Annotated in this window: 46 protein-coding genes (1 of these 46 only partly in view); 21 read left to right on the top strand and 25 right to left on the bottom strand. The window is 75.5% G+C overall.

Going from position 1 to position 57671, the window contains the following annotated elements:
• Positions 1-75: 75 nt before the first annotated feature.
• On the top strand, positions 76-2187 hold the full coding sequence (locus tag ACZ3J7_RS01730; protein WP_465615744.1) for a transglycosylase domain-containing protein: 2112 nt from the start codon (positions 76-78) through the stop codon (positions 2185-2187).
• A gap of 28 nt (positions 2188-2215) precedes the next feature.
• On the opposite strand, the gene ACZ3J7_RS01725 is transcribed toward ACZ3J7_RS01730, so the two are convergent.
• From ACZ3J7_RS01725 to ACZ3J7_RS01705, 5 genes are all read right to left on the bottom strand, one after another.
• Entirely contained in the window at positions 2216-3439 is a 1224-nt protein-coding gene (locus ACZ3J7_RS01725) for a polysaccharide deacetylase family protein (RefSeq protein WP_465615834.1), read from the bottom strand.
• 322 nt (positions 3440-3761) lie between these two features.
• Complete coding sequence (locus ACZ3J7_RS01720; RefSeq protein WP_465615832.1) at positions 3762-4439, bottom strand: class F sortase; 678 nt, start codon at positions 4437-4439, stop codon at positions 3762-3764.
• A 125-nt stretch (positions 4440-4564) separates the two neighbouring features.
• The gene (locus tag ACZ3J7_RS01715) at positions 4565-5290 is read right to left on the bottom strand and encodes a hypothetical protein (protein ID WP_465615742.1); all 726 of its coding nucleotides are present in this window, start codon (positions 5288-5290) and stop codon (positions 4565-4567) included.
• 205 nt (positions 5291-5495) lie between these two features.
• A complete protein-coding gene (locus ACZ3J7_RS01710) occupies positions 5496-6773 on the bottom strand; it encodes an FUSC family protein (protein WP_465615740.1) in 1278 nt (425 codons plus the stop codon).
• Between the two features lie 253 nt (positions 6774-7026).
• Positions 7027-7827 carry a helix-turn-helix domain-containing protein gene (locus tag ACZ3J7_RS01705; protein ID WP_465615738.1) on the bottom strand — a complete coding sequence of 267 codons (801 nt, stop codon included), beginning with the start codon at positions 7825-7827 and terminating at the stop codon, positions 7027-7029.
• Positions 7828-8102: 275 nt separating this feature from the next.
• On the opposite strand from ACZ3J7_RS01705, the gene ACZ3J7_RS01700 reads away from it, so the two are divergent.
• Entirely contained in the window at positions 8103-9155 is a 1053-nt protein-coding gene (locus ACZ3J7_RS01700) for an LLM class F420-dependent oxidoreductase (RefSeq protein WP_465615736.1), read from the top strand.
• Positions 9156-9190: 35 nt separating this feature from the next.
• Here the strand turns inward: ACZ3J7_RS01700 and ACZ3J7_RS01695 are convergent, their stop codons facing one another.
• A complete protein-coding gene (locus tag ACZ3J7_RS01695; protein WP_465615734.1) occupies positions 9191-10201 on the bottom strand; it encodes a quinone oxidoreductase family protein in 1011 nt (336 codons plus the stop codon).
• Between the two features lie 77 nt (positions 10202-10278).
• Positions 10279-11187, bottom strand: a complete 909-nt coding sequence (locus tag ACZ3J7_RS01690) for a sigma factor-like helix-turn-helix DNA-binding protein (RefSeq protein ID WP_465615732.1) — start codon at positions 11185-11187, stop codon at positions 10279-10281.
• A gap of 275 nt (positions 11188-11462) precedes the next feature.
• On the opposite strand from ACZ3J7_RS01690, the gene ACZ3J7_RS01685 reads away from it, so the two are divergent.
• The 4 genes from ACZ3J7_RS01685 (at position 11463) to ACZ3J7_RS01670 (ending at position 15703) form a co-directional block, all read left to right on the top strand.
• Positions 11463-13760, top strand: coding sequence for a hypothetical protein (locus tag ACZ3J7_RS01685; protein WP_465615731.1), 2298 nt, complete (start codon positions 11463-11465; stop codon positions 13758-13760).
• Positions 13761-13973: 213 nt separating this feature from the next.
• On the top strand, positions 13974-14231 hold the full coding sequence (locus tag ACZ3J7_RS01680; RefSeq protein WP_465615729.1) for a hypothetical protein: 258 nt from the start codon (positions 13974-13976) through the stop codon (positions 14229-14231).
• Positions 14232-14234: 3 nt separating this feature from the next.
• A complete protein-coding gene (locus ACZ3J7_RS01675) occupies positions 14235-14717 on the top strand; it encodes an acyl-CoA thioesterase (protein WP_014139063.1) in 483 nt (160 codons plus the stop codon).
• 476 nt (positions 14718-15193) lie between these two features.
• Complete coding sequence (locus ACZ3J7_RS01670) at positions 15194-15703, top strand: PaaI family thioesterase (RefSeq protein WP_465615726.1); 510 nt, start codon at positions 15194-15196, stop codon at positions 15701-15703.
• On the opposite strand, the gene ACZ3J7_RS01665 is transcribed toward ACZ3J7_RS01670, so the two are convergent.
• The 6 genes from ACZ3J7_RS01665 to ACZ3J7_RS01640 all read right to left on the bottom strand — a co-directional run bounded on the left by ACZ3J7_RS01665 (position 15696) and on the right by ACZ3J7_RS01640 (position 20354).
• On the bottom strand, positions 15696-15911 hold the full coding sequence (locus ACZ3J7_RS01665) for a hypothetical protein (protein ID WP_465615724.1): 216 nt from the start codon (positions 15909-15911) through the stop codon (positions 15696-15698). The two genes, ACZ3J7_RS01670 and ACZ3J7_RS01665, sit on opposite strands and share 8 nt — an antisense overlap.
• A 138-nt stretch (positions 15912-16049) precedes the next feature.
• The gene (locus ACZ3J7_RS01660; RefSeq protein WP_465615722.1) at positions 16050-17378 is read right to left on the bottom strand and encodes a hypothetical protein; all 1329 of its coding nucleotides are present in this window, start codon (positions 17376-17378) and stop codon (positions 16050-16052) included.
• Between the two features lie 223 nt (positions 17379-17601).
• On the bottom strand, positions 17602-18102 hold the full coding sequence (locus ACZ3J7_RS01655) for an SsgA family sporulation/cell division regulator (RefSeq protein ID WP_465615720.1): 501 nt from the start codon (positions 18100-18102) through the stop codon (positions 17602-17604).
• Positions 18099-18383: a hypothetical protein gene (locus tag ACZ3J7_RS01650; RefSeq protein ID WP_465615718.1), complete on the bottom strand. Its 285-nt coding sequence runs from the start codon at positions 18381-18383 to the stop codon at positions 18099-18101. The genes ACZ3J7_RS01655 and ACZ3J7_RS01650 overlap by 4 nt, the downstream gene beginning before the upstream one ends.
• Before the next feature lie 173 nt (positions 18384-18556).
• Positions 18557-19753, bottom strand: a complete 1197-nt coding sequence (locus tag ACZ3J7_RS01645; protein ID WP_465615716.1) for a hypothetical protein — start codon at positions 19751-19753, stop codon at positions 18557-18559.
• A gap of 109 nt (positions 19754-19862) precedes the next feature.
• Positions 19863-20354 carry a MarR family winged helix-turn-helix transcriptional regulator gene (locus ACZ3J7_RS01640; protein WP_465615714.1) on the bottom strand — a complete coding sequence of 164 codons (492 nt, stop codon included), beginning with the start codon at positions 20352-20354 and terminating at the stop codon, positions 19863-19865.
• Between the two features lie 160 nt (positions 20355-20514).
• On the opposite strand from ACZ3J7_RS01640, the gene ACZ3J7_RS01635 reads away from it, so the two are divergent.
• Positions 20515-20889 carry a DoxX family protein gene (locus ACZ3J7_RS01635; RefSeq protein WP_465615712.1) on the top strand — a complete coding sequence of 125 codons (375 nt, stop codon included), beginning with the start codon at positions 20515-20517 and terminating at the stop codon, positions 20887-20889.
• A 113-nt stretch (positions 20890-21002) separates the two neighbouring features.
• Here the strand turns inward: ACZ3J7_RS01635 and ACZ3J7_RS01630 are convergent, their stop codons facing one another.
• From ACZ3J7_RS01630 to ACZ3J7_RS01615, 4 genes are all read right to left on the bottom strand, one after another.
• Entirely contained in the window at positions 21003-23687 is a 2685-nt protein-coding gene (locus tag ACZ3J7_RS01630; RefSeq protein WP_465615710.1) for a collagenase, read from the bottom strand.
• A 180-nt stretch (positions 23688-23867) separates the two neighbouring features.
• Complete coding sequence (locus ACZ3J7_RS01625) at positions 23868-24908, bottom strand: LysR family transcriptional regulator (protein ID WP_465615708.1); 1041 nt, start codon at positions 24906-24908, stop codon at positions 23868-23870.
• A 195-nt stretch (positions 24909-25103) separates the two neighbouring features.
• Positions 25104-25844: a PIG-L deacetylase family protein gene (locus ACZ3J7_RS01620; RefSeq protein ID WP_465615706.1), complete on the bottom strand. Its 741-nt coding sequence runs from the start codon at positions 25842-25844 to the stop codon at positions 25104-25106.
• Between the two features lie 420 nt (positions 25845-26264).
• Positions 26265-26858 (bottom strand): TetR/AcrR family transcriptional regulator, encoded by a 594-nt coding sequence (locus tag ACZ3J7_RS01615; RefSeq protein WP_465615704.1) that lies wholly within the window; start codon positions 26856-26858, stop codon positions 26265-26267.
• Between the two features lie 85 nt (positions 26859-26943).
• On the opposite strand from ACZ3J7_RS01615, the gene ACZ3J7_RS01610 reads away from it, so the two are divergent.
• Positions 26944-27954 carry a hypothetical protein gene (locus tag ACZ3J7_RS01610; RefSeq protein WP_465615703.1) on the top strand — a complete coding sequence of 337 codons (1011 nt, stop codon included), beginning with the start codon at positions 26944-26946 and terminating at the stop codon, positions 27952-27954.
• 66 nt (positions 27955-28020) lie between these two features.
• Here ACZ3J7_RS01610 and ACZ3J7_RS01605 read toward each other — a convergent pair whose 3' ends face one another.
• From ACZ3J7_RS01605 to ACZ3J7_RS01590, 4 genes are all read right to left on the bottom strand, one after another.
• Positions 28021-28911 (bottom strand): SAM-dependent methyltransferase, encoded by an 891-nt coding sequence (locus ACZ3J7_RS01605; protein ID WP_465615701.1) that lies wholly within the window; start codon positions 28909-28911, stop codon positions 28021-28023.
• Entirely contained in the window at positions 28908-29717 is an 810-nt protein-coding gene (locus tag ACZ3J7_RS01600) for a cysteine hydrolase family protein (RefSeq protein WP_465615699.1), read from the bottom strand. Before ACZ3J7_RS01600 ends, ACZ3J7_RS01605 begins: the two co-directional genes overlap by 4 nt.
• Positions 29714-30802 carry an isocitrate/isopropylmalate family dehydrogenase gene (locus tag ACZ3J7_RS01595; protein WP_465615697.1) on the bottom strand — a complete coding sequence of 363 codons (1089 nt, stop codon included), beginning with the start codon at positions 30800-30802 and terminating at the stop codon, positions 29714-29716. The genes ACZ3J7_RS01600 and ACZ3J7_RS01595 overlap by 4 nt, the downstream gene beginning before the upstream one ends.
• 270 nt (positions 30803-31072) lie before the next feature.
• Positions 31073-31603 (bottom strand): EF-hand domain-containing protein, encoded by a 531-nt coding sequence (locus tag ACZ3J7_RS01590; RefSeq protein ID WP_465615696.1) that lies wholly within the window; start codon positions 31601-31603, stop codon positions 31073-31075.
• Between the two features lie 430 nt (positions 31604-32033).
• Here ACZ3J7_RS01590 and ACZ3J7_RS01585 point away from each other — a divergent pair, with 430 nt between their 5' ends.
• Positions 32034-33470, top strand: coding sequence for a glyceraldehyde-3-phosphate dehydrogenase (locus tag ACZ3J7_RS01585; protein ID WP_465615694.1), 1437 nt, complete (start codon positions 32034-32036; stop codon positions 33468-33470).
• A gap of 64 nt (positions 33471-33534) precedes the next feature.
• Here the strand turns inward: ACZ3J7_RS01585 and ACZ3J7_RS01580 are convergent, their stop codons facing one another.
• Positions 33535-34149, bottom strand: coding sequence for an ABATE domain-containing protein (locus ACZ3J7_RS01580; RefSeq protein ID WP_465615692.1), 615 nt, complete (start codon positions 34147-34149; stop codon positions 33535-33537).
• A gap of 243 nt (positions 34150-34392) precedes the next feature.
• Here ACZ3J7_RS01580 and ACZ3J7_RS01575 point away from each other — a divergent pair, with 243 nt between their 5' ends.
• Complete coding sequence (locus ACZ3J7_RS01575; RefSeq protein WP_465615690.1) at positions 34393-35130, top strand: MBL fold metallo-hydrolase; 738 nt, start codon at positions 34393-34395, stop codon at positions 35128-35130.
• A 292-nt stretch (positions 35131-35422) separates the two neighbouring features.
• Positions 35423-37597, top strand: a complete 2175-nt coding sequence (locus ACZ3J7_RS01570; RefSeq protein WP_465615688.1) for a DEAD/DEAH box helicase — start codon at positions 35423-35425, stop codon at positions 37595-37597.
• 7 nt (positions 37598-37604) lie between these two features.
• Here the strand turns inward: ACZ3J7_RS01570 and ACZ3J7_RS01565 are convergent, their stop codons facing one another.
• From ACZ3J7_RS01565 to ACZ3J7_RS01555, 3 genes are all read right to left on the bottom strand, one after another.
• Positions 37605-38606, bottom strand: coding sequence for an NADP-dependent oxidoreductase (locus tag ACZ3J7_RS01565; protein WP_465615686.1), 1002 nt, complete (start codon positions 38604-38606; stop codon positions 37605-37607).
• 184 nt (positions 38607-38790) lie between these two features.
• Entirely contained in the window at positions 38791-40005 is a 1215-nt protein-coding gene (locus tag ACZ3J7_RS01560) for an MFS transporter (RefSeq protein ID WP_465615684.1), read from the bottom strand.
• Between the two features lie 184 nt (positions 40006-40189).
• On the bottom strand, positions 40190-40549 hold the full coding sequence (locus tag ACZ3J7_RS01555) for a winged helix-turn-helix transcriptional regulator (RefSeq protein WP_465615682.1): 360 nt from the start codon (positions 40547-40549) through the stop codon (positions 40190-40192).
• 104 nt (positions 40550-40653) lie between these two features.
• On the opposite strand from ACZ3J7_RS01555, the gene ACZ3J7_RS01550 reads away from it, so the two are divergent.
• The 10 genes from ACZ3J7_RS01550 to ACZ3J7_RS01505 form a co-directional block, all read left to right on the top strand.
• Complete coding sequence (locus ACZ3J7_RS01550; RefSeq protein ID WP_465615680.1) at positions 40654-41592, top strand: NAD(P)-dependent oxidoreductase; 939 nt, start codon at positions 40654-40656, stop codon at positions 41590-41592.
• 190 nt (positions 41593-41782) lie between these two features.
• Complete coding sequence (locus ACZ3J7_RS01545) at positions 41783-43039, top strand: NAD(P)/FAD-dependent oxidoreductase (protein ID WP_465615678.1); 1257 nt, start codon at positions 41783-41785, stop codon at positions 43037-43039.
• 101 nt (positions 43040-43140) lie between these two features.
• Positions 43141-44103, top strand: coding sequence for an RNA polymerase sigma-70 factor (locus ACZ3J7_RS01540; RefSeq protein ID WP_465615677.1), 963 nt, complete (start codon positions 43141-43143; stop codon positions 44101-44103).
• A gap of 9 nt (positions 44104-44112) precedes the next feature.
• Positions 44113-45042: a LysR family transcriptional regulator gene (locus ACZ3J7_RS01535; protein WP_465615675.1), complete on the top strand. Its 930-nt coding sequence runs from the start codon at positions 44113-44115 to the stop codon at positions 45040-45042.
• Between the two features lie 293 nt (positions 45043-45335).
• On the top strand, positions 45336-45956 hold the full coding sequence (locus ACZ3J7_RS01530; protein WP_465615673.1) for a GNAT family N-acetyltransferase: 621 nt from the start codon (positions 45336-45338) through the stop codon (positions 45954-45956).
• A gap of 58 nt (positions 45957-46014) precedes the next feature.
• Positions 46015-48291 (top strand): hypothetical protein, encoded by a 2277-nt coding sequence (locus tag ACZ3J7_RS01525; protein WP_465615671.1) that lies wholly within the window; start codon positions 46015-46017, stop codon positions 48289-48291.
• Positions 48292-48645: 354 nt separating this feature from the next.
• Positions 48646-49296 carry a WXG100 family type VII secretion target gene (locus ACZ3J7_RS01520; RefSeq protein WP_465615669.1) on the top strand — a complete coding sequence of 217 codons (651 nt, stop codon included), beginning with the start codon at positions 48646-48648 and terminating at the stop codon, positions 49294-49296.
• A 327-nt stretch (positions 49297-49623) separates the two neighbouring features.
• Positions 49624-51930: a WXG100-like domain-containing protein gene (locus tag ACZ3J7_RS01515; protein WP_465615667.1), complete on the top strand. Its 2307-nt coding sequence runs from the start codon at positions 49624-49626 to the stop codon at positions 51928-51930.
• A gap of 48 nt (positions 51931-51978) precedes the next feature.
• Positions 51979-52938: a hypothetical protein gene (locus ACZ3J7_RS01510; protein WP_465615665.1), complete on the top strand. Its 960-nt coding sequence runs from the start codon at positions 51979-51981 to the stop codon at positions 52936-52938.
• Positions 52939-52942: 4 nt separating this feature from the next.
• Positions 52943-57671, top strand: partial view of a WXG100-like domain-containing protein gene (locus ACZ3J7_RS01505; RefSeq protein WP_465615663.1) — the 5' portion only. 10568 nt of this gene lie beyond the right edge of the window; 4729 of the gene's 15297 nt are visible here — the first part of the coding sequence; it begins with the start codon at positions 52943-52945; its stop codon lies beyond the right edge, outside the window.

Here is a 57671-nt window from a genome sequence, read left to right as displayed (position 1 = left end):
GCCCCCTGAAACGTGTGGTGGGCTAGGGGCGTCTGAGCTGTGACGAAGGTCGCCCGGCGAAGGAGCGGAGTGCTGATGGTGCCTGGCCAGCCAGGGAGCGGGGACGACGCGGCGGGACCGTCCGAGCGGCCCCCGGGCCGCGGCGCCAGGCGCCGACCGCGCTCGCGCGGACGGTCCGCCCGCCCGCGCGCCGAGCGCACGCGCCGCCGGACACCGGCCCGGCTCCGCCGCCCGGACTATCCCCGGGCCGGCCGCAGCGGCGTCCGGCGCTGGCTGCCGTCCTGGCGCCAGCTCCTGCTGCTGGCCGCCACCTGCTGCGCGCTGCTGTTCGGCACCGCCGGCGTGCTGTACGCCACCACCGAGATCCCCACCGACCTGAACGCCTTCGCCACCCAGCAGAACAACGTCTTCTACTGGGCGGACGGCACCGAGATGGCCCGCACCGGCCTGGTCAACCGGCAGGACGTGCCGCTCGACCAGGTGCCGACCCCGGTGCAGTGGGCGGTGCTGGCCGCCGAGAACGAGACCTTCTACTCCGACCCCGGCATCTCCTTCCAGGGCATCGGCCGGGCGCTCTACCGGATGGGCTCGGGCGGCGACACCCAGGGCGGCTCCACCATCACCCAGCAGTACGTCAAGAACGCCTACCTGAACCAGCGCCAGGACTTCTCCCGCAAGCTCGACGAGATGTTCATCGCGCTCAAGCTCGACCAGCAGGTCAGCAAGGAGCAGATCCTCAGCGGCTACCTGAACATCAGCTGGTTCGGCCGCGGCAGCTACGGCATCGAGCGCGCCGCCCAGGCCTACTACGGCAAGGACGTCTCCGAACTCGACGTCAGCGAGGGCGCGTTCCTCGCCGCGACGCTCAAGGGCGCCTCGCTGTACGACCCGGCCCTCGGCGCCGACAACCACGCCCGGGCGGTCGAACGCTGGTCCTGGATCCTGGACCGGATGGTCAGGATCGGCAAGCTCTCGGCCGCCGACCGCGCCAAGTACACCGACTTCCCCGAACCGGACCCGGCCCCGCCGCTGGTCGGCCTGAACGGCCAGACCGGCTACCTGGTCGACCTCGCCAAGAGCTACGCGCAGAGCCACGCCGACATCACCCCGGCCCAGTTCGACCTCGGCGGCTACCAGATCTACACCACCTTCGAGAAGCCGAAGGAGGAGGCGCTCACCGAGGCCGTCCAGAACGCCGCGAAGAAGCTCGACCCCGAGCACCGCCCCGCCGACCAGAACGTCCACATCGGCGCCGCCTCGGTCGCCACCGACGGCCGGATCCTCGCCGTCTACGGCGGCCCGGACTACCTGAAGCAGGGCTTCGACAACGCCAACACCGTGAACGTGCCCGCCGGTTCGGCCTTCACCCCGCTGGTGTACGCGGCCGGCCTGGCCCAGGGCGTCCAGCGCGAGCGCAACGGCCCCCGCACCCCCGTCCAGCCCACCACCACCTACAACGGCGACAACGGCGTCGACCTGCAGACCCCCGAGGGCCCCTACTGGGGGCGGGACGGCAAGAAGGCCAAGACCACCAACGACGGCGGCCGGAGCTGGGGCCCGCTCACGCTGCGCGCCGCCGTCGAGCAGTCCGTCAACGGGCCGCTCCAGCAGCTCGGCATGGACGTCGGCCTGGACAACGTCCGCAGGACCGCGCTCGCCCTCGGCCTGCTCCCCGAGAGCATGGGCGACCTGACGCCCGCCTACACCCTGGGCAACTCCACCCCCAGCGCGATCCGGCTCGCCGACGCCTACACCGCCTTCGACGCCCGCGGCCGGCGCACCGACCCGTACTCCGTCACCGAGGTCACCCGCAACGGCGGCCGGGTCGCCGTCGACAAGCCCGCGACCGTCCAGGCCCTCAGCCCGCAGGTGGCCGCCGAGGTCGACACCGCGCTGCGCGGCGCCGCCAAGGACGGCCTCGGCAAGGACGTCCCCGGCCTCGGCAAGGACGCCAAGGCGGCCGCCGCCGACAGCGGCGCGAAGGCCGGCACCACCCAGGACCACGACGCCGGCTGGTTCGTCGGCTACCACGGCGACGTCTCCACCGCCGTCACCGTCTTCCGGCTCGACCTGAAGACCCTGGAACTGCTCCCGCTGACCGGCATCGGCGGCACCGCCCAGAACGCCCCCGACGCCGCGATCCCGGCCGGGATCTGGGCCGCCTACACCAGGGGCACCGCGCGCTGACCCGGCGCCGCGGTGCCCCCGGGCGCGGTCACCCCAGGTAGCTCGGCCAGTCCGGCGACTGCGCCGGGTCCAGGTGCCGCAGCTTCTCCAGCACCTTCGGGTCCTGGGCGTCCATCCAGTCCGCGAGTTCCTTGAACGAGACGCAGCGCACCCCGTCCTTCCGGCAGACCGCCTCCATCACGTCCTGGATCGCCTGCATGTAGATGCCGCCGTTCCAGGTCTCGAAGTGGTTCCCGATGAACAGCGGCGCCCGGCTGCCGTTGTAGACCCGCTCGAAGCCGTCCAGGTAGCCTTCCCGGACCTGCTTCTCCCAGGCCGGGTACTTCTTCGGGTCGCCCTCGGTGCTGGCCCCCGACTGGTTGGCCAGGAAGTTGAAGTCCATCGACAGCACCTGGGTGTTGCCGAACGGCAGCAGCTGCAACGGGAAGTTCCACATCCCGTCCACCTTCGACGGCCAGACCTGGAACTCGCCCGGCGAACTCGCGTCGTACCGCCAGCCGTACGACTTCGCCGCCTGCAGCAGGTTCTTCTGCCCCTCCAGGCACGGCGCCCGGCCGCCCACCAGCTCCTTGGCGTAGTCGAACGGCAGCGGCGCCTCGGCGGTGAGACCGGTGTTGGTCCGCCAGTTCGCAACGAACGCGTACGCCTGGTCGATCTCCTGCTTCCAGTCCTCCACCGTCCAGGTGGAGCCGCCACCCGCGTCCCCGGCGTCGGTGCAGAAGTGCCCGTTGAAGTGGGTGCCGATCTCGTCGCCGTCCTGCCAGGCCAGCCGCAGCTGCGCCAGGGTCTCCTTGACGTGCTCGTCGGTGGGGAAGGAGATCGCCGAACTGCCCGCCGCGTGCTTCGGCGCCCGGTAGAGGCCGCGCTTCCCGTTCGGGACGAGGTAGATGCCGCTCAGGAAGAACGTCATCGTCGCGTCGTTCGCCTTCGCCAGCTCGCGGAACCGGGAGAACAGGTGGTCGTCGTTCTCCAGCGCGCCGTCCCAGGAGAACACCACGAACTGCGGCGGCTTCTCGCCCGGCTTCAGCTTCTCCGGCTTCAACTGGTGCGGCTGCGGCCCGGTGTCGGACATCGAGCCGTCCCCCAGCACCTTCACCTTCCCGTCCCACCCCGGCGACGCCGCGACCCCGTCGCCCGCCGCCGCGGCCCCGGACGACGACCCCGACCCCGGCCCCGCCCCGTCGTCCAGCACCAGCGTCAACGCCAGCGCGGTCACCGCGCCCGCGGCCAGCACCGCCAGCGCCACCTTCACGGCCCGGCCCCGCGCTCCCGGCCGCTCCCTGCGCCTGTGGTTCTTCACTGTTCCGCTGTTCCCCGTCCCGTTCCACCGACCGCCGCGTCCCTGCGGTGGCCCGACCGGACATCGCACCATCCGTTCATTGGACGACTCTAGGCGGGGGGTCGGTTGTCACCGGCAGCGGACCGGAACGCCGGAAGGGCGGGGGCGGGCGTCCCCGCCGGGGGAGTGGATCCCGGCGGCGGTGTCGGTGAGTGGACGGCGCCGGTCCCCTTGCCGCGGGGCGGTTTCTAGGGCCCGTCCGGAGGCGGGTCGGGCGGCATCCGGGAGGGCGCGGTCAGGAGACCGAGGTCAGGTGGGCGTAGACGACGGTGTTCGAGTCGTAGCCGGTGTGCCGGTCGTAGTGGCCGCCGCAGGTGATCACGCGCAGTTCGGCGCGGCCGGCCGGGGCGTACACCTCGGCGGCGGGGAAGGCGGCCTTCGGGTAGGAGCGCACGGCGTCGACGGTGAAGACGGCGCTCCGGCGGTCCTTCCGGGTGACGGTCAGGGTCAGGCCGGGGCGCAGCAGGCCGAGCCGGTACAGGACGCCCGGGCCGCGCTTGTCGTCGACGTGGCCGACCACCACGGCGGTGCCGTCCGCGCCGGGCGCGGGGGCGTCGCGGTACCAGCCGACCAGGTTCGGGCGGCCGAGCGGCGGGGTGGTCAGCGCCCCGGCCGCGTCCAGGCCGAGCGGGGTGAACGCGGCGTCGACCGCGATCGACGGGATCCGCAGCCGGACCGGGTCGGACGGTCCGAGCGCCGCGACGCCCGGCCCGGGCCGGGACGCCGCGGCGGGGGAGGACGCGGCCGCCCCGGCGGGGGACGGCGGCGCCTGGGCGCCCGGCGCGGACGGCGGGCCCGGCGCACCCGTCGCGGCCGGCGCCGGGGGAGGCGGTGGGGGCTGGCTGGTGGTCAGCCCGTCGTCGACCAGCCAGACGCCGCACAGCAGCGCGACGGCCGCGGCGCCGACCCGCACGGTCCGCCGCAGGCGGGCGGCCCGGGCGGCCCGGGCGCGCCGCCGGGCCGCCCGCTGCCGGGCGCCAGGCCCGGGCAGGCCGGGCCCGGGCGGTCGGTCGGCGCTGCCGGGCCGGTCGGGTCGGGTCAACGGCGGGTGCGGCGGCGCCGGCGCACGACCAGGTAGCCCGCCCCCGCGATCAGGGCGGCGCCGACGGCGACCTCCGCCGGGTTCAGGTCGCGCGAGGAGCCGCCCGCACCGGCCGCGACCCCGCCCTGCGGCGTCCGCCCCGGCCCGCCCGGGCCCGAGGTGCCCGGGCCGCCGCTGCCGCCCTTGCCGGAGGGGGAGGTGCCGGGCGACGGGGACGCGGAGGAGGACGCGGACGGCGACGGCGAGACGCCGCTGCCCACCGGGGACGGCGAACCGCTGGGCGGCGGGCTGCTGCCGACACCCGAGCAGTCGACCGTGAACACCTTGTGCTTGGCGTCGCCGTCCTCACCGGTGAAGTTCCAGAACAGCTTGTAGTGCCCGTCGGGCAGCCGCGGCGACACCGTCCCGGTGAAACCCTGCCCGGCGGTCAGGGCGATCTGCCCGGTGCGCACGTTCGGGGTGGTACCGGTCGGGGGCTGCTGGTCGATGTGCCACGTCACCTGCTGCAGGGTGTCGAAGTCGAACGCGTCGAGGTAGAAGTCGCAGACCTTCGGCTCGTCGTTCTGACTGCCCGTCGGCGTATCGAGGTTGTGGATCTTCACGTCGCCGTTGTCGCCGACTGCGGCGGACGCGGGGGCGGACGCGGCCAGCGGAAGCGCGACGGCGGCGACGAGGGCGGCCGCGCGCGGCAGCGGGCGCCGACCGGTCGGGGAGTGGGCCATGAGGACTCCGGGGGGCTGGACGGGAGCTGCCGGCACGCCGCCGACACCTCCCCGAGGGTGCTCGTCGGCAGCTGACGGTCCGTCACAACACACCCGAACCGGTACGACGTTTCCCCCCGACGGCCCAGGGCGGGGGTGCCCGCGGGTTTAGAACGCGCGGCCGCCGCCCCCGCCCCCGGCACTTCCGGGCCGGGGGCCGGCCGTCCTACTCCGCGGCCGGGCCGGCCGCCGCCGGGGCCTCCTCCGGCCGCCGGCGGCGCCGCCGGCGCGGGCGGAGGCGCTCGCCGCGGGCCAGGCGGCGCAGGCCCGCGAAGCGGGAGAAGCGGTCGCGGTTGGCGACGGCGGCCCGGTCGAGCTCCTCCATCAGGCGGCGGCCGCGGTGTTCGAGGTCGAGCTCGTCCAGGATCCGGTCGACCTCGGCCAGCAGCGAACCGTGCAACTGCCAGGCCTCCGGATGCTCCTGGACGCGGCGCAGCAGCAGCTGGGCGACGTTCTCCCGGCAGGACCAGGCGGCGGCGAGTTCGGCGGCCAGCCGCTGCTCGGCCTCCTCGGCGTTGCGGCTGACCTGCGTGGTGACCAGCACCGCGAAGCTCACCAGCGCGCCGCCCACGTGCTCGAACAGCTCCTCCAGGGCCACCGCCACGTCGTCGGGGAAGAGCCGCTCGCCGGAGCCGCGCCGCTTGGCCAGGTCGGTCAGCGAACGGGCGATCACCCGGATCACCACCACGCAGATCTCAAGCGTGTCCAGCCCGGTGCGCAGCACCAGCCGGGACAGCAGGCCCTCGCTGATCCGCGGGTTGAGCCGCAGGCTGTCCTCGGCCTGCCGCAGCGCCCCGTCCACCTGGGCGATCGCGTGGTCCAGCTGCCGGGCCTCGTACAGCCGCTCGGCGGCCCGCTCCACCGGGACGGGCCGCCCCAGCTCCTCGGCCAGCCCGAGCAGCAGGTGCCGGGCCCGGCGGGCCAGGTCCTCGATCGACTCGCCGGCCTTGTCCACCCACACCGGGGGCGCTATCACCAGGTTGAACAGCAGGCCGACGCTCGCCCCGATCACCGTCTCCAGCACCCGGTCCCACGCCTGCGTGGTCACCTGCGAGACGCCCAGGATCAGCATCGCGCTGATCGCCACCTCCTGGACGAACTCGTCCACCCGGACGAACCGCCCCACCACCAGCGACGCCAGGATGATCAGCCCCAGGCTCCACCAGGACAGCCCCACCACCGCCGAGAACCCGATCGCGATCAGCACCCCGACCACCACCGAGTTGACCCGACGGATGCTGGTGGTCAGCGTCGAGTACACCGTCACCTGCACCACCAGCAGCGCCGTCAGCGGCGCCGTCAGCGGGGCCGGTTCCCTGCTCAGCCAGGTCGCCACCACGTACGAGAGGGTCGCCGCCACGGTCGCCCGCACCGTCTGCACGACGAACGGGTCCCTGGCCCCACGGCGCACCAGGGACGCCACCGACTCCGGAACAAATCGCATGCAGACCCTTCTATCCCTCCGGAGGTCCCGCACACCGCGACGGCGCGCGGACCCCTGCCCCGGACCCGCCGGAGCCGAGGCCGCTGCGGTGGGCGACCTGGTCGACCGTCAGGTCGGTGGTCTCCAGGAGTGCGCGGAGACGTCGTCCGTGGTGGAACGGCCCTCCGCCGTCGACGACGGCGCGATCCGCGAGACCTCCGGCCCCGGGGCGGGCACGCGGCGCGAGGCCCCGGCGGGCCGGGGGCGGCCGGTCTCAGGGGACCGGGGTCAGCAGCAGGACCAGGGCCGTGGGGTCGTCGACCGGGTGGAAGGAGCTGAGGGTCAGCCGGACGGGGACGCCGCCGGGCGGGTGGGCGAGGAGGGTGCGCGCGGTGAGCGGGGCGACCGAGTGGCAGCCCCACCAGTGCCGCAGCTCGGGGGCGTCGGCGTCCAGGCGCCGGTAGAGCTCCTCGGTGCGGGGACCGGCGAGCGCCGGGCCGGCCTGGGCGCGGAAGTGCTGGAAGACGTTCATCGCCAGCGGCTGCCAGTCGGGCAGGACCGCGTGCAGCCGGGGGCCGACGGCGAGCAGCCAGAGCAGGTTGCGGCGGTCGACGGGCACGTCCTCCGGGTCGCCGCACAGTGCCGTCCAGGCGGCGTTCCAGGCCAGCAGGTCGAAGTGCCGGTCGAGCAGGACGGCCGGGCTGGCCGGCCAGGACTCCAGCACCGGGCGGACGGCGGCGGCCAGCCGCCCGGCCGCGCCGTCGTCCCCGTCGTCCCCGGCGGGCGCGGACTCGTGGTACCCGGCCAGCCGCAGCGCGTGCCGCAGGCCCGCCGCGTCCAGCCGCAGCGCCCGGCCGACCGCCTCCAGGACCTGCCGGGAGGCGGCGACCCGGCCCTGTTCCAGCCAGGTGTACCAGGCCAGGCCGACCCCGGACAGCGAGGCGACCTCCTCCCGGCGCAGCCCCGGCGTGCGGCGCCGGGCGGTCGCGGTCAGGCCGACGTCGGCGGGCCGCAGCAGCTCGCGGTGGGCGCGCAGGAACGCGCCGAGCTCCGGGCCGGTGGCGGGGGTGGGCACGGGCTCGCTCCTCGTCGCGGGTGGATCGCTCGGTACTCCGGCCCAGCGTAGGGCGGGGGAGCGCCGCCGCCCGGTCCCGCAACAAACTCCTCACACGGCGCCGAACCCCGCCGCCCGGCAAGGGAGTCGGCCCGGTCCTATGACCAGCGGTCACCGTACCAACGCCTGGCTGGCCGGCCCGCGCGCCGTCCGCGAACCTCGAACCGGACGGAGCCCGGCCGGCGGCGGCCGCCCGGGCCCGTCCGGACCACCGGACCGGGAGGACCCACCGCGCCATGACCGACACCCCGCGACCCGCACCCGCCTGGGGCCTCACCCTGCCACTGCCCGGCCTCACCCTCGACCGGCACCGCCCGCTGGTCGAACGCCTCCCCGACCTCGGCTACGACGACGTGTGGAGCGCCGAAGGCGGCGGCACCGACGCGTTCACCCCGCTCGCCGCCACCGCCGCCTGGTCGTCGCGCCTGCGGATCGCCACCGGCATCGTCCCCGTGCAGACCCGCGGCCCCGCCGTCCTCGCCCAGACCGCCGCCACCCTCGCCCAACTCGCCCCCGGACGCGTCCTGCTGGGCATCGGCGCGTCCGTGCCCGCGCACGTCACCGACATCAACGGCATCCCGTTCGACGAACCCTTCAAACGCACCCGCGACGTGCTGCGCTTCCTCACCGCCGCGCTGCGCGGCGAACACGTCGCCGGCGACTTCGACACCTTCTCCATCGCCGGCTACCGACTGCCGCACCCGCCCGACCGACCCGTCAAGGTCATCCTCGGCGCGCTGCGCCCCGGCATGCTCCGGCTCGGCTTCGCCGAGGGCGACGGCGCCGTCACCAACCTGCTGCGCGCCCGGGACCTGCCCAGGGTGCTGGACGCCGTCGGCCCGCAGCCGCCCGGCAAGGAGCTCGTCGTCAAGGTCTTCGTCTGCCCGACCGAGGACGCCGCCCACGCGCGCCGCACCGCCCGGCCGTTCCTCGCCTGGATCCTCAACCGCGAGCCCTACCGCAGGTTCCACGCCTGGCTGGGCAACGGCGACCTGCTCGCCGAGACCCACCGCCGCTGGGACGCCGGCGACCACCTCGGAGCCCAGCGCGCCCTCCCGGACGCCCTCGTCGACGACCTGTTCCTGCACGGCCCGCCCGAGGACGTCCGCGAGCGGCTGCGGCAGTTCCTCCTCCCCGGCGTCACCGCCGTCCAGCTGTACGTCTCCCCGCCCCCGGGCACTCTCGCCGCCCCCGACCGCCTCCTCGACCTCCTGGCCCGCCTCAGCCCGCACGGCGGCCGCCCGCTCCGCCCCGGGAGGTCGCGCACGGGCGGGCCGGGTCCCGGCTGAGGGGCCCGGCGGGGTCCCTCAGCCGGGACCCGCGATCAGCTCCGCGTCTCCTCGCGGCGCCCCCCAGCGGCCGCACCGGGGACGAGGAGCAGCTTGCCGGTGGTGCGCCGAGCCTCCAGATCGCGGTGGGCCCGGGCCGCCTCGGACAGGGCGTAGCGGCCCGTCACGGTGACCTCCAGCGCCCCGGAGCGCACCCACTCGAACACGTCGGCGGCCCGTCGCAGCAGTTCGGACCGGTCGGCGACGAAGTCCCCGAGGCTGGGCCGGATCAGGGTCAGCGAACCGCCGAGGGCGAGCCGCATCGGATCGAACGGCGGCACGGCACCGCTCGCCGCGCCGAAGAGCACGAGACGGCCGCGCGGCCGCAGGCTGGCGAGGCTCGCGTCGAAGGTGTGCGCGCCGACGCCGTCGAAGACCACCGGCAGCCCCTGACCGCCGTTGAGCCGCCGCACCTCGGCCGCGAGGTCGTCGACCTCGGCCGGAAGGACCACCTCGGCGGCCCCGGCCCGCTTCGCCAGCTCGGCCTTCGCCGCGGTCGACGTCGTGCCGATCACCCTGCCGCCGAGACGGGTGACCAGCTGGGTCAGGAGCAGCCCCGTGCCACCGGCGGCCGCGTGCACCAGCACCGTGTCGCCCTCCTGCACCGGGTAGGCGTCCTTGACGAGGTAGTGCGCGGTCATGCCCTGGAGGAGCACGGCGGCCGCCGTCTCGAAGCCGATGTCGTCGGGCAGCGGCACCAGCCGGGAGGAGTCCACGACGGCCCGCTCGGCGTACGTGCCGGGAACCTCCACCCAGCCGACCCGGTCCCCCACCGCGACGTCGACGACGCCGGGCCCGACCTCGACGACCGTGCCCGCGCCCTCGGCGCCCGGCGTGAAGGGCAGCGGGAGGCCGTACCGGCCCTCGCGGTGGTAGACGTCGAGGAAGTTGACCCCGGACGCCGCGACCTCCACGACCGCCTCGCCCGGACCCGGCGCCGGCTGGTCCACCTCGACCTCCCGCAGCACCTCGGGACCGCCCACTCCGCCCACCTGAATCGCTCGCATGACCCCTCCAACAACGGTTCAAGCCCCACCAACCCCGCCGGCGGGGATCCGATTCCCGGCCCGGCCCGCCGGGCGGGTCAGGCCGGGACGCGCAGCTTGTCGGGGTTGGAGACCGCGTGGACGGCGGTGACCAGGTCGGTCCCCGGGGCCAGGTCCAGCACCAGCAGGGCGAACGGGCGGCCGCCGGCGGAGAACAGCGCGGCCGGGGCGCCGTTGGCGGTGCGCCAGGCGAGGTCGAGGGCGGGGCCCCCGGCGGCCCGGCGGCGGGCGAGCCCGGTGAGCAGGCGGGCCACCGCCGCACGGCCGGTGAGCGGGCGGCGGCCGCCCGGTGCCCTGCCGCCACCGTCGCCGACCAGGGTGACGTCCGGGGCCAGCAGCCGCAGCAGGGCGGCCAGGTCGCCGCCCAGGGCCGCCGCCAGGAACCGCTCGGTCACCTCGCGGCGGACCTCCGGCGCGGGCTCGTAGCGGGGACGCCGGGCCCGGACGTGCTCGCGGGCCCGCTTCACCAACTGCCGCACCGCCGCCGGGGAGCGGCCCAGCACGGCGGCGGTCTCCGCCCCGCCGAAGCCGAACACCTCGTGCAGGACGAACGCCGCGCGCTCCAACGGCGACAGCGTCTCCAGCACCACCAGCAGCGCCAGCGACACCGCCTCGGCCCGCTCGGCGCACTCCGCCGGGGTCGCCCGCTCCGGGCCGATCAGCGGCTCGGGCAGCCACGGCCCCACGTACGTCTCGCGCCGCCGCCCGACCGCCGCCCGCTGCGCTAGCGCCCGGTTGACCGCGATCCGCACCAGGTACGCCTTCGGGTGCTCCACCGGCGCCGCCGCCGGGTCGCCGGCCCGGGCCGCCCAGGCCAGCCAGGTGTCCTGCAGGACGTCCTCGGTGTCGGCGACGACGCCCAGCAGGTCGTAGACCACGGCGAACAGCAGCCCCCGGTGCTCCGCGTACTCCCGGCCGGCCCGTTCCGCCACCGTCTCCCCGTCCACCGCTACCCCTCTCGCCGTCGCACCGCACCCGTTCCGGAACTGAGAGCGCCGCCGGCCGCGGAACGTTGCGCGCCGACCCGCCGGTGTGTCCCGGCTCACACCGGCCCCGCCGCCCCGGACGGCCGTCCGCGCACCTCAAGTAGGCTGAGCCCGGCCGGACATGACGGTGCCACGACGAAAAGACGGACGCCACGGACCCGGCGGACCCGCCTCGGCGTCCGGGCACCGGCCCTGGGGGACCGGCCGACGGGGACGGACACGAAGGACAGGCACAAGTGGACAGCGACAACCGCGCCGGCGCCGGACCCGCGGACCGGGCGGAGCACCGGCAGGACCCGCGGACGGCATGGCGCTACCTGCTGGACGACGGCGTCGACCCCGACGGACGGATCCCCGTCCACCTCGTCCGCGCCAGCACCCCGCCCGGTCCCGCCGGCGACCGCGCCCACCGGCCCAACCCGCGCCACGGCCGCCCGCTGCCCCCACCGCCCGCCGCCCCCGACGCCCCCGGCCTGCCCCCGCTCGAAGCCGGCCGCCGCCCCGCCGGACGCGCCCTGCTGGCCTGGCTGGAGGACACCCGCGCCCCCCGGCTGTGCCGCATCGCCGGCTCCTCCGGCAGCGGCCGCACCCACCTGCTGACCTGGCTCGCCGCCGCCTGCCCGCCCGACCACCCGCGCCCCGGCCGCCGCGTCCACGCCCTGCTGGACGCCGAGGGCCTCACCGTCCGCTCCGCCACCACCCGGCTCGCCGACCTGCTCGGCCTCACCGCCGGCGAACCCGCCGAACTCCTGGAAGCCCTCCAGGACGGCACCCCCCGCACCGTCGTCGTCACCGACCTCGACCGGGCCGGCGGCCCCCGGCTGCCCGACACCCCCGAACGCCTCGCCCGGGAACTCCTCGTCCCGCTGCTCTCCGTCCCCTGGCTGCTGCTGGTCGTCGAAGCCGCCCACGGCCCCGCCGCCGACGCGCTCACCGCCGCCGCCCCCACCGGCGCCGTCCTCGACCTCGACCAGCCCCAGTGGACCGACCCCGACAAGTACGCCGCCTGGTGCGCCCGGCTCACCGGCCACCCCGTCGACCCCGCCACCACCCACCCCAGCCCCGGCCTCGCCCAACTCGCCGCCCGCACCCCCGGCGCCGCCCCCGACCCCGCGCTGCCGCCCGCCGACCGGGCCACCGCCCTCGCCGCGACCTGGTGGGACGCCGTCCCCGCCCCCGAACGCGCCGCCCTCACCGCGCTGGCCCGCGTCGACGGCCCGATCAGCACCGCCCTGTGGGCCACCCTCCCCGGCACCGACCCCGCCGGCGTCACCGCCGCCACCGCCCTGCTGCCCCCGCCCCCCGTCGCCGACCGCTGGCGCCTGCGCCCCCGGCAACTCGCCGACCTGGTCACCGCCGACAGCCCGCCCGTCGACCACGCCGCCCTGATGTGGGAGGTCGCCGGCGGCATACCCGTCCGGCCCGACGGCGGCCCCGACCTCGCCGCCAGCGACCCCGAACGCCTCGCCCTGCTCGTCCGGCACGCCTCCGCCGCCGACCCCGCCACCCCCCTGCTCGGCGAGATCGACCTGCTGCTGCACGCCGAACCCGCCACCGTCACCGCCGCGTTCCAACGCGCCGAGGACGCCGGCGCACCCCCCACCCCGCTCGCCGAAGCCTGGCACCGCGCCGCCCCCGACCGGGCCGCCACCGCCCGCCCCGCCGACCGCGCCGCCGTCCTGCACGCCCACCTCACCGGCCGCCACCCCGAAGCCGCCGCCCACTGCGCCGCCCTCGCCGCCCGCGCCGACACCCGCTGGCGCGCCGTCTGGCAGCACACCCCCGCCCACGGCCCCTGCACCGCCGCCCTCGGCTTCGGCCCGCTCGCCGGACACCTGCTGCTCACCGACGCCGCCGGGCTGCACCTCGCCGACCCCGCCACCGGCGAACTGCGCCACGGACCCGAGCCGCTGACCGAACCCCACCCGCGCGCCCTGACCGCCACCCCGTTCGGCGGCGCCCTGCTGCTGAACGCCTCCGGCGTGCTGCGCCCGCTCACCGTGCGCGGCCACCAGGGCGTCCCCGACGGCGCGCTCGCCGCCCTCGACGCCCGCACCGCCGTCGCCGCCCACCGGGACGTCATGGTGTTCGGCGGCTCTGACGGCCTGACCACCTACAGCGAGATCTCCACCGGCACCACCCACCGCCCCGAACACCCCCTGCACGAAGGCCCCGTCACCGCCCTCGGCGTCGCCGAGGCCGACGGCGGCACCCTGGTCGCCAGCGGCGGCGAGGACGGCCGGGTCTGGACCTGGATGCCCGGCCGCCCCCCGCTGCCCGCCCCCGTCGACCGGCGCGCCCACCCGGTCACCGCCGTCGCCCTCGCCGCCACCCCCGGCGGGCTGCTGCTCGCCGCCGCCTGGTCCGACGGCCTGCTCCGCCTGCGCCGCTGGGGCGAGCGGCACCGCGGCGCCGACCTCCGGCTCGGCGCCGCCGTCCGCACCCTCGCGGTCACCCCCGACGGGCTGGTGGTCGCCGCGCTGCCCGGCTCGGTGCTCGCGCTCGCCCTGGTCGACGGTCGTGTTGAAAGTTGACGTCGAACCGCTGATCTTCAACGAAAGACCCCGTGATTCACCATTTCCGGCTGGTTCCTGATCGAGTTTGACCACACGAAGGGCTTTCGGCGTCAACGAAGCCGCCGCTCTTCCCCCACAACGAATGCACCGGATCCCACCCCCGCTGTGAGTCGTGAGCTGTGAACGCTGAACTCGACCTGCGAAGCAAGACCGACCGGAAACGAGGAATCGATGTCTGAACACCGTGACGGGGTCGACCACGTGGAGAGGGAGTGCGCCGCCCTCGCCGGACTGCCCGCCGCCCAGCGGCTGGCCGAACTCGAGAAGCTCTGCCGCCGGACCGAGCGGATCCTCGGCCGCGCCGTCCTGGACACCGCCGCCGAGGTCTACGAACAGGGCCACGACACCGCCCTGCGCCGCTCCCCGTACGCCTACGGCTACCTGCGCCGCAGCCTCGGCTTCCGGCCCGAACACCGAACGGACGGCTGACCGTTGTACACCTACTTGTGCCGCACCCGCTGGGGCGACATGGACGCCTTCGGCCACGTCAACAACCTGAAGGTCCTCCAGTACGTCCAGGAGGCCGTCTACTGCCTGCTCTACGACGACACCGAGGGACAGGACCTCTTCGAGGACGGGTTCATGATCGCCCGCCACGAGATCGACTACCGCTCCCCGCTCTACCACTGCCCCACCCCGCTGCCCGTGCAGATCTGGGTGGAACGCCTCGGCCGGTCCTCGATCAGCACCACCTGCGAGGCCCGCCGGCGCGGGCAGATGGTGTTCCAGGCCCGGACGGTCACCGTGCCGACCGACGCCGCGACCCGCCGCAGCCGCCCGCTGCGCGAGGTCGAACGCCACCACCTCAACCGCTACCGGGTCCGCCCCACCGGCCCCGTCGCCCCCGTCGGCCGCGTCCCCGTGCGCTCCACCGGCCGCATCCGGGTGCCCGTCCTCGGCGAACGCGCGTCCTGACCGCGACGCGCACACCCCCTCCACCGGCCCCGGCCCCGGGCTCCCCACCCGGCCCCGGGGCCGGCCCCGCTCCCGTTCCCGTTCCCGTGCCCGTGCCCGTTCCCGTGCCCGGCAGGGGTTTTCAACACCGCGACGACTTCAACCGGAGCGGCCCCGCGCACTCCCGCCCGCCGGGCCGCGCCACCCCCATACTGCTGCCGGGAGGCCCCGACCCCGGCGGCGCGGCGGCACCGCGCCCACCGGCCGCGGCCGCCCGTGCCCTCGTACGTCCGGGCGGCGTCGCGCGCCCGCGGAGCGGAAAGAACCCCATGCCCAACCCCTGCCCGTCCGGCCCGTCCCCGTCTGGCCCGACACCCGCGTCCGGCCCGGCACCCGCGTCCGGCCCGGCACCCGCGTCCGGCCCGGCACCCGCGTCCGGCCCGGTCCGGACCGCCGCCACCGCACCGGCCGCCCGGCCCGGGCCCGAGCTCGGGACGGTGCACGAGCGGATGCTGCGGGCGAACGGGCTCGACGCGCTGCGGGCGGCCCGGGGCGCGGAGCGGGCGCTGTTCCCGTTCAGCGACGAGCTGGGGATCCGGGTGACGGCCGTCGGCCCCGGCGAAGTCCTGCTCGCCGTCAGGCCGCTGAGCGTCCACCAGGGCTGGCCCCAGAACACCCACGGCGGTTTCCTCGCCGCGCTCTGCGACACCGCGTGCGGCCTCGCCGCGGTCTCACTGGCCCCGGCCCGGCACACCGTGGTGACCGCCGGCCTGAGCCTCCAGTACCTGCGGCCGGTCCCCGCGCCCGGCGGCGCGGTCGGCTGCCTCGGCACCGTCACCCACCGGCAGGGAAGCCGCGTCCTCACCCGGGCCGACGTCACCGGCGGCGACGGCGAAGTGCTCGCCACCGCCACCGCGGTGATGCTGATCCGCGCCACCGACCCGGACGCCGCCCGGGACGCGGACGCACCCGTGTCGCCGCCGGCGCCGCCCGCCCTCGTCAGCTGAGCCGGCCGCGGCGGCGCTCGCCGAACGGCCCGCCCCCGGCCGCGTCGCGGCGCGCGGTGCCGGTGAAGTCCCGGCCCGGCCCGGCGGGTTCCGGCGCTTGCGGGAGTCCTGGTCCGCGCGGTGCCTGCGACGCTTCCGGGTCGGCCGGCGGCCGCGGCACCCGCGGCGGGACGGGCGACACCAGCGAGTAGTACGAGGGATCGTTCATATCCTCATTGATCACCAGCCGTCCGAGCCCGCCAAGCACCCGACCCGCACGGCTCACCCCGCCGCCGGGCCGGACCCCCGCACGGCCGCCGACGGGCGGGCCCGTTCCCCCGATCGGGAGGCCGGGTCCCCCGGACGGCTACCCACCCAGTCGGGCGAACCGGCCCTCCAGGCGCGTCAGTTGCAGCGTCGTCGCCGGGGAACGCAGCGCGTCCTGCCGCTCGCGGAAGCTGGCGTACGCCCGCCGGGCCTGGTGGATGTTGCCCGAGTCCAGCTCCAGGTGGGCGAGCTGGAGCAGCGAGACGCCGATCGTCCGGTGCTCGCCGGGCGGCCGGGCCCGCAGCGAGGCCCGCAGGTAGGAGAGCGACAACTCGGTGGCCCGCAGCGAGCGGTGCACCTGCGCGGCCTGGTAGAGCAGCGCGGGCTCCGGGTACCGATGCGGGCCGCCCTCCGCCGCCGACCGGCCCGCCCAGTGCTGGGCCGCCTCCAGGTGCTTCAGCGCCTCCCCGGCCTGGCGCAGCCGGGCCGCCGCCACCGCCTGCTGGGCCAGCACGAACGCCCGCACGCCGGGCGCCGCGTCCGGCGGCAGGTGCTCGGCCGCGCTGTCCGCCAGCCGCGCCGCGTACGCGTGGTGCCCGAGCGCCCCGGCCTGGGTGCTCTGGTCGCGCAGCGCCATCGCCTGGGCCGGGCCGTCCTGCGCCTCGGCCGCCAGCTGGTACGCCAGCCGGTAGTGCCGCTGGGCCTCGCCGTGCCGGTTGTCGTCGGTGTACGTCCGCCCGACCAGGCGGACCAACTGCGCGGCGGCGACCAGCAGTTCGCGGTGCCGCAGGTCGTTGGCGGGGGACTTCGCCCAGGGCAGCACGTGGTCGCGCAGGTAGCCGAGGAGCAGGCTCCGGGCGATCGCCCCGCCGTAGCCGTCGTAGTGCCGGGCGCCGAAGGCCGTCATCTCCCGCACCGCCTCCGCGTGCCGCGCCCCGACCCGCTCCGGGCCGGAGCGGCGGGCGGCCGGCGGCCGGAGCGCGGAATCCGCGCCGGAGCCCGGGCCTGGTTTCAGCGGCGGGCGCGGTGCGGGCAGCATCCGGATCTGGAACAGCGGAGGCTGAAACGTTTCGTCCTGCGGCTCGTTGGAATGGGGCCAGGAATGCAGTCGGCGCAGCCCGGTCAGGGCGTCGGTGGACTCCTGTTCCGCCGGCTCCGCGAGTGCCTGGTCCGCCGGGTGCAGGCCGAGTTCGCCGCGCGAGACCGGGCGGCCCAGGCGGCGGGCGAACGCCTCCTGCAGCAGCTGCGGACCGGGCGGCCGCGGCTGCGTGCCGGAGAGCCAGTGCGCCACCGTCGTCCGGTCGTAGCCGACGCTGAACCCGCTCTCCCGGGCCACCTTCTGCAGGGCGGCCGCCAGCGCGGGGCCGTTCCACCCGGCCTCCGCCATGCAGCCGCGCAGGGCGGTGTTCGGCCCACGGGTGCGTGTCATTCACAACTCCTTGTGCGGACCACCTAAGGGGTTGGCCCCAGAATAACGGGCGGTGCCGACGGCGAATGCCGAGTTTCCGGCGGACGGCGAATGTTCAACGTTCGACGGCGGAAATCGATACTGCGCCGGCCGTTTCCGGCGGCGGCGAAGGAGTGATTCCGGAGCGAACGGTGGGAAATGCCCGTTGAAAAATGATGGTCCGACAGGAATATGATCGAATGAATCAGTCCAAGGTCGGCCCCGGGTCGAAGTTCCCGGCGTCCTCGGCGTCCCCGGCCGCCGCCAGGATCCGGCGCACCAGCCCCTCCGCGTCCAGGAACTCGTGCTCGGCGCCGGCCGGCACCAGCCGGTGGGTCAGCGTCAGGAAGTCCCGGACCGGCGCGGCCGGGGTGTGCAGCACCGCGGTCTGACCGGGCGTGCTCAGCGCGATGGCCAGCAGGTCCTCCGCCGAGGTCGACCGGCGGATCGTCACGTCGCCGATCCCCGCCCACCCGTCCAGCCCGTCCACCAGCAGCTCGCGGGCGAACAGCCAGGTGATCGGCTCCTCCAGGTCGACGTGGCAGTCCAGGTGCACCGCGTACGGGTCGGCCCGGTGGTAGCGCAGCCGGGCCGGCACCGAGACCCGCAGCCCCGGGCACGGCGCCACCGTCACGTCCAGCAGCAGCACGCAGTCCGGCTCGCCGTTGCGCCGCAGCCACGCGCGGGGCGTGTTCCGGTGGTTCACGAAGCCTCCCTCGGGCGGACGACGGACGGGACGGCGTCCGGTGCGGGCACGGTCGGTGCGGGGGTGACCGATGCGGGGGTGACCGGTGCGGCGCCAGGGTCGGCGGGGCCGGCGGCGGGTGCGGCGGGGCCGGGGTCGGGGGGCGGGCAGCCGGTCGGCGGGGAGAACCGTTCCCGCTCGGGGGACGGGTGGGCGGCGAACCGGGGCGGCGTGACCAGCCGCGACCACTCGTGGTCCCGGCGGCCGGGCACCGTGCGGCCGGACTGGTGCCACAGGGTCACCAGCCGTGCGTAGATGGGGGCTTGCTGAATCGTTTCGTCGCGGACGCCCGTCAGGGCCCAGGGGTCGGCACTCACGTCCGGGGATAACGACCGAACCCGGGGGCGGTCACGGCACTCGTCCGTCCGCCGCACCGGACGGGCGCGATCCCGCCACGGCCGCGCCGCCCGGCCCGTCAGTCGCCGTCCACGGCCCGGTCGGTCCCGGCCCGCTCACCGGCCGCGCCCGTCCCGCGCCCGTCCCCGCCCGACCCGCTCCCGCCCGACCCGCTCCCGGCGGCCAGGGTCGCGGCCAGCGCCCGGGCCCGGTCGAAGGCCCGCACCGGGTTCGGCGCGGCCGACCAGGGGAGCGCCCCGCACCACGGGCCGATCAGCCGGAACTGCTCCAGCGCCAGGGCGGGTTGCCGCGACAGCAGCGCGTAGTGCGCCAGCAGGTGCCGCAGCAGCGGCACCTGGTCGTTCCCGGCCGGCACCCCGTCCAGCGCAGCCGCGATCCGGGGCAGCAGCTCCCGGTGGCGGCGGCGCTCCGGCAGCCCGCCGGGCCCGTGCCGCAGTTCCAGTTCGGTGAGCGCCTGCAGGTACAGCCCGGGCAGCGGCGAGCCGGCCGGGGCCTCGCGCACCGCGCGCACCGCGAAGCGCAGCATCCGGGTGTCGCTGCCGTGCCACTTGGCGCACCAGTACTGCATCGCCTGCCAGTGCCCGCCGACGTGGTGCGGCGCCCGGGCGACCAGCTCGGCCCACAGCTCCCGGAACCTCCGCCGGGGCAGCCGCATCCCGCGGGCCGCCGTGATCATCACCACCCAGGGGCCGGGGTCGCGCCCGTCCGCCTCGGCGGCCGTCCGGGCCAGCTCGTACGCGGCGGGCAGCCGGCTGCGGAACGCGGCCATCCGCTCGGGCCCCACCTGCGCGGGGAAGCCGCTGCCGCGCGCCTCCCAGGCCCGCTGGACCAGCAGCCGGGCCCGGACGGTGGCGGCCGCGGCCGGTGCGGTGCCCGCCGCCTCCCAGTCGGTCAGCCACGCGTCGCGCTCGGCGGCCACCCGGGTCAGGAAGTCCAGCCGCGACCAGCGCTCGTCCCAGTCCGTCCCCGCCCCCGCGACGTACGCCTCGGCGGCCCGCCAGCCGCCCGCCAGGCAGGAGTCGGCCAGCGCCTCCAGCTCCTTGCGCCGCAGCAGCCGCATCGGCGGCCCGGCCCGCCCGGGGTCCAGCTCGGCCGAGGGCACCAGCCCGTGCGCCGCCGGGTCGAAGCCCGCCGCCTCCACCGCGGCGAGCCCCGCCGCGAGTTCGGCCGCGAACCCGCCCCGGCCGCCGTCGCCCCGCCGCCGCGTCAGCAGCATGATCAGCGCGGCGAGGACGAACACCAGAACGGGGGTCATGCCGAGAATGATCTCCCACCCCCGCCGGCCCCCGAGCGGTGCCCCCGGTCGGGCCGGCGGTGGGCGGTCGGCGGTCGGCGGCGGACGGCCGGCGGTGGGCGGCGGGCGCTCAGGGGGCGGGGTGCGAGGGGCAGCCGCGCAGGGGGCCGATCGCCTCGTTGACCCGGCGGCTGATCGACTTCAGCTGCCCGTACTGGCCCTTGGTCAGCGGGTCGAAGAGCAGCCGGCGGACCTCGGCGACGTGCCCGGGGGCGGTGGCCACCACCTTCTCCCAGCCCTCCTCGGTGAGCACCGCGAGGGTGTAGCGGCCGTCCTCGGGGTCGGGGGTCCGGCGCAGCCAGCCCCTGCCCTCCAGGCGCTTGGCGGTGTGCGAGAGCCGGGAGAGCGAGCAGGCGGCGAACTCGGCCAGGACGCTCATGCGCAGGGTGCGCCCGGGGGTCATGGAGAGCCCGGAGAGGACCTGGTACTCGAAGTGCGAGAGGCCCGCGTCGCGCTGCAGCTGGGTGTCGAGGGCGGCCGGGAAGCGCATCAGCAGGGTGACCATGGCCAGCCAGGTCTCCTCCTCCTCGGCGTCCAGCCAGCGGGGTTCATCGGTGCTCATGGCTGCCATGGTACGGGCGCGTCCGGGGGGAAAGGCCCGGTTTGAGTTGAATGTTCAACCTTGCCAACGAGTGGCAGGCCCGTCGGATGACTTGACCTTTCAACTCGCGCCCGCCTACCTTCTCGTTGAACATTCAAGTCATCGAGCAGAGAAGCACCTGATGAACATCACCCTGTGGATCGCCGCCGCCGTCCTGGCCCTCGCCTTCGCGGCCGCCGGCCTGATGAAGATCGCCCAGCCCCGGGAGAAGCTGGTCGCCTCCGGCATGGGCTGGGCCGAGGACGTCGCGCCCGGCGCGGTCAAGGCGCTCGGCGCCACCCAGGTACTCGGCGCCCTCGGCCTGGTCCTCCCCGCCGTCACCGGCATCGCCACCGTCCTCGTCCCGCTGGCCGCCACCGGCCTGGCCGTCACCATGGTCGGCGCGGCCGTCGTCCACCTCCGCCGGGGCGAGGCCAAGTCCCTCCCGGTCAACCTCGTCCTGCTGGCCCTGGCCGTCCTGGTCGCCTGGGGCCGCTTCGGGCCGTACGCCTTCTGACCCGCCCGGCACGCCCCCCCCGGCGGTCCGGAGCCCGCCCACCGGCCGGGCCGGGGAATGCCGAGGGCAGCCGCGGCTGGTGGCCGCGGCTGCCCGGGGTGGGGGTCGACGGGTCAGAACCGGGTGCTGACGGTCACGTCGGCGAAGTCGGTGACCGCGTACAGGCTCAGGTAGCGGTAGCCGGCGGTGGGGTTGTCGACGGTGACGGTCTGGGTGGTGCCCTGGTTGGTGGAGGACGCGGTGAAGGCGCTCGGGGAGGCCCAGGTGGCGTCGTTGTAGTACAGGTACGCGGTGCCGGTGCCGCCGCCGGCGGTGACCTTCAGGGTGCTGGTGCCGGCCGGCAGGTAGACGTACATGTAGTCGATGCCGCCCGCGGTGCGGGTGCGGCCGGCGCGCTGGCAGTCCCGGCCCATCGCGTCGGCGCGCTGGTCGGCACAGGTCGGCAGGACGGTGCCGGCGTCGACGGTGGTGGTCACCGAGGCCGGGGTGGCGGTGGTGCGCCCGTTGGCGTCGGTGACGGTCAGCGCGACGGTGTAGGTGCCGGCCTTGGCGTAGGTGTGCGAGGGGTTGCGCTCGTCGGAGGAGCCGCCGTCGCCGAAGGTCCAGTGCCAACCGGTGATCTGCGCCGGGGAGTTGGTGACCACGGAGCGGTCGGTCAGGGTGACGGTGGCACCGTTCACGGACTGGCTGAACAGCGCGGTCGGGCCGGTCGCGAAGCAGGCGCCGCTCGCGCACCGCCCCAGCCAGGCGTCGAAGTCCGCGTCGTACGAGGTGCCGAGGCCGTTGTAGACCGCGTAGCCGCCCTGGTAGTCACCGGCGCGGAAGCGGCCGAGCATGGCGTACACGTCCGCCGGGTGCTTCTCGACCATGTAGCGGACGGCCAGGTAGCCCCACGGGTAGGTGCGGGTGGAGTCCGAGTTGCCGTACGTGTTCTGGAAGATCGTCGACAGCTTGTAGGTGTGCTTGGCGGCCTCGGCCATCGCCTGGGTGTCGGTGACGCCCCGGTAGGCGTACGACTGGTACTCGGCGAGGCCCTCGATCCACCAGACGTCCGGGACGGACGTCTCGGTGGCGAAGTTGCCGGCCAGGTCGTAGATGTTGTCGAGGTAGTGGGTGTACTCGTGGTTGAGGTTCCACACGTTGCCCGGGAAGTCGTCGTTCCACGACTTCTGGTACATCACGCAGACCGGCTGGTTGTTCGGGTCGGTGACGTCCATGACGGTCTGGCCGCCGTTGTCCGTCGAGTTGCCGTAGATCGCCCAGGAGTAGGTCTGGTAGTCGGCGGCGCTGGCGAACACCGGCATGACGACCGTCTTGCCGTACTGGTTCGGCACCGGGCCGTCGTCCTTGACCAGGTCGTGGAAGAAGGCGTCCTCGCCGCGCAGGCTGTCGCAGACCGGCTGCAGCTGGGCGACGGTCAGGGCCTGGGCGCGCAGCGTCTTGTTGTCGCAGACCAGGACGTTCGGCAGGACGGCGTCGGCCAGCTTCTTCGGCAGGTCGCAGGTGCCGTAGTACGAGCACTGGCCCCTGTCGTAGGAGTTGGCGTTGTACGCCACGTGCACGTACAGCGGGCCGGTGGCGCCGAGGATCCGGGTGGTGTCCAGCAGCTGCTTGATCAGCGGCTTGGCGGCGTTCTCCGCGTTGGTCGAGGTGCCGGCCATCCGGGCGATGTCGTTGCCCGCGTTGACGTCCAGGAAGGCGTTGGCGGTGCCCATCAGGTCGCGGTGGTTCAGCGCGAAGGTGCCGAGCGTGCTGACCAGGCTGGTGTCGGCGCTGATCGCGTTGACGAAGTCGGTGTTCCAGTTGCCGCGCCACAGCGGGGCGAACAGCACCGAGTTCACCGCGTTGACCATCTTCGGCGTCGCGTTGTAGCCGTTGTCGTAGCCGTTCAGCACCTGCTTGTAGACGTCCAGGTACGTGGCCTGGACGTTGGCGCTGTCGGTGAGCACCAGCACGTCGTACAGCACCACGCCGTTGGCGTCGGTGACGTCCTTCCAGCGGGTGCCCGCGAAGAAGGCGTCCAGGCCGGCCCTGGTGGCGGAGGTCAGCGCCGCACCGTAGCCGCCCACCTGGGACGGGTAGTAGGACTGCACGTAGTAGCCGGCCCGGAGGAACTGGACCAGCTGCAGGATGCCGGAGCCGTTGGTGCCGTCGTAGCCCGCCGCCAGGTCGGTGAAGGCGTTCGCGACGGTGACCATGTTGGCCTGCTTGAAGATCGCGCCCGCGTCGGTGCCGGTCACGTTGTACAGCGTGTTGACGCAGGTGTTCGTCGAGGCCTTGACGAAGTTCACCAGGTCCGCGCCGGAGCGGCCGCCGAAGTCGGCGTAGGTGCAGGTCTGCGCGGCCGCGGCCTGCGCGCCCGCCGGGCCCGTCCCGGCGCCGGGGGCGCCGGCCAGCGGGCTGCCGCCCGAGGTGCCGCCGGACTTGGCGAGCAGGCCCTTGGCCGCCCCCTGCGCGGCCGGACGCGGGGCGGTCTGGACGGTGGTGCCCTTCGGCTGGCCCATCTGGGCCTGCACCAGCAGGGCCGGCGGCAGCGGGGCGGCGACCGGCGTCAGGGTGTCGGGGGCGGCGTCCACGATCGGGCCGAGCGGCTTGGGGACGGCGCCGCCGGGGGCCCGGGGGTCCGTCGCGGACGCCGGGGCGTTCTGGCCGCCGGCGGTGGTGGCGGTGGTCGTGGCCGTCGTCGTGGCGGCCGTGGGGGCGGCTGCGGCGGCGGTGACCGGCAGCAGGGTGGCCGCGACGGTACAGCCGGCCAGCAGGCCGGCTGCCAGGGTGGGGAGGGGTATGCGCAGACGCACTGCTTCTCCTGGGGGCGGGAGCTCACTGAGCATCAGAGGGGGAGGGTGACGCGTGGAGCATCCTGGCACCGTTGCGGGGGCCAGAACAATGTCACAGGTCATATGACATTGCGTGAACACGGCATAACACGGATGGAAAGAGCTTGGCCCGATTCGGCCGCCCGCTCCGGCGAGGGCGGCTCAGACCCGCGGCGGACGGAACGTCCGGCTGGCCCAGCTGTGCAGGTGGGGGGCCTCGGCGGCGAGCTCGCGGTACGCCGCGGCGGTCGCCTCCAACAGGGTGTGCGCCAGGCCGGGGCCGATCGTCGCGCGCCGCCACAGCAGCACGTACCGCAGCCACAGCGGCGTCCCCAGCAGCGGCTTGACCGCCACCCCCGGCACCGGCGCGGTGCTGGCCGGAACCAGCGCCGCCCCCAGCCCCGAGGCCACCAGGTCCAGCACCTCGCGCCGCCCGTACGGCAGTTCGCGCACCCCGGCGGGGGAGAACGCCGCCGCCTCGCAGACCGCCCGGAACAGCGCGGGCCAGGACGCCCCGTCGGCGGCCGGCAGCAGCCAGGTCTCACCCGCCAGGTCGCTCGGCGCCGGCTCCGCGTGGTGGCGCAGCGGGTGCGCCGTGGGCAGTGCGACGAACACCGGCTCGGTGGCGACCGCCCGGGCCGCCAGGGCCGGCGTCGCGCGCAGCCCCGAGCCCGGGTGGTCCAGCAGCAGGGCCAGGTCGAAGGGGTGCGCGTCGTCCGGGGTCGGGGCGTCCGGTGTCGTGTCGTCCGGCGTCGGGGCGTCCGTCGCCGGGCTGCTCGGTGTCGGGCCGTCCGGTGTCGGGCCTTTCGGTACCGCGCCGGGGCGGCCCGGGGTCAGGGCGAAGCGCAGCTCCGGGCGCAGCTGCCTGGCCCGGGCGAGGGTGCCGGGCAGCAGGGCCGGGCAGTCCGCGGCCAGCAGCAGTTCGCGGTGCGGGCGCTCGCCGTCCGGCGCGGCGGCCTGGCCCAGTCGGTCGACTCGGGAGAGCACCTCGCGGGCGGCGGCCAGCACCTCGGCCCCGAAGGTGGTGGGGACCACGCCGGCGGCCGTCCGGTCGAAGACCACCGCGCCCAGGTAGCGCTCGATCCGCCGAAGCTGGGTGCTGGTGGCGGGTTGCGACGCACCGATCGCCGCCGCCGCGCGTCCCACGCTGCCGCTGTCGGCGATCGCGCAGAGCACTCTCAAGTGCCGTAGTTCCAGATCCATGGCCGGCCCTCCTCGCGTGCGGGCGGCCCCGCCTCGGCGGTGGCTTCGGGCAACCTGTGTAATGTCACACGCAACATGTCAGATGGTGTCGATCACCTTCGCTGCCTCGCCGGGCCACGTCAAGTCCCCCGTCCCGGGAACCCGCCGAGCGCCCGATGAGCGACGGCGGCGGAAACCGCCCAGGTCGGGAGTGGATCAAGGGCGCGGGACGTCCCGCAGCGGGTGGTCCTGGAACCACTCCGTCCCCGCCATCCGGACCCGGTCCGCCCCGTCCGCCGCGGCGATCCGTCCCGGCAGCGCACCGCGCGCCACCTCCGAGCGGTGCGCGAACACCGCCGCCGACTTGCGCTCCAGCCACGGCCCGACGTCCAGCGCCCAGGCCGTCCCGTCCGGCACCGCGCACGGCACCCGCCCCGGCCGCAGCAGCAGCCCCGCCAACTCGCGGGCCGCCCCCGCCGGGTGCGTCGCCAGCAGCAGCCGCCGCACCCGCACCGGCGCGCCCAGCTCCGGGTACCGCTCCGGCCGCGTGGCCGCCTCCACCGCGAGCACCGCCAGCCGGTGCGTCCGCCGGTGGTCCGGATGCCCGCTCAGCCCGCCCAGCCCGTCGTGCGTCACCACCCAGTCCGGCCGGAACGCCCGCAACTCGGCGACCAGCCTCCGCACCGCCACCTCCGCCGGCACGTCCAGCAGCCGCGGCGCACCCGGCGCCGACTCCGGCACCTTCGCGTCCGCGTACCCCAGCAGCCGCGGCTCCCCGGCCCCCAGCACCTCCAACGCCGCCGCCAACTCCGGCACCCGGTGCGTCCCCGCCGCCCAGGTCGCCGTCACCACCCCGGTCCGCGCCCCCGCCTCCGCGTGCCGCGCCAGCAGCCCGCCCGCCCCCAGCGCCTCGTCGTCCGGATGCGCGAACACCCCCAGCAGATCGGGCAGCCCCATCCCGTCACCCACCTCTCTCCCGGACCCGCCTGCGGTCACGCTAACGGCGCCGCCGGGGGGTGTGGGTGGTGCGCGGCGGGGCGGGCGGGGGTGGGGTTGCGCTGCGGGGTGAAGGCGAGGTGGTTCCGCTTCGCGGTGAAGGCGGGGGTGGGGGATTGCGGCCACGCTAAGGGCGCCGCCGGGGGGTGTGGGTGGTGCGCGGCGGGGCGGGCGGGGGTTGGGTTGCGCTGCGCGGTGAAGGCGGGGGTGGGGGATTGCGGCCACGCTGACGGCACTGCTGGGGGTGTGGGTGGTGCGCAGCGGGGCGGGCGGGGGTGGGGTTCCGCTTCGCGGTGGAGGCGGGAGCGGGGAGGGGGTGCGCTTCGTGGGTGGGTCGCGGCCGCGCCGAGAACGTTGCCGGGTGGGCGGGGGTGCGGGGGCTCAGTGGGGGCAGAGGGGGGCGAAGGCGGTAGTGGCGGCCGTGGTGAGGAGGGTGGCGACGGTGGTGGGCGGGGTGCCGGTCAGGACGTGGCGGCGGAGTTCGCGCAGGGTGGCGCGGTGCAGGCCGGCCAGGGCGCCGGCCAGCAGGGGGGCGGTGGGGGAAGGGGGGAGGGCGGCGGCGAGGGCGGCTTCGGCGCGTTCGCCGATCTCGCGTTCGCGGGCGCGCAGGGCCGGGCTGGCCTCGATGGTGCGGAAGAACGCGGCGGAGTCCGGGGCGAGGCCGTACGCCGGGTCGAGCCGGGCGAGGGCGGCGCACAGGTCGTCCCGGACGGCCGCCGCCGGGCAGCACGAGCCCGGCGGGAGCGGGTCGACCAGGGCGGCGAGGTACCCCTCGACCTCGGCCTGCCGGTCGAAGAACAGGTCCTCCTTGGTCGGGAAGTAGTTGAACACCGTGTTAGTGGACACTCTCGCGTGCCGGGCGACCTCGGCGACGGTCACCCGGTCGAAGCCGTGCGCCAGGAACAGCGCCAGCGCGGCGTCGGCGATCGCGGTGCGGGTCTGCTGCTTCTTCGTCTCGCGGAGTCCGGGGGCCATGGTGCCCATCGTACGGAATGGTAGGGTCACTCTAAAATTGGCGTGACACCAAAATTCTTTCGGGACGACCAGGACGGGGGCCGGAATGGCTACGGAGACGGGCACGGCGCGGCGGCGGGGGTTCGAGTTCGGCATCTACCCGGGTGGGCTGCTCGGCGACGAGCACGGCATCGTCCACCCCGTCCGGCCCGACGACCCGCGGCGGCTGGCCGAGGCGATCGACCTGCTGCAGGGCGCCGAACCCGGCTTCCGGATCCGGGTCTACCGCTCCTTCGCCGCCACCGTCCCCGCGCCGCCGCAGACCCCCGACGGCTGGGAGGCGTACCTCGACGGCCCCGGACGGCGGGTCGACCTGGTGCTGCAGTTCCGCGAACCCACCGGCGCCCTGACCGGCTGGGAGGCGTACGTCCGGGCCCAGGTGCGCGAACTCGGCGCCCGGCTCGGCACGGTGCAGATCTGCGAGGAGCCCAACGCCGACCTGCCCGTCCTGGACGGCAGCATCCCGAACGTCCTGGCCGCGCTGGTGGCCGGAGTCACCGCCGCCAAGGACGAGGTCCGCACCCTCGGCCTGGACGCCGCCGTCGGCTTCAACGCCGTCCCCACCCTCGACCCGGACGGGGCCTTCTGGCCCGCGCTCGGCCGCCGCGCCGACCGCCGCTTCCTGGACGCCCTCGACTACGTCGGCCTGGACTTCTTCCCCGACGTCTTCCGCCCCGTCCCCGCCGACCGCCTCGCCGGAGCCACCGCCTGGGTGCTGCACACCTTCCGGCACACCGACCTGCCGAAGGCCGGCATCCCCGCGGACGTGCCGATCCGGATCTGCGAGAACGGCTGGCCGACCGGCCCCGGCCGCCCCGAGGACGCGCAGGCCCGCGCCCTGGAGACGGTCGTCCGCACCGTCGCCGCGCACGCCGCCACCCTCGGCATCGACGGCTACACGCTCTTCGCCCTGCGCGACGCGGACAGCTCCGGCGAGAGCCTGTTCCAGCACTTCGGCCTGCTGCGCGACGACCACACACCCAAGCCGGCGTTCGGGACCTACCGCGCCCTGATCGCCGAACTGGGCCCGCAGCTCAGGGGGTTGACGGTGAAGTGAACGGCGGGGGAGGGGACGGGTGCCCCCGCGTCGGGCGCGGACGCGGGGGCGGGGGCGGGTACGGGGTCAGGGGTGTCTGGTGCAGGTGATCCAGCGGTTGGCGGCGAGCGGGTCGGCGGGTTCGGGCCGCAGGCGGGCGGCGGGGGCGTGGTCGAAGGGGGTCCGGGTGGTGGTGGCCCAGCCGAGGGTGCGCAGCACGGCGGCGGTGTCGGGGCGGGGGCCGGGGTCGAACAGGGCGAGCAGGTCGACGTCCAGGCGTTCGCGGGCCTGGGCGTAGACGGCGGCGGCGCGGACGTCGGCGGACTCCAGGCCGGTCTTGATCTCGTAGGCGAGGGTGCTGCCGGGGGCGCTGAGCGCGTCCAGGGCGGCGGTGACGGCCAGTTCGGCGGCGGCGGGCAGGTAGAGGAAGAGGCCTTCGGCGAGCCAGGCCACCGGGCGGGACGGGTCGAGGCCGGCGGCGGTCAGCGCGCCCGCCCAGTCCTCCCGCAGGTCCACCGGGACGGTGCGGCGGCGGGCCCGCGGGGCCGCGCCCAGGGCGTCCAGCACCTGCTGCTTGAAGCGCAGCACTTCGGGACGGTCCAGCTCCCACACGGTGGTGCCGGGCGGCCAGGGCAGCCGGTGCGCCCGGCTGTCCAGGCCGGCACCGAGCAGCACCACCTGCCGGGCGCCGGCGGCCGCCGCGCCGAGCAGGTGGTCGTCCAACACCCTGGTGCGCAGGGCGAAGTAGGCCGCCAGCCGCCCCCACACCGGGTCGTCCGGGGCCACCTCGGCCGGGTCGGCGGGCCAGTCGGCGCAGCCCGGCGAGGCGCGGACGAAGTGCGCGGCGAACGGGTCGACGGCCAGCGCGTCGTCCCGACGGGCTTCCAGCGCACGGGCGTTGGCGACCAGCAGCGCGGTCCGGCCGACGCCCGCGCGCACGCCCGCGTCGTCCAGGAGCGCGCCGTCCAGCGGGCTCACCGCCGACCCGCCGGCGCGTCGACGGAGTCCGACGAGACCTCGGTGAACCGCACCTGGTCGAGTTCGGCGATCCGGGCGCCGTACACCCGGGCCATGAAGCGCAGGATGTCGGCGTCGGCCAGGTGCAGCGCGGTGGTGCAGTCGCGCAGCACGGTCAGGTGGAAGCCGCGTTGGAAGGCGGTGCGGGCGGTGGAGTCCACGCAGACGTCGGTGAACACCCCGGCCAGCAGCAGGTGTTCGATGCCGCGCCGCCGCAGGTGCGGTTCGAAGCCGGCGTCCTGGAAGGCGTCGAAGCAGGAGCGCTTGGTGAACACCGCCTCGTGCGGCCGGGGCCGCACGCCGTGGAACTCGGCGCCCCAGCTGCCCTCCAGGCACTTGGGGCGCTTGCCGAGCAGGGCGTCCCGCCGCCGCCAGGCCGCACCCTGGTGGGCCGGGTCGCCGAGGAACCGGACGAACAGCACCTCGGTGCCCGCCGCCCGGGCCCGCTCGACCGCGCGGACGCTGTTGGCGGCGGCCCGGGCCAGCAGCGCCGGGTCGCCGGGGAACCGGGCGCGGGCCACCTCGCCCGCGCAGAAGTCGTTCTGCAGGTCGACCACCACCAGCGCGCTGCGCCCCGCCGGACCGGTGGCGGGCGCCTCGGCCGGGTACGGGTGCGTCCCGTCGGCCGGCAGGTGGGCCTCGTCGGTCGCGAGGTGCGTCCCATCGGCCGGGAGCTGGGCCTCGTCCGCCGGGAGGTGGGTCTCGGTCGGGTGCTGGTGCGTCCCGGCCGGCCGGTGCGCCGGTCCGCGGTCCTGGGCCGCGCTCACCGGGACGCCGCCGGGACCGCCGTGGCCTGGCCCGGCACGAACGTTCCTGCAAGGGAGGCAAGGACCGCGTCCACCACCTCGGTGGTGCCGGCGGTCCCGCCGAGGTCGGGGGTGCGGGCGCCGCGGGCCTGGGCGGCGGCGATCGCGGCCTCGGCGGCGGCCTCCGCGCCGGGGCAGCCGGCGTGCCGTTCGGCGATCCGGGCGGCGGCCCGGACGGTGGCGACCGGGTTGACCAGGTCGCGCCCGGCCAGGTCGTCCGCCGAACCGTGCACGGTCTGGTACTCGGTGAGGCCGCGCAGCGCCGGGTGCAGGTGGACGTTCTCGGCGCAGCGGTTCTCCTGCCGCTCCGAGCCGTACCGGTCGAGCAGGACGACGTGCATGATGTCCGCCCACTCGTTGCCGGCGACCAGCAGGGTGCGGTCCTCGGGGCCGTGCGCGATCAGGTTGCGGTTGACCGTGTCGGGCTGGAACGGGGCGACGTCCAGGCCGAGTTCGGCGGACAGGCCGGCCGCCCAGTCGTCCAGCACGCCGTCCAGCAGGTGGTACTTGTAGGCGAGCAGTACCCGGGCCGGGCCCTCGGGCCACAACTCCCGGGCCCGGCCCACCGCGTAGCGCACCACCCGCTCGGTGACGGCGCGGCTGAACTCCATGGTGCGCACCACCCGGCCGTCGGTGTGCCGGTTCTCGCCGGTGTAGAAGCCCTGGGCCTGGTCGCGGACCAGCAGCAGCCGGGCCGGGCCGGCGGTGAGCTGTTCGACCTTGACGGCGGCCAGCCGCTGCCGGACCAGGTACAGCGACTGGGCGTTGATCGCGGTGCGGAACACCGCCCGGGCCCCCGCGGCGGCCTGTTCGCGGCAGAACCACTCGTAGTGCGCGGCGTCCTGCTCGGTCAGCGCGGCGAACTCGGCGGTGCCGGCCGCCCCGGCGCGCAGCGACACGTACGAGTGGTAGAGCCTCGGCGAGCGCACCAGCCGGACCTGCGTGCCGTGCAGTGCGGTGATCCGGTCGAGCACCCGCTCGAAGACGGGGGCGAGGTCCGGGCCGGTGCCGCGGCCGACGGCGAGGGCGATGAGTGGTGCGGTCACTGCGGTGGCTCCTTGCAAGTGGGGCTGGGTACGGCGCCGCGGGTCGGGGGCGCCGTCCGGAACGACGGGCCGCCGTCCGTCCGGGCACTCGGACGGGGCCCGGGGGCTCGGAGGGACCGAGTACCCGGACGGACGGCGGTGTCAGCCGGTGGATCCGACGCGGCACGGGGAGGCGGCGTCGGCCGGACGAGGGCAGCACCGGGGAACCGGCGTCGACGGGGACGACGGTGCGCGGTGGCGGTGGGGATGCGGGCGGGCAGGTGGTGGCGGTCAGAAGGAGTCGGGGACCAGCTGGTCGCCCGGGATGCCGGACTTCTCCGGGGAGTAGTAGTCGCGGATGCCGTCGGCCCAGACCCGGACGGTGATCCGGTCCTCGGCGTCCGGCCCGAACGCGTCGAACAGCGAGTGGATGTTGGGCGTCTCGAAACCGATCGCGGCCATCAGGTCGTGGAACCGCGGGCGCTCGATCAGCCCGTCGCCGTCCGGGTCGCCGAGGACGGCGAGCGCGTCGGCGAAGACCGCGGCGGTGGCGCCGAACAGGTCGGGGTTCAGCACGAAGCCGCGGAAGTCCTGCGGGTTGATCAGTCCGTCCCCGTTGGTGTCCAGGGTTTTGGAGAGCACCTTCCAGTAGCTGCTCAGGCTGTCCGCGAGGGCCTGCCGGTCGGCGGCCGGCGAGTCCTCGGCGACCAGCAGCAGCCGTTCTGTCATGAGGTCGAAATCGGCCTCGTCGATCACCCCGTTCCCGTTGGTGTCGAACAGGGTGAACACCAGCGCGGCCCGCTGGAAGGCCTCGTGTCCCATGGGTAGTCGTCCCCTTGGTCGTGGCGGGCCCGACCTGCTCGGCCTGGCCTCGGCCGGGAACTCCTACTCTGCCGTGAAGAGTGGCCCGTTGTCCGGCGAACTGACGTGTTGTCACTCACGGGAGTGACTAATGTTACGCAAGTGATTATTGTCACCCCCCGTGACCGGCTCGAACGCATCCGGAAAAGCTGACCATCCGTCATGTCCGGTCGTCGGACGAGCGGAAGTCGCCGCTCCGCGCGGGCGGATCGGCGCCGGTGTGTCCGGCGTCACGCCCGCCGGAGCCGCCCGGGTCGAACCACCGCTGGTCGGAGGGGGGACCGCATCCCGACCCGCGCGTGAGCCGAAGCTAGCATGGTGGCGCCTTGGCTCGGCCTACCCTCGGCAGCTCGGCCAACCCTCAGCTCGGCCTACCCTCGAAAGTTGAATTGTGACTGTCAACGACGACGTGTTCACGGACTGGAAGAACCGCGAGGAGCTCGCGGAGACGATGATCCCGATCATCGGACGGCTCCACCGCGAGCGGGACGTCACCGTCCTGCTGCACAGCCGCTCGCTGGTGAACAAGTCGGTGGTCAGCATCCTCAAGACGCACCGCTTCGCCCGCCAGATCGCCGGCGAGGAGCTCTCGATCACCGAGACCTTCCCCTTCCTCCAGGCCCTCGCCACGCTCGACCTCGGCCCGTCCCAGATCGACCTCGGCCTGCTCGCCGAGGCCCACCGCGCCGACGACCGGGGCCTGACCCCGGCGGAGTTCACCGCCGAGGCGGTGTCGGGTGCGACCGGCGCCAACAAGCTGGAGCGCCAGGCCCCGCGCGACGTGGTCCTCTACGGCTTCGGCCGGATCGGCCGCCTGCTCGCCCGCCTGCTGGTCGAGAAGGCCGGCGGCCTGCGGCTGCGCGCGATCGTGGTCCGCAACGGCGGCGGCGACGACCTGGTCAAGCGCGCCTCGCTGCTGCGCCGCGACTCCATCCACGGCCAGTTCCAGGGCACCATCACCGTGGACGAGACGACCAACACCATCGTCGCCAACGGCAACGCGATCCAGGTCATCTACTCCAACGACCCCAGCGAGGTGGACTACACCGCGTACGGGATCGACAACGCCATCCTGATCGACAACACCGGCCGCTGGCGCGACCGCGAGGGGCTCTCCAAGCACCTGCGCCCCGGCATCGCGAAGGTCGTGCTGACCGCCCCGGGCAAGGGCGACGTCCCGAACATCGTGCACGGCGTCAACCACGACACCGTGAAGCCGGACGAGCAGATCATCTCCTGCGCGTCCTGCACCACCAACGCGATCGTGCCGCCGCTCAAGGCCATGAACGACGCGTACGGCGTGCTGCGCGGCCACGTGGAGACCGTCCACTCGTTCACCAACGACCAGAACCTGCTGGACAACTACCACAAGGCCGACCGCCGGGGCCGCTCCGCGCCGCTCAACATGGTGATCACCGAGACCGGTGCCGCCTCGGCCGTCGCCAAGGCCCTCCCGGAGCTGCGGGCGAAGATCAGCGGCAGCTCGATCCGCGTCCCCGTGCCGGACGTCTCGATCGCCATCCTCAACCTCCAGCTGGCCCGGGAGACCACCCGCGAGGAGGTCCTGGAGCACCTGCGGGACGTCTCGCTGACCTCCCCGCTCAAGCGGCAGATCGACTTCATCGACTCGCCCGACGCGGTCTCCAGCGACTTCATCGGCTCCCGCCACGCCTCGATCGTCGACGCGGGCGCGACCAAGGTCGAGGGCGACAACGCGATCCTGTACCTGTGGTACGACAACGAGTTCGGCTACTCCTGCCAGGTCGTCCGGGTCGTCCAGCACGTCTCGGGCGTCGAGTACCCGACCTTCCCGGCCGCGACGAACTGACGCCGCTCGGCAGCGCGGGCCCCGGCCGATCGGCCGGGGCCCGCGCCGTTTTCCCGACCCTCCGTCAACTCGCCTTCTCGGCGCGCTTCCTGGCGTAGGCGCGGGCGGCCCGGACGCGGTCGCCGCAGCGGGTCGAGCACCAGTGCCGGGCGGCGTGGGTGCGGACGTAGAACCGGCTGCACGGGGCGCCGCCGCAGCGGGCCAGCCGCTCGGCGTCCGGGCCGGTCAGCAGGTCGGCGGCGTCGGCGGCCAGCCGGGCCATCGCCCGGTCGGCGATCCGGTCGGCCGGGTGCGGCAGGCTGCGGTGCAGGCCCCGCTCGGCGTCCCAGCGCAGCAGCGGCACCGACGGGGCCGCCGCCAGCGCCTCGTTCACCGCCGCCAGCGCCCCGGACGGCGCGGGCCGTCCCGCGACCCGGGCGTCCAGCAGCTCGCGCACCGCGCCCCGGAACACCCGCAGCCGCACCGTGCACGGCTCCAGCACCCGACCCGCCTCCGGTGCGAGGTCGTGCTCCACCAGCCACGCGGACGCCGGATCCGGCGCGCCGAGCAGGTCCAGCGGCCCGCCCGGCAGGGTCAGCAGCGAGTTGGCGAAGTCCAGCGCCGGGTACTGCCCGGCCCCCGGCGCGGGCGGCGGCGGGGCGGCGGACTCGGCGGCGGGGGCGGCGGTGCGCTGGCTCATGCTCCTCATGGTAAACGCTCAGCTTGCCCGTGAGGAGGGGCGTGCATCGGCCGCCGGTGCCGGACGGGGGCGGCGCGGCGGTCCCGGGGCGGTCGCCCGGAATGGATATATCGACTAGTCGGCTTCCGTTGTCCAGCCGTACTTCACGGGAAAGCTTGTGTTTCTCCGTGAGGTGTCGCTAGATTCTCCTCACGGAGAAAGTCGGAGTTCCCCGTGAGGGGATTGTCGAGCTGCGAGGTTGCCATGACCGCTGTCCCCACCGTCCGGGTCTTCGGAGGCCCCACCGCCCTGATCGAGTACGGCGGCCTGCGCCTGCTCACCGACCCGACCTTCGACGCCCCCGGCGACTACCCGCGCGGCGGCGGCCGGTTCCTCACCAAGACCCTCCCCGCCACCGTCGACCCCGCCGACCTCGGCCCGCTCGACGCCGTGCTGCTCTCGCACGACGAGCACCCCGACAACCTCGACCACGGCGGCCGCAAGCTGCTCGCCGACGTCCCGCTCACCCTCACCACCCGGGGCGGCGCCGAGCGCCTCGGCGGCACCGCGCGCGGCCTCGCCCCCTGGGAGGGCGTCGAGTTGGGCGGGGTCACCGTCACCGCCGTGCCCGCCCAGCACGGCCCCGACGGCTGCGAGCCGTTCACCGGCGAGGTGATCGGCTTCGTCCTCACCGGCCCCGGCCTGCCCGTCGTCTACGTCAGCGGCGACAACGCCTCGCTGGAGGTCGTCGAGCGGATCGCCGAGCGCTTCGGCCCCGTCGACACCGCCGTCCTGTTCGCCGGCGGCGCCCGCACCGGCATCCTCGACGACGCCCTGCTCACCCTCGACAGCGCCCGCGCCGCCGAAGCCGCCCGGATCCTGGGCGCCCGCCGGGTCGTCCCCGTCCACTTCGACAGCTGGGCCCACTTCACCGAGGGCCGCGAACCCCTGCTCGCCGCCTTCGCCGGGGCCGGCCTCGCGGACGTCCTCGAACTCGCCTGACGGCACCCGCGGACCCCAGCGGGCCTTCGGCCTCCGGGCGGTCCCCCGGCGCGAACCCGCCGGAACGGTCGGCCTCCGACCGGAGGCACCCGGCCTCACCCCGGTCCGGCCCGGCCGGGGACTCGCGACCCGCGCGGTCCTGCTGCTCTGCCGGTACGCGGCGGCCCCGGGACGCCCCGTCCGACCGGTGCGCCCGCGACCTCTCCGCACTCCGGCCGCCGGGGCCGGGCGACGGTGGCGGGTGCCAGGATGGGCGCTCCGGACGGGCGCTCCGGACAGGCGGGAGGGCGAAGTGGCGCAGGTGGCGGGACGGAGCGGGCGGCGGGCGGCGGAGGTGCGCGCGGCGGCCAGGCGGCGGCGGGCGGCCGCCCGGGCGCTGGTGGCGGACTACGCGGCGGCGGTCGGGGAGGCCACCGCCGCGCACCGGGCCGTCTTCGAACGGACGGTGCGGGCCGAGCTGGCGGGGATCCCGGTCGAGCGGCTCAAGGACGTCACCGGAGGACGCCTGCGGATCGGCGCGCTCCGCTCCGCCGGCTACACCACCGTCGCCGCCGTGCACGCCGCCACCCGGCAGGAGCTGCTGCGGATCCCCGGCATCGCCGGCCCCACCGCCGCCCACCTGCTGGCCGCCGCCGCGCAGATCGCCGCCGCCGTCGAGGAGAGCGTCGCCGTCCGCCTCGACCCCGCGAGCCCCGACGGCCGGGCCACCGCGCTGGTCATCGCCCTGCACCGGCTGGTGGTGGCCGGGCCCGCCGCCCGCCGGGCCGCCGCCGAGGCCGCCGAACTCGACGCCCGGTACGAGGCGCTGCTCGCCGAGGCGAAGTACGCGCGGGGACGGCTGCACGGACTGCTGACCGGCGCCGAGAAGCGCGAACGCGGCCTGCGCGCCGTGGAGTCGCTGGCCGGGGAACTGGGGGACGGTGAGGTCGGGCTGCGGTTCGCCCAGGCCTCCGCCGACCTGCTGCGCCCGCCCGCCGGGGACGTCGTGGCCTGGGTCGAGTTCGAGCACCGGGCCGCCGACTTCCACGCCGAGCTCGCGGTGCTCGGCGAGGCCGGCCGGCTGGCCGGCCCCGCCGCGACCGCCGACGGCCGGGCCGCCGAGGGCCACCTGCCCGACGGCCTCGCCGAGCAGGTCCGCGCCCAGCCGCTGGACGACCGGGGCTGCACCGTCTCGCTGCGCGGCTACCAGGCGTTCGGCGCCCGGTTCGCGCTGGCCCGGAAGAAGGTGGTGATCGGCGACGAGATGGGCCTGGGCAAGACCGTCCAGGCGCTCGCCGTCCTCGCCCACCTGGCCGCGGCCGAGCCGGGGCGCCGCTTCCTGGTGGTTTGCCCGGCGTCCGTGCTGGTCAACTGGCAGCGCGAGACCACCGCCCGGACCACGCTCGCCGCACACCGCTACCACGGCCCCGGCCGGGAGGCCGCCCGGGAGCGCTGGCTCGCGCACGGCGGCGTGCTGGTCGCCACCTACGAGTCGCTGCGCACCCTGGCCGACGACCGGGTGAGCGCGCTGGTCGTCGACGAGGCGCACTTCGTGAAGAACCCGGCCGCCCTGCGCACCCGACTGGTCGCCGAGTGGGCCGCCCGCACCGAGTACGTGCTCCTCCTCACCGGCACCCCGATGGAGAACCGGGTCGACGAGTTCCGCACCCTGATCGGCCACCTCCAGCCCGACCTGCTCGACGGCCTCCCGGCCGGCCGCGGCGCCTTCGGCCCGAGCGCCTTCCGGCACGCCGTCGCCCCCGCCTACCTGCGCCGCAACCAGCAGGACGTGCTCACCGAACTCCCGGACGTGGTACGGGTCGACGAGTGGAGCGAACTCTCCGAGCCGGACCGCGCCGCCTACGCCGCCGCCGTCGCCGAGGGCAACTTCATGGCGATGCGCCGCGCCGCGTACGCCGTGCCCGCGCAGTCCGCGAAAATCCGGCGGCTGCGCGAGATCACCGCCGAGGCGGCCGAGTCCGGGCACAAGGTGGTGGTCTTCTCGTACTTCCGGGACGTGCTCGCCGCCGTGCGCGACGAACTCGGCGCCACCGTCACCGGCACCGTCTCCGGATCGCTGCCCGCCGAGCAACGGCAGGAAGTGGTCGACGAGTTCACCGCCGCCTCGGGCCACACCGTGCTGCTCTGCCAGATCCAGGCCGGCGGGATCGGCCTCAACCTGCACGCCGCCAACGTGGTGGTCCTGTGCGAGCCGCAGCTCAAACCCACCCTGGAGGACCAGGCGGTGGCCCGCGCCCAACGGATGGGCCAGGTCCGCCGGGTCCGGGTGCACCGGCTGCTCGCCACCGACAGCCTGGACCGCCGGCTGGTCGAACTGCTGGAGGGGAAAGCCGAGTTGTTCGACCGCTACGCCCGCCGCAGCGACCTCGCCGAGGCCGTCCCGGAGGCCGTCGACCTCTCCGACCGGGACCTGGCGGTGCGGATCGTCGAGGACGAGCAGCTGAGGCTGGCCCGGCAGGTGAGTTGACGGACCGTCAGATCCGCACCAGCATCTTGCCGGTGTTCGTGCCCGCCAGCACCCCGAGGAACGCCTCCACGGTGCGGTCGAACCCGTCCAGCACGGTCTCCGGCGCACGCACCCGGCCGGAGCGCAGCTGCGGGGCCAGCAGGTCGTACAACTCCTGCTGGGCGTCCAGGTGGTGGCGCACCAGGAAACCCTCCAGGCGGACGCTGCGAGCCACCAGCTCGAACAGGTTGTACGGGGCGGCGGGCGCCGGGGTCGCCGCCCCGTACTGGGCGATCGCCCCGCACCAGGCGATCCGCCCGAAGTCCCGCATCGCGCCGATCGCCGCCTGCAGGTGCTCGCCGCCCACGTTGTCCAGGTACACGTCGATGCCGGTCGGCGCCGCCTCGGCCAGCAGCTCGGCCACCGGCCCGGCGTGGTAGTCGAAGGCCGCGTCGAAGCCCAACTCCCCGCTCAGGAAAGCGGTCTTGGCCGCACTGCCCGCCGACCCCACCACCCGCCGGGCCCCCAGCAGCCGGGCCAGCTGCCCCGCCGCCGTGCCGACCCCGCCGGCCGCCGCCGAGACGAAGAAGTCCTCGCCCGGCCGCAGCCAGGCGATCCGGGTCAGCCCGACGTACGCCGACAGGCCGGTGCCGCCCAGCACACCCAGGTGCGCGCTGAGCGGCACCCCCGGCAGCTCGGGCAGGACGCGCACCCGCTCCGGCGCCACCACCGCGTGGGTGCGCCAGCCCTCCCGGTGGATCACCGCCGTCCCCACCGGCAGCGCCGCCGAACGGGACTCCACCACCCGCCCCACCGCCCGCCCCTCCAGCGGCGCGTGCAGCGGGTAGCCGGCCTCCCCGCCGTCCAACAGGCCCACCATGTACGGGTCGACGGACAGGAAGGAGTTCTCCACCAGCGCCGTCCCCTCGGCGAGCCCGGGCAGCACCCCGTCGACGAAGGCGAACAGGTCGGCGGTCGGCGGACCGCTCGGGCGGGCGATCTGGTGCACGGCGCGGAACGGGACGGGCATGGCGGGACACTCCGTAGCGGGGGGGAGGGGGAGCCGGGGCTCTGACGTGGGAAGACGCTACGGACGGCGGGCGGGGCGCGGCAGGGGGCGGCGTCGATGGCCCGGACGGAACCATGAACGGCGTTCATGGAAGGGCGCAGGGGGAGGAGGGAGAAGCGGGGAGAAACGGGGGGAGGGGCGGGCGTCAGGGGCGGACCCGGTGGCCGTACCGCCACACCGCCGCCGCCGCGAGCAGCGCCACCCCGCCCCCGAGCACCGTCACGGCGGCCGGGGACGAGCGGTCCACCACCAGCCCGCCGGCCAGCGCGCCGAGCGACAGCGTCGCCTGGAACGAGGAGGTGAACAGCACACCGGCCGCCTCCGGCGCGTGCGGCGCCGCAGCCAGGAACCAGTGCAGCAGGCACACCGGCACCGCCCCGTACGCCACGCCCCAGAGCACCAGCAGCACGGCCGCCCCCGGGGTGGTGGAGCCGAGCAGCGGCAGCAGCAGGGCCGAACCGCCGAGCAGGACGGCCGCCGCGCCGAACACCGGACGCAGCGCTCCCGCCGCGCGCCCGCCCGCCCACGCGTTGCCGAGCAGCCCCGCCGCGCCGTACCCCAGCAGCAGGACGGTGACCGTGCCCGGCCCGGCGTGCGCGGTGGACGCCAGCAGCGGCGTGACGTAGGTGTAGCTGCCGAAGTGGGCCGACACGATCAGGAGGATCACCAGCAGCCCCGTCCGGACGCCTCGGGCGGCCGGCAGCCCGCGCAGCACGCCCAGGTCGGTGACCGCCGCCGGCGGCGGCAGCGGCGGGAGCGAGCGCAGCAGCGCCGCCAGCGTCAGCGCCGCCAGCGCGGCCAGCACCAGGAAGGCGGCGCGCCAACCGGCCAGCGAGCCGAGGAACACCTCCGCCGGCACGCCGAGGACCGAGCCGAGCGGGACGGCGGTGAAGAACACCGTGGTCGCCCGGCCCCGCCGGTGCTCCGGGACGAGCCGGGCCGGCAGCCCCGCGCCGATCGACCAGAACGCCCCGATCACCAGGCCGAGTACGACCCGGGACACCAGCACCGCCCAGTAGGCCGGGGCCAGCGCGCCCAGCAGGTCCGCCGCGACCAGGAGCAGCAGCAGCCCGCACAGCAGCGTCCGCCGGTCGACCCGGCCGGTCGCGACCGTCACCACCGGCGCGGCGACGGCGGCGACCAGGCCCGGCAGCGTCATCGTCAACCCCGTGGTGCCGTCCGAGACGTCGAAGGTCGCGCCGATCGGCCGCAGCAGGCCGACCGGCAGGATCTCGGTCGTCACGATCGCGAACACCCCCGTGGTGACGGCCAGCACGGCGGGCCAACCGCCTTGGCGGCCACGGCGGTTCGAGCGCCCGGGGGAGGGGCGCGGGGCGGCGTGGAGGGCGGTTTCGGGCATGCCGGAGGTCCTGTCCGTCGGTGGCGGGTGTCACCGTGCAGTCCACCAGCCGGACCGGGGTGGGACTGGCGCGAATCCGACGTCGACGTCCCCACCGGAGAAGCCCGTTCGGTCGATCGGTCGATCGGTCGGCGACGGATCGGTCGGCGACGGATCGGTCCGTGACGGATCGGTCCGCGACGGATCAGTCGTCCGCCAGGACCCGCGCCAGGCCCTCGCGTTCGACCCGCGCCGTCCCCCAGGCGCCCAGCGACTTGAGCGCCTGGTTGAGGGTGCGCCCCTGCTCGGTCAGCGAGTACTCCACCCGGGGCGGGATCTCGGGGTACACCTCGCGGTGCACCAGCCCGTCGTCCTCCATCTCGCGCAGGTGCTGGGTCAGCATCTTCTCGCTCACCCCCGGCAACCCCCGGCGCAACTCGGCGAAGCGGCGCACCCCGTGGGAGTCCAGCTCCCAGAGGATCAGCCCCTTCCACTTGCCGCTCACCACGTCGAGCGCGGCGTCGATGCCGCAGATGTACGGACCGCGCCGGGGTGCCCTGGCCATCGTCCCCACTCCCCTGAACTCCCCTGGTGCACTGACAGAAAGGTAAGTACCGCAGAAAACAGTGCGTACTTCCGGCGGTGGCGGCCCCCGCCGAGGATGGCGGGGTGAACGCACCACGGAACTCCGACCGTACCCTCTCCGCCACTCCTCTCCCCGCTCCCGTTCCCGGGCGCTCCGTGACCGTGATCGGGCTCGGCCCGATGGGGCAGGCGATGGCCCGCGTGCTGCTCGCCGCCGGCCACCGCGTCACCGTCTGGAACCGCACCCCCGCCCGCACCGAGGGCGTCGTCGCCGCCGGCGCGGTGCCCGCCGCCACGCCCGCCGACGCGCTCCGGGCGAGCACGCTGGTGCTCCTCAGCCTCACCGACCACCGGGCGATGTACGACGTCCTCGACGGCGCCGCCCCCGAACTGGCCGGCCGCACCCTGGTCAACCTCGGCTCCGACACCCCCGAGCGCTCGCGCGAGGCCGCGGACTGGGCCGCCCGGCACGGCGCCGACTTCCTCACCGGCGGCGTGATGGTCCCCGCGCCGATGGTCGGCACCGAGGGCGCCCACGTCTACTACAGCGGCGGACGGCACCTGCTCGAACGCCACCGCGACGTCCTGGCGCTGCTCGGCGCGCCCAGGTACCTGGGCGCCGACCCGGGCCTCGCCCAACTGATGTACCAGGCCCAACTCACGGTCTTCCTCAGCACGCTGTCCGCCCTGATGCAGGCCACCGCGATGCTCGGCACCGCCGGAGTGAAGGCCGCCGAAGCCCTCCCCGAACTGCTCGCCTCCGCCGACGCGATCGGCACCATCCTGCGCGCCGGAGAACCCCGCCCCGGCACCGCCCTCGACGCCGGCGAACACCCCGGCGGCCTCAGCACCGTCACCATGATGGGCGCCACCGCCGACCACATCGTCGACACCAACGCCGCCCTCGGCCTCGACCTCGCCCTCCCACTGGCCGTCCGCGCCCACTACCGGCGCGCCGTCGAGGACGGCCACGGCGGCGACAACTGGACCCGGATCGTCGACGGCATCCGCGCTCCGCGCTGAGCACCCCGCACCCTGCCCGAAACCCGCCCCGGCGCCGGTTGATCATGGTTGAATGCCGTGTCCGGCGCCCGGGGCACCCCCCGGGGAGGGTGTGGCGCAGGTCACACCGAACAATGTCACGAACGGAAGGGCTGCTCGCGTCTGGTGGTCGTCCGCACGGCGGAGACGACCGACCCGAAAGAGGCAGCAGATGAACACGGCGACGCAGACCCGGCAGACCGCACAGACCCGGCAGAGCGCGCAGACCCGGTGGACGGCCGGGCGGCCGCACGAGGTCCTGGTGCTTGGCGCCGGCTACGCCGGACTCTCGGCGGCGATCCAGCTCGCCGCCCGCACCCGCAAGCGCGGGAACCTGCGGGTCACCCTGGTCAACCCGTACGACACCTTCACCGAGCGGCTGCGCCTGCACATGACCGCCACCGGCCAGCCGACCGCCGAACTGGACATCCCCGAGCTGCTGGACGGCACCGGCGCCGAGTTCGTCCGCGGCTGGGTCACCGCCGTGGACCCCGGGGCCGGGACCGTCCGGATCGACGACGACCGGGTCCTGCGCTACGACACCCTGGTCTACGGCCTGGGCAGCGTCGCGGACACCGCCGCCGTCCCCGGCGTGGAGGAACACGCCCACACCCTCGACACCCCGGAGGGCGCCGCCGTCCTCGCCGACCGACTGGCCCGGCTCGCCCGACGGGGCGGCGGGACGGTCGTGGTCGGCGGCAGCGGACTCACCGGCGTCGAGGCCGCCGCCGAGATCGCCGAACGGCACCCGGAACTCACCGTCCTGCTGCTCGGCCGCCAGGAACCCGGCACCGGCACCCACCCGAAGGCCAAGGCCCACCTGGACGCGGCGCTCGCCCGGCTCGGCGTGCGGGTGCGCAGCGGCGTCGAGGTGACCGAGGTGCGGCCGGACGGCGTCGTCCTCGCCGACGGCACCCGCGTCCCGGCGGACGCGGTGCTCTGGGCCAGCGGCACGAAGGTCCCACCGCTGGCCGCCGCCGCGGGCCTGACCGTCGACGACCGCGGACGGGTGGTCACCGACCGCGCGCTGCGCTCGGTCTCGCACCCGGACGTCTACGCCGTCGGCGACGCGGCGGCGATCCGCCAGGGCTACGGCCTGATGCACGGCACCTGCCAGAGCGGCATGCCCACCGGCGTCCACGCGGCCCTGTCGATCCTGCGGGTCCTGGACGGCAAGCAGCCCAAGGACTTCCGCTTCGGCTACTACCACACCCCCGTCAGCCTGGGCCGCAACGACGCCGTCGTGCAGTTCACCCACCCCGACGGCAGTCCGCGCCGGATCGTGCTGACCGGCCGGTGGGCCGCGAAGTACAAGGAGACGGTCACCGCCGCGCCGTGGCCGACCTTCGCCCGGATGAAGCGGACCCCCGCCTCGGGCGCGTTCTGGCCGCACGGCGGCCGCCACACCCGCACCCGGAACGCCAAGTGACCCAGGAGGAAAGCGAAATGGCCCGGCAGCAGCCCGAACCGGCCCGGCAGGAGACCGAATCGGCCCGACAGCAACCCGAAGCGGCCCGGGAGGAGGCCGAGATGACGCAGCCGGAGCCCGGTCCGCGGCGGGACGATGCCGACCAGCTCGCCTTCCAGCGGTACCGCACCCTGCTCTTCTCCGTCGCCTACCGCATCCTCGGCACCGCCGCCGACGCCGAGGACACCGTCCAGGACGCCTGGCTGAAGTGGTCGGCGGCCGACCGCTCCCAGGTCGCCGACCCCAAGGCCTACCTGTCCCGGATCGTCTCCAACCTGGCGATGGAACGCCTGCGTTCGACCCGCCACCAGCGCGAGACCTACGTCGGACCGTGGCTCCCCGAGCCGGTCCTCACCGCCCCCGACACCGCGGACGGCGTCGCCGCGGCCGACTCCGTCTCCACCGCCCTGCTGGTCGTCCTGGAGACGCTCAGCCCGCTGGAACGCGCCGTCTTCGTGCTCAAGGAGGTCTTCGCCTTCGGCTACGCCGAGATCGCGCAGGCCGTCGAACGCACCGAGCCGGCGGTCCGGCAGGCCGCCCACCGCGCCCGCGAGCACGTCCGGGCCCGCCGCCCCCGCTTCACCGCCGACCGGGCCCGCCAGCGCGACGTCACCGAACGCTTCTTCGCGGCGGCGACCGGCGGCGACATCAACACCCTGATGGAACTGCTCTCCCCGGACGTCACGCTGTGGACCGACGGCGGCGGCAAGGTCCGCCAGGCCCTCAAGCCGGTCATCGGCCTGGAGACGGTGGCCCGCTGGTTCGCCGCCCTCGGCACCGTCACCTACCAGGGCGTCGAGCCCGGCGCGATGCGGGCCGAACTCACCTCGCTCAACGGCGGCCCCGGCGTGGTCTTCCGCGCCCCCGACCGGGTGATCGCCACGCTGACCTTCGACTTCGACCCGGCGGGCCGGATCTCCACCATCCACAACGTGGCCAACCCCGACAAGCTGCGCGCCGTCGCCGGCGGCACCCGCTACGACCTCGGCTCCGCGCCCGATCTCGGCCCCGGCCGGGCCGTCTAGGCTGCTGCGGTGGCAGAAGACCTCCTCCCGCAGGAACTGCGGATCCTCGTCGCGGTCGCCGACAGCGGCGGCTTCACGGCCGCCGCCGACCGGCTCGGGCTGACCCAGTCCGCGGTGTCGCACGCCGTCCGGGGGTGCGAGCGCAAGCTCGGCGCGGTGCTGTTCGAGCGCGGGCGGCGCGGGGCGGCACCCACGGCGGCGGGGGAACGGGTGGCCGGGCACGCGCGGCGGATCCTGCGGCTGCTGGCCGCACTCCCCGGCGAGGCCCGGCAGGCCGCGGGCGGGACGGCGACCGGCCCGGCCGGGCCGGTGCGGATCGTCGCGTTCCGCAGCGCCGCCGTCCAGGTCCTGCCACCGGTGCTGACCGTACTCGCCGCCCGCTGGCCGGAGTTGAAGCCCGAGGTCCGGGTCGTCCGCGACCTCGGACGCGGCACCGCCGGCGAAGTCGCCGACGGACGCGCCGACCTGGCGCTCGCCACCCTGGACGCGACCGGCGGCACGCTGCCCGGACTGGTCGCCGCGCCGCTGTACCGCGAGGAGTACGCCCTCGCCCACCAGCAGGGCCACCCCGACCCGCGCAGCCTGCCGCTGGTCGACTGGGACGAGAACTGCGGCTCCTACACGGCGGACTGGTGGAGACGCCAGGACTGGCTGCCGCCCGCCACCATCAATGTCTCCGACGACACCGTGGTGCTCTCGCTCGCCGCCCAGGGCCTCGGCATGGCCGTGATGCCCCGGCTCAGCCTGGACCGCCCACCCGCCGGACTCGCCGTCACCGACCTCGGCCCGGACCGGCCGTCCCGCCGGGTCGGCTACGTCACCACCCCCGAACTCGCCCGCACCACCGCCGTCCGGGAGGTGATCCGCGCCCTGCGCGAAGCACCGCTGCCCGCCGGAGCGACCCCGGCCGCGGAACGGGGTGAGTCCCGCCGCCCGTAGCGGGGGCGCCCGGTCCGGGAGAGACAAGAGGTGGACCGGGTGGGCGGCGGGACGTGGAGTGACGAACCCCGCCGACGATTCTGCGCGGCCCCGCTCACGTTCCGCTAACGTCCCGCTGACGTGCGCAAACACCCGACCGCCCGGGCGGACTTGACGCCGGGACGAGCGACGGGGGAGGGTACGCCGGGGCAGCCCGGGAGGGCGCGCCGGGGCAGTGCGGGACGCCCTACGGGTGACCCGCGGGCGACCCGCGGACGGCCTGCGGGCGGCCCGGGAGAACGGACGGGGGAGCGATGCTGGCGCTCGCCGAAGTGCGGGACGAACCGATGACGGCCGACGGACTGGTGCTGCGCAGACCGCACCCCCGCGACGCCGCCCTCGTCCACCGCGGCACCCACGACCCGCTGGTGCGCGAGTTCCTGCAGGGCGTCGTCCCGCACCTGAACGCCGCCGCCGCCGAACGCTGGCTCACCGACGTCCCGCCGATGCTCTGGCGGACGGGCCGCGCGGCCTACTTCACCGTCGAGGCGCAGGGCACCGGGGGCACCGGGAGCACCGATGACGCCGGGGGTGCCGGGGGCGCCGGTACCGGGGACGCCGTCGGGTGGGCCGAGCTCGTCAACCTCGACGCCGAGCACGAACGCGCCGAAGTCACCGTCTGGCTGCTCCCCGAGCACCGCCGACTGCGCACCGCCAAGGCCGCACTGCGCCTGGTCTGCCGCTTCGGCTTCGAACGGATCGGCCTGCGCCGGATCGACGCCTACGCCGCCGCCGACAACATGCCCAGCCAACTCACCGGCGCCGCCATCGGGTTCCGCCGGGCCGGCTACCGGCCCGCGCTGTTCCGCGGCTCCCGCACCCACCGGCTGCACGACGCGGTGCACGCCACGCTCGTACCCGAAGACCTCTGCTGACCCCGACGGCCGGCCGATGGTCCCCCCAACTTCCCTGCACCGAACCAGGAGTGACGACATGTCAGGAAGCGTACGACTGGAACGCGGCGGCCTCGGCGAGCTGCTGATCACCGCCGACGGCAGCTTCCGCGCCACCCACGCCACCCGCGCCGACCGCGAACGGACCGGACGGATCGACCCCGCGCTGATCCGCCGCGTCCTCGCCGGGCTCGGCCAGGCCCCCGCCCCCGCCGCCGCCGACACCCCCGCCGGTGCCCCCGCGTCCGGCGCGCGGCGCCTCACCATCCAGGGCCAGCCCGGACTGCCCGACCGGCAGTGGACCGACGGCACCGAGACGCCCGTCCCCGCCTCCGCCGCCGCCCTCGACGCCCTGCTCGGCCAGGCCCTCGCCGACCCCGCCGACCCCGCCGCCCTGCCCACCGCGCTCGCCCGCACCGACCCCGCCACCGGCACCGCCCGCAGCGCCGCCGCCGTCGGCACGGTGGCCGGCCGCGCCGCGTACGCCCTGGTCGAGGCCGACGGCGCGTTCGGCCTCACCGCGCTCGACGACGCCGCCCCGCTCGGCGGCTCCGGCGCCGACGCCGGACTCGCCCCCACCGCCGTCGCGCTCGGCGAGGCCGGCGGACGCTCGCTGTTCGCCGTCGGCAGCACCGACGGATCCGTCCAGGTCTGGGACGCCGGCACCGGCGCCGTCGTCCACGGCACCACCGGCGGCGAGGGCGCCCAGGCCGTCGCCGCCCTGGTCTGCCGGGACATCCCGGTCGCGTTCTCCGCCGGGCAGTCCGGCGACCTGCGGGCCGTCCGCGCCGACGACGGCCGGGTGCTCGGCACCCTGCCCACCGGCGGCCACGGCGCCACCGTGCTGCGCGCCGCCCACTGCGCCGGCGTCGACCTGCTGGCCGCCGCCGCCCCCGATGGCACCGTCCGGGTCTGGGACGCCGGCACCGGCGACCTGATGCACCTGCTGGTCGGCCACCGCGGCGAGGTGCTCGCGCTGGCCGTGCTCACCCTCGGCAACCAGGCCGTCCTCGCCTCCGCCGGACAGGACCGCCGGATCCGGCTCTGGGACCTCGCCACCGGCCAGCCCGTCGCCGAACTCGACGGCCACACCGGCACCGTGACCGGCCTCGCCTTCACCACCCTCGCCGACCGCCCGGTCCTCGCCTCCTGCGCGCTGGACGGCACCGTCCGCACCTGGGACGTCCACGACGGCCGCCCGCTGCACGGCTGGCCGGCCGGGGAGTGGCTGACCGCGCTCGCCGCCGTCGGGGACGTGCTCTACACCGGCGACGAGAGCGGCCGGATCAGCGCCTGGCAGGCCGCCACCGGCACGCCCGCGCCCGCCGCCGCCCCGACCCGTGCCGCCGCCGCTGCCCATGCCGCCGCCCCGGCCGGTGCCGACGGGCTGGCCGGTGCCGGCGGGTTGCAGCGTGCCGACGGACCGGGCCCTTCCGCTGCGGAGGGCCTGCCCGGGAGCCCGCTGACCGCGCTCGCCGCCGGCACCCTGGGCGGCCGCCCCGTGCTCGCCGCCGGGTTCGGCGACGGCGCGCTCGCCGTCTGGGACGCCCCCACCGGTACCCGGCTGCTCGACCTGCCCGGCGAGGGCGGCCCCGTGCACAGCCTCGACCTCACCGCCGACCTGCTGCTGTGCGGCACCGCCGCGGGCGCCGTCCGCAGCCACCGCCTCGCCGACGGCACCGCCCTGCCGCTGCCCGTCCCGCACGCCGGACCCGTCGCCGGCCTCGCCTTCACCCCCGCCCGCACGCCCGGCGACCAGCCGCTGCTCGCCTCCGCCGGACGCGACGGCGTGCTCGCCGTCCGGGACGCCGCCACCGGCGCCGACAGCCGCCGGTTCGCCACCGGCCGGGGCCCGTTCACCGCGCTCGCCGCCACCCTCGCCGACGGCCAGCCGATCCTGGCCACCGCCGGTGAGGACCTGGCGGTCCGCCTGTGGCACGCCACCAGCGGCGCCGCCGGACCGGTCTGCACCGGACTCCCGCACCCCGCCGAGGCGGTGTCGTTCGCCGAACTCGGCGGCCGTCCCGTGGTGATCGCCGGCGCCGCCGACGGCACCGTCCTGGTCTGGGACGTTCGCAGCGGCAGCCGCACCGCCGAACTGACCGGCGGCGGGGCGGCCGTCCGGGCCGTGGTCGGCCGCGAGTTCGACGGCGAGGCGCTGCTCGCCGCGGGCGACGACGCCGGCACCCTGCGGCTGTGGCACCTCTCCAGCGCGACCCTGCTCAACGAGGCGGCGCTGGACGGCACCCCGCTGGCCATCGAGCTGGACGAGACCGGCCTGCGGATCGTCACGCCGACCGGGGCGGTCACGCTCTGACACCCGATGTTCGGAAAATAGCACGAAAGATTCACGATCCACCCGGAATGAGCACATCCGCTCTTTACCCGCCCTGCGAATTCACGCCGTGAATTTACCTGATGCATGCTTTCCGGTTTCCTGGGGCGGTCGGAGGGGCTGCGAAGCTCGTGCCGGGGTGATGGAGCGTCACCCCGGCACCTCCCCTTGGCTGTGCGCGTTCACACGAGCGGGTTAGGGTGCCCTTGGAATGAGCCGGTGCGGGCATGGCACGGGCACGTCCGGGCCGTCCTTCCGGCCCGGCACTCCCGCATGCCCGGCACGGGGGGCATGCCGGTCGGGGGCGGCTGGAGTGCGGGAAGGCGGGCGTGGGCGATGGCTGACGACACGGTGTGGATCGACCTCGACGAGGTCGACGCCGCAGCCAAGAAGATCATGGGGCTGCTAGCGGAACTGGACGGACCGGCCAACAAGTTGGAGGCCGCCGTCAAACAGGTGCAGGAATCCGTCTACGGAACCGACCTGCTCGGCAAGGCGCTACTGGGCGCCGGCTCCTCCGTCGGCGGACTCGCCCAGCACCAGGAGCAGGTCCTGGAAGGCATCCGCACCCTGCTGCGGAACGCCACCGCCGTCGGCGAGAACCTGCAGAGCATGGTCGACCGGCACCGCGCCAACGACGACGCCCAGGCCGCCGCGCTCGGTGGGATCACCGACACCGGCGCGATGCCGACCGACCCCCAGCTGGCCGCCCTGCGCTCCGCACCGGTCGGCGGCCCGGTCTCCGTCGGCGTGCTGCCCGCTTCGCTGCCGGACGCCTCGCTCCCGGACACCCCCCTGCTCGCCCCGCTGCTCGGCTCCGATCCCGTCCCGACCCCGGAGCCACCGCCGTCCCTCGCGCCGATCGGCAACACCGACCCCGGCGTCGACTACCACGACCCGGACGCGCCCACGCTCGACTACAACCACCCCAACCCGCTGCTCAGGCCCGGCGTCGGCTACGTCGGCGGCGCGAGACCGGTCATCTGACGGCCCCTCCGGCCGACCGGCGGGGCCCTGCGCCGCGCCGGGTCGCGCGCACCGTTCGACGCACGTCGAACAGTCGCCGACCGCACGGCCACCGTTCGACGCACGACGAACCGTGGTCGGTCGGCGCGGAGACCGTTCGTCGCGCGTCGAACGGACACCGGCCGCACGAGGACCGTTCGACGCACGACGAACCGTCGCCCACCGCACGCACGCCGCTCGCACGAACGCCCGCCGTGTGTCGTCACGGCCGCCGCCTGCGCACCGACCGCCGCAGGCCACCGGCCACTTGATCCGCACCACCGACCTCCCCTCCACGGAGCCCCCGCCATGATCGAGCTGCCCGCCGACCTCGCCGAAGTCCTCAAGACCGTCCAGAGCAACGAGAACGGCGCGGACATCGCCTTCCCCGACGGGGACGAGGACCTGCTCGCCACCCTCGCCGACGCGTGGAAGGCCTGGAACGAGGCCGCCGACACCCACGTCCGGGCGATCACCGAGGCAGCCCAGCGGGCGATGGCCAGCATGTCCGGGCCCGCCGCCGACAGCTTCCAGGAATACCTGCAGAAGTTCGCCGCCGGGGAGGGCTCGCACGTCGCCACCACGCTGCAGTCCGGGGTGGCCATCGCCGACTCGCTGCACGGCGCCGCGCAGGCGGTGAGCGGCACCAAGGCCGAGATGGTGCGCGAACTCCAGTACGCCAAGGAGTACATGGAGGCGCACCCGGCCGGGAAGCACGACGACATCGCGCAGTCCGAGGGCGTCAAGCAGGCCGCCGCCGTCTACCACCAGTACATCGGGCAGGTCGGCAACAACGTGGACGGCATGCTCCGGCAGAGCGCCGGACACATCGCCGACATGACCGGCATGGGACGGACCTGCGCGCTCAACGGGACGTCCGGGGGCGGGGCTTCAGGCGCGGCCGGTGCGGCGGGTGCGGCTGGCATGGTCGGGATGTCCGGTACGGACACCACCGCGATGAGCGCGCGCACGGCGGCGACGCTGCCCGACGGCATGCTCGCGGGCGGAGTCGATGGGAGCGTTCCCGGTAGCCCGGCCGGTGCGCTCGGAGGAGCGGCCGACCCGACGGCGTTCACGCTGCCGGGCGCCGACGGCAGTGGGGTCGGCGGCGCTGCCGGTGCCGGTGCTGGTGGTGCGGGGGCGTTCGGGGGGTTCGGGGCGGTGGGCGCCGCCGGATCGTTCGACGGCGCGGGCGGTGCCGGTGGTGGAGCCGGCGGCGGGAGCGGGTCCGGTTCGGGCCTGGCGCCGTTCACCCCGCTCACCCCCAACCTGCCGAGCTTCGGCTCCGGCGGGGGCGCGGGTGGCGGCTCGGCACCCGTCTTCAGCCCGCTCTCCAGCGGGGCCGGCGGCTCGCTCAACCTGGCCGGGCTCGGCGACCTCGGTGACCTCGGCGGGACGGGCTCCGGCTACCACCCCAGCAGCGGCCTCACCCCTGGCGGCGGCAGCATCGGCAGCGGCACCGGTGGCTCGTTCGGCAGCGGCGGCACCCTGGGCACGGCCCTGGGCACGACCCTGGGGTCCCTCGGCGGATCCCTCGGCGGCTCCGTTGGAGCCGGCGGCGGTCGGGCCGGTCTCGCCCCCTTCGGCGGGACGGGCAGCAGCCCGTTCGGCCTCGGCGGTGCGGGCGGCCGGGGTGCCGGGGCGGCCGGCGGGGCCGGTGGGGCCGGTGGCGGCTCGGCGCTGCGCGGTTCGGGCGGCGGCATCGGCGCGGGCGGCAGCGCCCTGGCCGGGCGGTCCGGCGGGGCGAGCGGCCTCGGCGCGGCCGGTGGTGCGGGCGGCGGCGCGCGGGGCGTGGCCGGTGCCGGTTCGGCGGTCGGCCGGGCCGGGGCGGGCGTCCTCGGCGCGGGTGGCACGGCCGGGCGCAGCGGTGCGGCGGGCGCCCCCGGCATGGGGGCCGGCGGCCACCTGCCTGGCGGTGGTGGCGGTGCGGGCCGGGGCGGTGGCGGCAAGGACGGCAGGCACGGCAACCGCTTCGTCAGCCCCACCCGCTTCGGCGGCGACGGCGAGGAGGACGAGGAGCTGTACGGCGACGCGGGCATCCTCGGCCAGGCCGCCGACGTCGACCCGCGCGACCGCCAGTGGAACCGGGCCCGCCGCCGCTGGCTCGACGACGCCCGCACCGAAGGCACCTTCGCCGCACCCGAGCCCGAACCGGCTGCCGCCTCCACCACGGCTGCCACGGCCGGGCCCACGAGCGAGAGCGAGATGCTCAGCCGGCTCGCGGGCGTGCTGCTCGGCGGTGACGCGACGCCGGCCGACGGAGCGGGAGACGGCGGTGGGAGCGGCGGCGCGGCGGCTGCCACGGCGACGGCGGCCGACCCGGTGGCGACGCGTTCGGACACCCCGGTGGTGGCTCCCGTGGCGACGGAGTCCTCCGACGGCGCCGCGGACGACGCCTACCTGGAGCGCGCCCGCAGCGCCGCCGCCCGCCGCGGCCACCCGGACGCGCCTGCGCCCGTGCCCGCGTCCGCCTCCACGTCCGCGCCCGAGGCCGATTCGGCTGCCGCCGCCACCACTCCGCAGCGGGCCCCGCTCCGCGAGGAGGGCGGCTACCAGGTGCCCAGCCCGTTCCTGCGCGCCGCGCTCTCCCGGCTGGCCGCGCCCGCCGCGGACTGACCGCCCGCCCGTCCGCCGCAGCCGCCCGTACCGACCGAAGGACCCCGCATGAGCAACGACGAGCAGGCCTGGTACGCCGCCACCGAGCCCGAGGTGCGTACCGAACCCGCCCACGCCGCAAGGCTGGTGGCCGACGAGGTGGTCGAACCCACCGCCCGGTTCCGGGTCGGCACGGTCATGCCCGAAAGTGTCCCGGCGGAGCCCCGGCTGCAGGCGTTCCAGCCGCTGGAGCGGATGGACGCGCGGGAGCAGGTCGCGGCCGAGCCGTTGCGTCCGTTCGAGCGGGGCGTGCCGATGGAGCAGGCCACGGCGAGGTTGCAGCCGATGGAGCAGGGTGTGCCGATGCAGCAGGCCACCGAGCGCCTGCGGCCGATGGAGCAGGGTGTGCCGATGCAGCAGGCCACCGAGCGCCTGCGGCCGATGGAGCAGGGTGTGCCGATGCAGCAGGCCACCGAGCGCCTGCGGCCGATGGAGCAGGGTGTGCCGATGGAGCAGGCCACCGAGCCGTTGCGGCGGGCGGACGCCGTCAAGCGCTCCGCGCCGACGGAGGCCTCGGCACGGAGCGCGGCGTCCGGGGGAGGGGGCGGTGCGGGGACGGGTTTCCAGGTGGATCCCGCGCAGTACCTGGCGGCCGTGTCACCGATGCTCGCCGCCTCCGAACAGGTCGCCGCGGTCTACCGCTCGCTGAGCGCCTTCCTGCCCTCGCTGGAGGCCCAGAACCCCTGGGGCAACGACGAGTCGGGCAAGAAGTTCGCGGAGGGCGAGAAGGGCTACCTGAAGTACAGCCACGACACCCTGGACGTGGTCAAGGGCCTGCCCGAGGCGCTGAAGGGCATCGCCGACGGCCTGAAGGCGATGGCCGAGGGCTACCGGAACGCCGACGAGAACGTCGTCTCCGAGCTCGGTGGCATCGAGAGCACCGAGCAGCTGCCCGCCGCGCCGTCGATCCCGTCCAGCCCCGTCCACCTCCCGATCACCCCGCGGATCACCCAGAGCGGAAGGCACTGACCCCATGGCCGTCGAACTCCCGGAACCGCTCCAGTGGGTCCTGCTGCTGCTCGCCGGAACCCGCTGGCCCGAGGCCGACGAGGACCAGCTCCGCGACATGGCGGAGCACTGCCGCAAGGCCGCCGAAAGCCTCAAGGACGCCGCGCAGAGCGCCGATTCGACGATCAAGCGCGCCCTCGACGGGCAACGCGGCGTCGCCGCCGAGGCGTTGGGCAAGTACTGGGAGAAGTACTCGGTCGGCAAGGGGACCGAGCAGGACCCCGGCTACCTGCCCGGTGCGATCAACGCGCTCAACGGCATGGGCGACATGCTGGAACAGGTGGCCAACTCGGCGGAGACCGCGAAGATCCAGATCATCGCGCAACTCGGCATCCTCGCCTTCGAGTTGGCCACCGCCGAGGCGGAAGCACCGTTCACCGCCGGCGCCTCGCTGCTCCAGGTGCCGGTGATGATCGCGGCCAGCCGGGTGGTCGTCTCGCAGCTGCTGAAGCAACTGCTCAAGGAAATGGTCGAGATGGCGGTCAAGCAGGCCGCCCAGATGGCCGCGATCAACTTCCTCGCCCAGGGCATCGAACTGGCCGAAGGCCACCGCAAGAGCATCGACATGAAGGAAGTCGGCCAGAACGCCCTCGGCGGAGCGGTCGGTGGCGCCTCGGCCCACCTGATCGGCAAGGGCATCGGCGCGGCCGGCAAGAAGGTCGGCGCCGAGAACGCGCTCAACACCACCGCCGGCAAGATGGCCTCCGGCGCCGCCGTCGGCGTCGGCGCGGACGTCTCCACCCAGCTCATCACCACCGGCAAGGTCGACGGCGAATCCCTGCTCGGCTCCGGCCTCTCCGGCGGCGCGGGCGCCGGCCTGCACGCGGGCGCCTCCGCGCTCAAGGGCCACGCCAACGCCCCCACCCCCGCCGCGCCCCCCAAGCTCGACCTCCCCACCAGCACCGGCGGCAGCCACGACGGCCCGCCCACCTTCAGCAAGTCCGCCACCTCCTCCGGCGACAGCGCGTACCACGGACCGTCCGGGACGGCCGGCGGGAGCGGGGGCGGCGGGACGGTCGAGCACGGCAGCACGGGCAGTGCGGGCAGCACGGGCGGTACGGGGACGGGCGCGGGCGAGTCGAAGGTCAACGGCCTGGTGCCGTTCGGCTCCGGGCTCGGCGCCGGTGCTGCTGCCGGTGCAGGCGCCGGTGCCAGCACCGGCAGCAGCACGCACGAGACGACGGCGGCCGCCCAGACGCACGGTTCGGCGGCTCCGCGTTCGGAGCCTTCCGCCGCTGCCGCGCCGGTGCACGAGAGTGCCGCACCACGCCAGGAGACGACCGCGCCGACCCCGGAGCGGGTTGCAGCGCAGTCGCACGACACGGCCGCTCCGCGTCAGGAGGCAGCCGCACCGGCCCCGGAGCGGGTTGCGGCGCAGACGCACGAGACGGCAGTTCCGCGCCAGGAGGCGGCTGCGCCGGTCGCGCACGAGTCGGTGCCACGGCAGGAGGCTGTGCGGTCCACGCACGACACGGCCGCTCCGCGTCAGGAGGCAGCCGCACCGGCCCCGGAGCGGGTTGCGGCGCAGACGCACGAGACGGCAGTTCCCCGTCAGGAGACGGCCGCCCCGCATCAGGAGGCTGTGCGGTCTACGCACGACACGGCCGCTCCGCGTCAGGAGACGACCGCGCCGACCTCGGAGCGGGTTGCGGCGCAGACGCACGAGGCGGCGGTTCCGCGTCAGGAGCATGTCGCGGCGCAGACGCATGAGGCGGCCGCGCCGGTCGCGCACGAGGCGGTCACCCCGCGTTCGGAGCACGTCGTAGCGCAGACGCACGAGACGGCGGTTCCGCGTCAGGAGCATGTCGCGGCACAGACGCATGAGGCGGCGGTTCCGCGTCAGGAGGCGGCCGTGCCGATCGCGCATGAGACGGCGGCTCCGCGTTCGGAGCACGTCGCGGCGCAGACGCACGAGACGGCGGTTCCGCGTCAGGAGACGGCCGCCCCGCATCAGGAGGCGGCCGCGCACGAGACGGTGGTGCCGCGCCAGGATGCGGTGCCCGGCTCGCACGAGTCGGTTGCTCCGCGTGCGGAGGCGTCGGCTGCCGTTGCCGGGGATCGGGCCGGGGTGCCTGTGGGGTCCGGGGCGTCCGGGGTGCCGAACCTCTCGGGGGCGCTCGGTGCGGCCGGGCGGCTGGCCGGGGCGGGTGGGGAGACCCACCTGGACGGCGGGACGCGGATCGCGGCCGGTCCGGGGGCGGTCCGGAGCGCGGGGGCGGAGGCGGTGCCCGGGCAGGTGGTGCCGGACGGCCTCGCCGAGGCGGGGGCGTCCGCGAACGGCGCGGCTGCCGCGCAGAGTCCGGCGGCGGCGGGCGGGTTCACGCCCGGGCCGGTCGGTGGCGCGGGTGGCGCCGTTGGGCAGGGTGGTTCCGGACGCGGGGTGTCGCCGTCGTCGCAGTCGCGGTCCACCACTCCGCCGCCTGCCTCCTCGTCCGCCGTCCCCCGGCAGGCCGGCGAGCAGTCGGTGGGCGGGACGATCCGTCCGGGTGCGGGGCGGCGAGGCGGAAGTGAACTCCCGCCGACCGCACCGCCGGTGGCGGGTTCGGGACGGGCGGAGAACGGCGGGACTTCCCGCGACGGCCTGGCGGAGCGTCGTCGGCAGGAGCGGGAGGCGGAGCTCCGGGCGCTGGGTGAGCGGCCTTCGGTGCGTGAGGCGGTCGAGCAACTCGGCGGGCAGAAGCGCGCGTTGGCGACCCCGCCGGCGGACGCGGGCCGGCTGCGCCGTGAGCTGCCGGGCATGTCGCCGCAGGAGCGGGCCCAGGAGATCGCCAACCTCAAGCCGGAGAACCGGCGTTGGCTGGCCCGTGACCCGCAGACCGTCGACGCGCTGAAGGCCGCGCTGCCGCCGCGCGAGTTCGCCCGGACGGCGGCCGAGCTGATCGTGCACGTCGATCCGCGGGCGGAGCGGGCCGCGTCGGCGCGGCTGGAGGCGCAGCAGCAGGTGGCCCGGATGCTCCAGGACCCGGACACCGCGGCCAGGTTGCTGAAGAACGGCGCGGACGTGGTGATCGTGCCGAAGGACGTCCGGATGACCGACGTCCCGGACCTGCACGGCCTGCGCGGGGTGCACAACAGCAGCGAGGCGGGCGGCGGTCGCGGGTACGACGACATGCGCGGCTCCGGCGGCCGGCACTCGGCGGTCACCGAGGAGAACCTGCTCGGCGAGGACACCACGGTCGGGTCCGGCGGCCACTACCAGGACGGGTACTCCACCACCACGCACGAGTTCACCCACACCCTGCACGAGTACGGTCTGCAGCCGCACGAGCAGGCGCAGATCCACGACGTCTTCACCCGCAAGGGCGCCGACCCGCACACGCGGTGGCCGGACGGCCCGCCGACCGGTGCCAACGGCGAGAAGAACTACTCGTCCCGCGACGAGCAGGAGTACTTCGCCCAACTCACCAACGCCTACCTGGGCACCAACCACGGCACCGACCCGTTCACCGGCGAGCCGCGCAACAACGGCGCGGACTGGGTGCGTCGCAACGACCCCGAACTGCTGCCGCTGCTGGAGAAGTTGTACGGCCCGGACCCGTCCGCCCAGCAGGGCCCGGCCAATCCGGTGCGGGCCACCGCCGCCGAGAACGACATGTACGCGGGCCTGCGCGAGTTCACCGACCGGGTCGAGGGCAACGAGGCCTCCCGCGAACAGCCGCAGCAGCAGTCGCAGCACCAGCCGCCCACCGCCACCGGGCAGGAGCAGCCCGGCGGCGCCCGTACCGGCGAACTCCCCTCCCCGCCCCCGCCGCAGAACAACCAGCAGGCCAACCAGCAGGCCAACCAGCAGGGCAACCAGCAGGGCAGCGCAGGAGGTTCGGCGCAGCCCAGGCCGGACGGCGACTACGAGCACAAGATCGACGGCGCGAAGGCCTTCGAGACCATCGAGACCTTCCTCGGTGGCTCCCAGGAGTTCCGGGACCTCCGCAAGGAGTTGGGCTACTACGACCGGGCCGACCTGGAGAACGGCGACACCGCCGCGATGCTCGGCCAGTACCGCAACGAGAAGTTCCAGCACGTCGACGTGCTCGCCCGCCGGATGGACGGGCTGACCGAGACGCTGACGAAGCTGGACGCGCGGACGCAGGCGGTCGACCACGAGCTGACCACCGGCAACCCCGGCCCCGATCGGGTCGCCGAACTCCACGAGCGGCGTGCCGAGTTGGAGAGCGTCCGGGAGCGCGTCCAGGAGCAGCGCGACCGGGTGGCGATCTTCGAGTACGGGCGGACCAAGTCCACCCTGACCGGCCAGGAGTTCACCGACCGCACCAGGGAGCGGCACGAGGCGGTGCTCCGGACGATGCCGAAGAGCATCGAGCGGATCAAGGCCGAGGAGGCCCGCGTCGACGCGCTGGTCCAGGACGCCAAGAACCGCATCCAGGCGAAGGAGGGCAACGCCGGCATCCACAAGGAGCGGATCAAGGAGCTGGAGCGCCAGCAGGCGGAGCTGAAGGCGGACCGCGAGCGGCGCCGGCAGGAGATCGACCGGGCGAAGGCCGAGTTGGCCAACCCGCCGAAGGCCCCCGCGCAGGCCCCGGCGGCGAACCCGGGCAAGGGCAAGGGCGCCAAGGCGGCGGCCGCCGCCCCGGTGGAGAAGGTCGGCGTGCCGGTCCCGGGCCGGGACAAGGGCTGGACGTGGGAGCACTTCGAGACCGGCTACCGCGACGCGTTCGGGTACTCCGACCACGGCGTGA

This window comes from Kitasatospora sp. NPDC015121, assembly GCF_055562955.1.
This window is presented reverse-complemented; position numbering and strand designations above follow the sequence as displayed.

Bases quoted from the DNA above. Each gene is read 5' to 3' on its own strand.
- ACZ3J7_RS01615 (WP_465615704.1), bottom strand. From the start codon at position 26,858: ATGGCCCCCGGACTCCGCGAGACGAAGAAGCAGCAGACCCGCACCGCG.
- ACZ3J7_RS01580 (WP_465615692.1), bottom strand. From the start codon at position 34,149: ATGAGCCAGCGCACCGCCGCCCCCGCCGCCGAGTCCGCCGCCCCGCCG.
- ACZ3J7_RS01565 (WP_465615686.1), bottom strand. From the start codon at position 38,606: ATGCCCGTCCCGTTCCGCGCCGTGCACCAGATCGCCCGCCCGAGCGGT.
- ACZ3J7_RS01515 (WP_465615667.1), top strand. From the start codon at position 49,624: ATGATCGAGCTGCCCGCCGACCTCGCCGAAGTCCTCAAGACCGTCCAG.
- ACZ3J7_RS01525 (WP_465615671.1), top strand. From the start codon at position 46,015: ATGTCAGGAAGCGTACGACTGGAACGCGGCGGCCTCGGCGAGCTGCTG.
- ACZ3J7_RS01680 (WP_465615729.1), top strand. From the start codon at position 13,974: ATGTCTGAACACCGTGACGGGGTCGACCACGTGGAGAGGGAGTGCGCC.
- ACZ3J7_RS01540 (WP_465615677.1), top strand. From the start codon at position 43,141: ATGACGCAGCCGGAGCCCGGTCCGCGGCGGGACGATGCCGACCAGCTC.
- ACZ3J7_RS01555 (WP_465615682.1), bottom strand. From the start codon at position 40,549: ATGGCCAGGGCACCCCGGCGCGGTCCGTACATCTGCGGCATCGACGCC.
- ACZ3J7_RS01590 (WP_465615696.1), bottom strand. From the start codon at position 31,603: ATGGGACACGAGGCCTTCCAGCGGGCCGCGCTGGTGTTCACCCTGTTC.
- ACZ3J7_RS01520 (WP_465615669.1), top strand. From the start codon at position 48,646: ATGGCTGACGACACGGTGTGGATCGACCTCGACGAGGTCGACGCCGCA.
- ACZ3J7_RS01700 (WP_465615736.1), top strand. From the start codon at position 8,103: ATGACCGACACCCCGCGACCCGCACCCGCCTGGGGCCTCACCCTGCCA.
- ACZ3J7_RS01530 (WP_465615673.1), top strand. From the start codon at position 45,336: ATGCTGGCGCTCGCCGAAGTGCGGGACGAACCGATGACGGCCGACGGA.
- ACZ3J7_RS01640 (WP_465615714.1), bottom strand. From the start codon at position 20,354: ATGAGCACCGATGAACCCCGCTGGCTGGACGCCGAGGAGGAGGAGACC.
- ACZ3J7_RS01730 (WP_465615744.1), top strand. From the start codon at position 76: ATGGTGCCTGGCCAGCCAGGGAGCGGGGACGACGCGGCGGGACCGTCC.
- ACZ3J7_RS01645 (WP_465615716.1), bottom strand. From the start codon at position 19,753: ATGACCCCCGTTCTGGTGTTCGTCCTCGCCGCGCTGATCATGCTGCTG.
- ACZ3J7_RS01660 (WP_465615722.1), bottom strand. From the start codon at position 17,378: ATGACACGCACCCGTGGGCCGAACACCGCCCTGCGCGGCTGCATGGCG.
- ACZ3J7_RS01560 (WP_465615684.1), bottom strand. From the start codon at position 40,005: ATGCCCGAAACCGCCCTCCACGCCGCCCCGCGCCCCTCCCCCGGGCGC.
- ACZ3J7_RS01575 (WP_465615690.1), top strand. From the start codon at position 34,393: ATGACCGCTGTCCCCACCGTCCGGGTCTTCGGAGGCCCCACCGCCCTG.
- ACZ3J7_RS01620 (WP_465615706.1), bottom strand. From the start codon at position 25,844: ATGGGGCTGCCCGATCTGCTGGGGGTGTTCGCGCATCCGGACGACGAG.
- ACZ3J7_RS01610 (WP_465615703.1), top strand. From the start codon at position 26,944: ATGGCTACGGAGACGGGCACGGCGCGGCGGCGGGGGTTCGAGTTCGGC.
- ACZ3J7_RS01625 (WP_465615708.1), bottom strand. From the start codon at position 24,908: ATGGATCTGGAACTACGGCACTTGAGAGTGCTCTGCGCGATCGCCGAC.
- ACZ3J7_RS01635 (WP_465615712.1), top strand. From the start codon at position 20,515: ATGAACATCACCCTGTGGATCGCCGCCGCCGTCCTGGCCCTCGCCTTC.
- ACZ3J7_RS01715 (WP_465615742.1), bottom strand. From the start codon at position 5,290: ATGGCCCACTCCCCGACCGGTCGGCGCCCGCTGCCGCGCGCGGCCGCC.
- ACZ3J7_RS01510 (WP_465615665.1), top strand. From the start codon at position 51,979: ATGAGCAACGACGAGCAGGCCTGGTACGCCGCCACCGAGCCCGAGGTG.
- ACZ3J7_RS01695 (WP_465615734.1), bottom strand. From the start codon at position 10,201: ATGCGAGCGATTCAGGTGGGCGGAGTGGGCGGTCCCGAGGTGCTGCGG.
- ACZ3J7_RS01665 (WP_465615724.1), bottom strand. From the start codon at position 15,911: ATGAACGATCCCTCGTACTACTCGCTGGTGTCGCCCGTCCCGCCGCGG.
- ACZ3J7_RS01710 (WP_465615740.1), bottom strand. From the start codon at position 6,773: ATGCGATTTGTTCCGGAGTCGGTGGCGTCCCTGGTGCGCCGTGGGGCC.
- ACZ3J7_RS01545 (WP_465615678.1), top strand. From the start codon at position 41,783: ATGAACACGGCGACGCAGACCCGGCAGACCGCACAGACCCGGCAGAGC.